Consider the following 41617-nt stretch of genomic DNA (forward strand, 5'->3'; position numbering starts at 1 on the left):
CCTGGCTGCCAGCGAGCGGCACCGGCTGAAGAAGATGGCCTGGGGCCACAAGACCGAGTACCAGCTGCACCTCCGCGCCCAAATCGTCCTGCACGCGGCACGCGGGCTGGCCAACGCTCGAATAGCGGAGCGGGTCGGTGTGCACGTAGACACCGTGCGCAGGTGGCGGGGCCGCTTCGCTGAGAAGAGGCTGCCCGGCCTAGCGGACCGCAAGCGCACCGGCCGCCCGCCCTCCTTCACCGCACTGCAGACGGCTCAGGTCGCGGCGCTGGCCTGCCAGTTGCCCGCCGAGACCGGCGTGCCGCTGTCCCGCTGGTCGTGCCCGGAGCTGGCCCGCGAGGCGGTCGAGCGCGGCATCGCGCCTTTCCTGTCGGCCTCCACCGCGCGCCGCTGGCTGACGCGGGACGCCCTCAAGCCCTGGCAGCACCGCTCCTGGATCTTCATCACCGACTCCGGCTTCCGCGCCAGTCAGCCCTCGCAGCGGAGCTTTGTGGTCCAAGAGGGGGCGCACCGCGACACCCCCGCTCGGGCCGCCTCTGGGCCGTGCGGGGGTGCTCAACGATGACAGATGACGACAGTCGACGACGGCTCTTCCCCTACTCAGAGACGGTGCTTCGGGTACCGCCGCAGGTGCTCATCAGTGAAGCACTGTTGAGGAAGAACTGATCGATTGCCGCATGCGCCCTTGACTCGATCATTGAAACTCGAGCCCAAAAGCCGCTACACCGACCGCGCGGCAAGCAGACTGGCCACTTACGACCTTGGGAGCCATAGAGGTCGGGGCTCAGAGGTGCCCGCCGCACTACATCGGTTCGACGAGGGCAGCCCGCCATTCAGGCTGCGGGTCCGTTCCCAGGCTCGTCCAGTACTCCGTCCCACGGACGACCTGCCCGTCACGGACAGTCCAGAACGATGCCGCGCGGAAGACGCCAAGACTGTCGTGTGGCACTTCGACCTCGGAGACGACTTCGTCGCCCTCGGCCACCACCTTGAGCACCCGAATCGACCAGCCCTCCGGATATTCACGGTTCACCGCGACGAAGTTTTCCCGGCCGATGATGCGTTCGAGGCTGATCGGCCACTCGACAACGACATCCTCCGCGATCAACTCGGCGACGCCTGCCCAGTCCCGAGCCTGGATCCGGTCCCACAGTGTCTCAATCACCTTTGAAGGTTCCATCGACGGAGCCTCCCACACCGGTCTGACAGAAGCCTCACCAACGGCGAGTCGATCGTTCCCGAGGTCGTTACGACCTTGAGGGCAATGCGGGTGGGCTTGGTCCGTGACATGAGAAGGGCCGTACGGATTGGGTAAGTTGTGAAGCTGACCTGGGCCCGTACGGCCTGCTCCCATCCTGCCCTGTGCGGAGTCTCTCGCGCACACCTCGGCGAGCTGCTCGAAGAACTCGCACCCAAGTGAAAAGCGACCCGCGAGTCCGCACTGTGTGAGCGACGTGGTGGCGCCCGGCGGCGCGCCGTGGGCGCGGGGCGCAAGCAACGGCTGGTCTTCGCCGACCGACTGCTGGCCACCCTGGTCTGCCTGCGCCTCGGGGGCAACTGACCGGACCGAATCCGACCGACCGCGGTACGAGTGGATCGAAAATCCCCCTGCTCACCGACCGGAACGGGCTGCCCCTGTCGCTGGGCATCTCCGGCGCCAACATACACGACAGTCTCAGTCTGCAACCGCTCGTGCGCGGCATCCCGCCCATCCGCTCCCAGCGAGGACCGCGCCACCGACGCCCAGTCACACTCCACGCCGACAAGGGATACGACTATGACCACCTGCGCCGATGGCTGAGCAGGAGAGGCATACGCCACCCCATCGCCCGTAAAGGCATCGAGTCCTCGCAACGGCTGGGCCGCCACCGCTGGGTCGTGGAGAGGACGGTCTCCTGGCTGGCAGGCTGCCGCCGCCTGCATCGCCGCTACGAGCGCAAAGCGGAACACTTCCTCGCATTCGTCGGCATAGCCGCAGCCCTCATCGGGCTATCGTCGCCTTGCGCGGTGAGGTCATTGCGAGGCGAGGGTGTTGGTTCGGTCCCAGCATTGTCGCGTCGCCGCAGGCCGGTGACCCGTCCCAGCCATCCCCAGCGGGGCTTGTTGTCCCTCTCGATCAGAATCCGCGCTGTTTGCAGCGGGTCACGTGGGGGCTGACCTGTCTGGTGGCGGCGCCAGTAGCGGGCCACTCTCCGCTCCAGATCCCCCAGGTCCACGCTGCCGGTCCTGGCCAGAACGACCGATCCTTCTGGGCCTTCGGGGGCAGTCAGCGCCAACACGCCACCGTCCGGTGAGTACACCGCTGCGTACTCACCTTCATCGATGTCAATCGCCTTTAAGGTGCGCAGCATGACCGACGCCCCAACCTGCCCTGAGTGCAGCCAAGCCATGCAGTTCGGCGGATTCGTGCTCTGTGTGCGGGAGGACGACGGTAAGCGGACGTGCCGTGCGCTGTGGAAATGCAACAGCCGCCATGTGTGGTGGAAATGGGCCGACCGACCGGATGAACCGTTGGAGGTCTCCCCAATGCCGGAGCTGTTCCGCTGACATCCAGCGTTGACATCAACGACTACGGACAGCCGCAGCGTTCAGCAGTCGCGAATGGCCCGAGTATGCACGGGTGGAGCCCGACAGACAGCGGGTGGATCGAACTCCTAAAGCGGATGTCAGCCCACCTGGGTGACAGGGACCGTTCGAGGCCTGCCGCCGCCGGCCTCTAATCTGCTGCTGTGAGCGACATACGAGGCCAATATGGTGAGCAGTCCTACGCCTGGCGGGAGTTGCTACAGCGCTGGAGTGACGAGTGGCTCGATCCGGTGTTGTACGAGCAGGAACGGGCCGAGTCGTTTTCCGAGGACGTGCGCAGGGCCCGTTGGCTGGGTCGGGCGGGTGCCAACCTCGAAGAGGTCGGCGCGCTTGAGGACCGCCTGGGCACTGTATTGCCGGCGAGCTACCGGCAGTTCTTGCTGACGAGCGATGGCTGGCTCAACACGACCTCCGACATCGAGCGGATCCTGTCGGCCCATGAGGTCGGATGGACCCGCGACCTTGAGCCCGATCTCGTGACGGTCTGGACTGAGGCAGACCGGGCTGGCGCACGGGTCGCTGACGAGGAGTACTTCGTCTACGGCGAGGCCCAGGCCCCCTACTTGCTACGCCCCGAGTACGTGCCGCACACCCTGAAGATCAGCCACACACCCGAGGCCACCGAGGTCTATCTCCTCAACCCGTGCGTGGTCACGGCAGACGGCGAGTGGGAAGCCTGGTTCGTCGCCCATTGGCTGCCCGGCGCAGTCCGCTACCAGTCCTTCTGGGACTTGATGAACGACGAGTACCGGCGTTTCCGAGGCGGCTGGTGAAGCCCAGGTGCTGCAAGGCCGGTAAGCCAGGGCGCTTGTCGAATGCGTGTCGACGTTGCCGGTAACCTCTCCGTCAGCCTCACTCTTTGCCCAGGTCAGGGGCCAATCACCCGTCGAAGAACCCAGCGCCTTCTAAGCGCTTGGCCGCAGGTTCGAGTTACGGGGGCATCCAGAACATGGCTGGTCCCCTGTCAAGGCCATGAGCCCCGGAGGTCATCGGTAGGTGTCGCGAACGGGGAGTCTGCGCCTGATCGCCCCGTGCAGTCGGCGGCCCTTTCCGCGCCAACCCGTGACGGGTGCTGGGAAGTGGGTACGCGCTACCAGGCAGCACGCCGGGGCGGGAGGAACAACCATCGTGGCCCAGGTCGGAGCGGCCGGCGATTGATCGAGGGAGGGGAACTGCGGGCTCCGCCGGTACCGTGTTCCCTGTGGCCGGGGAGCTGAGTGAAGCGGAACTCGATGAGCTGGTCGAGCAGGCCACCGTGGACGCCTACGACGACGAGGAGCAGCTCACGGGCCTCTACACGATGCTCTCCGAGCATCTGGCCGTCCCGTTCAAGACGGTCGTTCTCGGGGTCGAGGTCACCGTGAAGAAGGTGGGCCTGCTGCCCAGCAGTCAGATCGTGGCGGTCTGTACGCGAGGCAGGCATCGGCAGGCGATCGGCATTCTCGACCTTCCGTTGCCGGACCCGGCGCCCGAGGGGGCCGAGTGGATCGAGGCGTACCGGTACTGGGGACCGTAAGCGCGCCCGGATCAATGACCGCCTGGTGGCGCGGGCCGGTAGCCCTGATCGGCGAGCCAGGCTCGAGCCCGGCCGTACTGCCGTTCCGCGGCGAACAACCAGTACCGCCGCAGCTGTGCCGGTGAGGTGGCCAGCATGTCCTTGAAACGGCGGAAGGCTCCTGGGCCCTGGATCGCGATGCCGAGGAACCGGGCGAGGTCCTGGTCGTCGAGGGTGGAGATGAAGTCCTCCATGTCACGGTAGGCATCGCGTGATCCGGCGCACGGGACATGGAGCCACCGCTCGGTGCTTTCCGGTTCGTCCTCGTCCCATGACTCCTCGGTGTCCGCGAGGGCGGGCTGGCACTCGCCGGTGTCCAGGTCGATGCGGCCACCGCCCCAGGCCGGGTCGCCTTCGAGCAGACCGGAGAGTTCCTCCAGATCGACCGGCAGCGGCCTCAGCACCAAGACGGCACCGCCGCCCACCGTGTCGAGTTGTTCGGCGAGGACCTCGTCGCCGGGCCAGCCCCGTTCACGCAGGGTGGACGTGCACGCGATCGCCGTCTCCCGGCCACCGGGCATGCCCCGAAAGACGGCTGCGGTGAGTGCGTCTCCGCACTGCTGCAGCACGCTGGCGGGGTCATGCGTATGCAGCAGGGCAAGCAGGGAGGGGCCGTCCGCGGTGTGGCAGGCTGCGCGGAGCGCCTTCAACGCGTGGTCGGTCCATGCCTCGGTCATGCCGCGAGGCTACGCCGAGGCGCGCTGCGAGCGCCATCGTCTTCGGTGCGACAATGCGCTGGTGAGCACGGCGGACAAGTCCTCTCCCCGACACAGGCCACCGACGTTCGGCCCGGAGCCGTGGCCTCATCCGGCACCGTCTGGCGAGTGGTCGCACTGGGACGTGTGGTTCGCCGTGGCGTGCGTGGTGGACTGCGGCGGCGACACTGGGACGACTTCGATACACGGCTGACGCGGGGGCAGTCGGACGGGGTGGTGCGCGGGGTGTGTCTGGAGCCGTTGTGGAGTCATCTGCTGGATTTACGGGAGCGTCTTGCGGCGGACGAGCTCGGTGCGGCCGAGCTGGCTGGAGGCGCTGCGCATGATCCGAAGATCATCGCCCGGGCCCGTGCCAAGATGTGGAAGCAGGCTCTGGAGGGTCGGGCCGACCTGGACCTGGTGGAGACTCTGGCCTGCGCGCTGCACAGCGAGTACGTCTCTGCCCGCTGGGACTTCCGCGCCCGGGCAGCCGCTGGAGGCCCTGGTCTCCTGCGTCCTGCAGCAGGGTGACGCCGCGATCGCCCGTGCCGTTCTCCGGGCGGCGGACCGACCGGGGTTCCACCGGGACCGGGTACGGCGCCGGACCATCGAACTCGACCGGGAACTCGATAGGGAAGGACACCTATGACGCGCGCCGACGACTCGAGCGAGGTGCGGGACCGGCTGCTGGGCTGGCTGCTGCCGGACGGCGGCCCGGCCGGCTCGCTTGCCCAGGAGGATGTAGAGCGGTTCTGCTGGTACGAGCTGCCCGTCAAGTGGATGGCCGAGCCCGCCGAATACCCGCACATCCTCACCGCCTTGGCCGAACTCCTCCAGGACGCCGACAGACCCCGGACCGCGGCCGTCTGCACGTCGAAGGTCACCCGCGAGATCCTCGACGCGTGGCAGCACTCGCCCGATCAGGGGCGAGCCGCCTACCGGCGGGCGGTGGACGCTTCCCCAGTGACCCCGCCGGACACCGCCCTGCTCACCTGGGGGCCGGTGATGGGCATCGACGAGGCTGTCGCCCGCAGCAACGCCTCGCGGCTGCTGGAGCAGGCGCTGGACGACGGCGCCCTGATGCCCGGCGCCCGGGGTTACGCCGCCGCCCGCATCAAACGTCTGGAGCGCTGGCTCACCACCCCGCACCCCGCGCACGACGGCCGTACCCCGCTGAACGCCGTCCACAGCGAGCGCCGCCGCACCTGGGCCGAGGCCCCGCCCGCCGCTCGACGCCGACTGCGCGGCACCGTAACGGACCTGCTGAGCGTGGCGCCTGAGGCACCCGCCGACACGGCCGAACCCCTGCGCTGGCTACTGGAGTCGGTCGGCGACGGAGTGACGCTGACCCAGGCCGGCTACCTGCCGCGCGCCCTGGTCATCGAGGCCGCCGAACGCTACGACTGGTATCTGCCCGGCATGGTGCCGCGCACCGAGTACGACGTCGTCCGCCTCGCCGAACTGCACGAACTCGCCCGTGCGGCGCGGCTGCTCGCCAAGCGGCACCGCAAGCTCGCCCTGACCGCCCGTGGCCGACAGCACCTCGCCGACCCGGCCCTGTTGCAGGCCACCGCGGCCCACGCCTGGTTCGGCGACGGCGTCCGAGCCGAGCTCGCCGAAGCCGCCGCCGCAGCCCTGCTCGACGGGGAGCTCACGCTCGACGACGTCACCGCCGCCGTGCACACCCTGGCCGCCGAGGCGTTCACCCTCGCCGACGGCAGCGCCCCACGGCCCGACGACACCCGCCACTTCCTGTGGCAGTGGCTGCGTCCCGGCGAGGCCCTGGGCTTCCTGGCGTACCGCGACCGCCGCCGCTCCACCCTCTCCCTCACCCCCACCGGCCGAGCCGCCGCCCTCACCGCGCTCCGAGCACGTGCCCACGCCCCGCGGACCGCGCCCTGGGCGTGAACCTTCCGCTCAGGGGCGGGCGGGCAGGACGCAGCCGAGTTTCAGCAGCGCGGTGCGGAAGGCCGGGAGATCGTCGGGAGCCACCATGAGGTGCCTCGGGCCGACCCGGAAGCACAGCGCGCCCGCCCTGCGGTCCTTCGCGATCACCACGGCCTGTACCTCGTCCACGCACTCCAGCAGGTGACACGTGCCCAGATCCCGTACCTTTTCGGTGCGGGAGGCGGCGTCGGCCAGCAAAGCTGTGACGGTCTGCGGCAGTTCCTCTCCCGGGCTGCTCCCGGTCAGGAAGCGGCGCAGTTCCTCCAGGCCGCGGCCTGCGTGGAGGGCCTTCAGCAGGGAGACGGTGGACAGCGTCCAGACATGGTCGGCGGACCGGGTCGCGAACGCGTCGAGCAGCAGCGCCGCGGCCGGGGCCAGGCCGTCGAGTGCCACGACGTCGAAGTTCGGCAGGACCCTGACCGGGCTCTGCGCCCCGACAGCGAGTGCCGGACCCGGCTGGTAGTCGTCGGCGCGCCCCGTCGCGTACACCCCGAGTTCAGCCGGACGGCGAGCAGCCCGTCGTAGCGGCTGAGCCGCTGAAGCCAGTCGGCGCCCCACATGTGGCGGAAGTCGTCCCGGGCCTGCTCCACCACCGCTGCCGTTCCCCACCCGCACCCACCCGCGGCAGCGGTAGGGTCCGCCATGTGAGCGAGTACCAGTACTACGAGTTCCAGGCCCTCGACCGGCCGCTCAGCCGCGAGGAACAGGAACAACTGCGGGCCATCTCCACCCGGGCCCGGATCACCGCGACCAGCTTCACCAACACCTACAACTGGGGTGACCTGAGCGGGAATCCGCGCCGTATGGTCGAGCGCTGCTTCGACGCGCACCTGTACGTCACCAACTGGGGCACCCACCGTCTGATGCTCCGCCTGCCCAGACAGACCCTGGCTCTGCCCACGGTGAAGCCGTACTGCCTCGACCACCACGTCGACGCCTGGACCACCCGCACCCACCTCCTGCTCGACCTCACCAGCGACGACGAAGGCGGCGACTGGATCGAGGGCGCCGACGACTCCCTGGCCGCCCTCCTCGGCGTCCGCGACGAACTCGCCACCGGCGACCTGCGCCCCCTCTACCTCGCCTGGCTCTCCGCGCTCACCGCCTGGGAACTCGAGGACGACGACGAAGAGGAGTACCAGACCTCCCCGGAGCCGCCCGTCCCGGCCGGGCTCGGCGAACTGACCGCCCCGCAGAGCGCGCTCGCAGACTTCCTGCGCGTGGACGACGACCTGCTGACAGTCGCGGCCCAGGCCAGTCCCGCCGCGCCCGAGAAACCGGCCAGGCCCACGAAGAAGGAACTCGCCCCGCTGATCGCCTCAATGCCCCAGAAGGAGAAGGACGCTCTGCTGCTGCGGCTCGCCCTCGGCCCGGAGCCCGGGCTGCGCACCGAACTCCTGCACCGCCTGCACGGCGCCGACACACCCACCACGGCCCCCGGGCGCCGCTCCGCCGCCCAACTCCTGGACTCCGCCCACACACGGCGCGCCGAACGCCAGAAGCGCGCCGAACACGAACGGACCACCGCCCGCGCCCAGCGCCTGACCGCCCTCGCGAGCGAGGCCGAATCAGCCTGGCAGAAGATCGAGGCGCACATCGCCACCAAGAAGACCAGCGCCTACGACCAGGCCGTCGCCCTCCTCGCGGAACTGCGCGACGCCTACTCCCACACCGGGCAGGACACGGACTTCCGCCAGCGGCTGACCCACCTTCGCGAGGACAATCAACGCCGCACCGGCCTCATCCACCGCCTCGACCGCCACGGCCTCCGATAGGACCCCTCCTCCCTGGCACCGATCGGGCCGAACCGCACCCTCCCCACCTCGGGGAGACAGCGTGAGCGCCGGAACGCGCACGGCCCCATGGAGCGCCGGTCTCCACGGTCACCGCATCGTGACTCCTCGCCGTCTCTTTCCGAGACAGTTTGCCGCGTGGTTCGCAGCAGATCGTTCAGGCGCTTCTCCCCCTCACCCGAGCCCCGCACTCTGCAACCCAAAACCACCTGACACCCCATCAGAACGAGCGTCAAATGAGCGTCACGAGCGTCATTTCAGCGTCAAGATATCGCCCGTAACACCCACACCGCACATAATGCGCACACACAAAACCGCAGGCCAGGAGCCCTTCACGGCCGGTTCAAGGATCGCGACGCACTCCACATGGTGCGTCATCGAAAAGGTGTCGCGTAAGCCAGGAAGCAACATAACCTCAGGTCAGCGCAGGTATGCGGTCGCTCCGAGCACCCTTTCAGACGCCTGGAGCGTCAGATGAGCGTCACAAACGACCAGGGGAGCACTACGGCCGTGCCACAGCAGCGAGGTCTTCCAACAGCACACCGGCCACCAGCTCCTCAACCACGGCGGTGCCATGCTCTGCCATGGCTTCGGCCAGCTCAGGATCCCACGGCGCTTCGGTGAGTCGTCCGGGGTGCGGTCCGTGTGGGTTGCGGACGACCGCGGCTTGGTAGTCCGCTGCCGTCATACGCCAGGGATGCGCCCGTGTCTTGTCCAGGACGTACGCGGCGATGCGGATGCCCTCGCCGTCGAAGTCGCCGTGGTAACGAAGTGTGGCGCCCCGGTCGACGAGTAGGCGCAGGAGCTGGATCGCGGCGCTGTTGGGCCAGCCGGACGTGCAGACGAGCGGCGGGCAGTCGGGGCCGAAGCGGCGGAGGGCGAGGGCCAGGATGCTGGGGTTCTCCACAACGTGGACGACATGTGGGGCAAGGGCAGCGGGCAAGGTGAACTCGCCCGGGTTCCGGACGTGGGCAAGGGTCAGGCTGGCGGCCTGACCGGCCTCGGTGCACAGGCGGGCCACACGGGCGGGAAGGCCGTCGCCGGCGGGGCGCAGTCCGCCGGCGACGACGGTGGAGGACAGCTCGTCGTCGGCGACGCCGGCGCGGGTCCACAGGGCGCGCCGTTCCGCCGCGGACTGCGGCGGGGCGGTGTCGTTCAGTGTCGCCAGGGCACGCAGGACGAGCGTGGAAAGAGGTGTGCCGTCGTCGAGAGCGTGCGCGTGACCGTTCAGGACCCGGGCGGCGAAGACGGGCAGGGGGTCGGCCTGGCCAGGGAGTTCGGCCAGCACCTTGAGCGCGTCGGTGAGCAGCGTGCGGGTCCGTTCCACCGAGCCGCCGACCAGTCCTGCGGCTCGACAGGACGCAGCCCAGTCGGCAAGCACCGGCTGCGCCCGTATCGTGTCCTGACCAGCCAGCCAGGTCCAGAGCCCGGCGCGATCGTCCTGCTGGCGGCGGCGTTCACCGGCTCTGTCGCCGAGTGGACCGATGAGTTCGGCGACAACTTCTCGTACAGTGCGGCCGGAGAGTTCGGTGACGGCCTCCTCCAGGCGGGCCAGGGCGACGGAGGGTCGAGGGTCCGGCAGGCGGTCCAGGCCGAGGAGGTCGGCGAGGGCCTCCCGCTGGGTCTCGTCCAGCGGTCCGAGGCGTATCCGTGCGACAGGGCGGCCGGAGGAGAGACAGCCGTGGGCGGTCTGCCAGAGGGGGTGGAGTTCGGGGCGGCGGAGCGTCGCCTCGCCCGGCAAGGAGTGGTCTTGCGGGGTCATCCTTCCTCCATTCCGGTGCCGTTCCAGACGAAGCGCGCGCTGGTGACGGCGTCGTCTGCGTCGGTCAGGAGCTGGTGGACGGCGAGGCCGGGCAGCTCCCTGTAGTTCCCCCACTCGTGGTCGGAGGTGATCATGAGGTCCAGGTCGAGTGCGGTGAGCAGGGCGAAGACCTGTCCGCGGTTGACGGTGTCGACGCCGACGAAGACCTCGTCGAGGAGGATCGGGCGGGGGGCCAGGGGCACGTCCTCGTAGTGGGCCGCGACGGCGGCGAACAGTGGCAGGTGCAGTGCGATGGCCTTCTCCCCGCCGGAGAGCGCGCCGTGCAGCCGCTTGGTCAGGGGCTGCCAGCCGCTCCCGTCCGCCCGGTCGAGGCGGACGGTGAAGGTGTGCCAGGCGGTGTAGTCGAGCACCTCGCCGAGGTGCTCCTCCCAGCTCGCGGCCGTGTCGCTGCCCTTGGCCTCCTCGATGCGGGCGCGGAAGAAGGCGTGCAGGGCCTCCCGGTCGGACTCGGTGACCCGGCCAGGGTCCTTCAGGAGCAGCTGGCGCGCGGTACGCGTGCTGTCAGGGAGGCCCGGGTGGACGTCCCAGACGAGCTGGACGGCGACGTTGGAGGCGGTACGGACCTGCTCCAGGTGCCCGTTCATGTGCGCAACGAGCTCGCCGGCCCGGCGGATGCGGGCGGCGAGGTGGCGGCGGATGTCACCCGTGAGGATCTGGTCGAAGAGGCGCCGTTCGGCGGTGCTGATGTCGTCGCGGCTGCGGTCGCGCTCCTGGGTGAGCGTGGTGAGCAGGCCGGTCGCCCCGACGCGGACGCCCTCCAAGGTGGCGGTGAAGAGCTGGACGTCGTCGTCGGGCTCCAGCTCCAGGTCGGCACGGACGCCGAGATGCCGGCGGGCCTCGTGGACGGCCTCGGAGAGGCGAGTGGCCGCGTCGCCGAGGTGGCGCGGGGCGTATGGGATCTGGGGCCACCGAGCCGCCATGGCGCGGGCGGCCTCCAAAGTGGCCTTGGTGCCGTCGCCTGCGTCGGGTTCGGGTCGAACGCCCGCGTCCTCGGCCAGACCGACCAGGCACAGGTGCCGGAACCGCTGCGCCGCGCCGTCGCGGGCCTCGACTGCCTTCTCTTGCCGGTCGGCGGCCTGGCTGCTGGTGGCCCTCAGCTCTCCGATGCGGCCTTCCAGGCCCAGGAGGAGCTCGGCCGCCCGGCGGGCTTCCTTGCCGCAGCGGACCCGTTCGGCACGGGTCTCCGCAACGCGCGCGACGATCTGTCGGTAGTCCGCGCCGACCGTCTCCTCCACCGCCTTCAGGCGAGCCGTCATACCGGCCGCCTTCGTTTCCGCAGCGGCCGCGTCGGCGGCCTGCTTCTCGGCGAGACGGTGTGACCGGTCCGCCCGTGCGGCCGTCTCCGTGGCCCTTTCAGCGGCTGCGGTCGCGTCGATGCGGGCGTCCGTCCAGGTGTCGGCGAGGTCGCGGAACCTCTCGATGTCGCGGCCGAGTTCGCGCAGCCGGTCGCGGTCGGTGGGCAGTCCATGTTCGGCGGCCCTGCGGCTCAGTGTGCGCAGCGCGCCGGCCACGTCACCCTCGCGTGCGGCCAGATGCGCGGTCGCGTCGCGCACCACGTCGTCCCGGGCGGCTACCTTCTCCTCGGCCCGGTCCCAGTCCCGTCGGCGGGCGTCGAGTTCCCGGTGGTCGGGCCGGGCGGTGCGGTCGTCTGCCAACCGGGCGGCGCGGGCGTCGAGTTCTCGCAGCCGGTCGGCGAGGGTGGTCAGGGAGGCGTCCTTCTCGGCGATCCGCTCGGTCAGTTCGGCGATCTCGCGCTGCTTGGCCCGCTGCCGGGCGAGGGCGCCGATATGGGCGGGTTCCGGCTTGCTCCAGGAGCCCGTGGCTGGTGCGAGGCGCCAGGCGCCGTTGGAGGAGACGGCCGCTGGGTGCCTGCCGGGCAGGGTGGTGCCGTACGCGATGCCGGCGAGGATGCGGGTCACGGTGCCGGCCGGTACGGGGATGTCCTCCTCGGGTCTCAGTACGTCCAGCAGGCTGGGGCCGGGGGCGGTCGTGGCGAGGCCGGCCTCGGCGCGGGTGTCGTGCCCGGGGAGGGTGAGCCCTTCGGAGGCGCTGACCCAGGCGTCCAGGAGGCCCGACGCCTCCAGTGCCGCTTCCACCGCGGCCTGTACGGGGAGCGGGACGTCCTCGTGGAAGGCGATCAGCCGCCACAGCGGCGCGCCTGCCGCGGCCGTACGGACGGTGGTGCGGGTGGGTGGAGCGGCGGGCTGGAGATCGGTCTCGCCGCTGAGCTTGAGCCTCCGTGCGTCGAGCAGGTCCCTTTCCTCCTCCAACCCTTGGTGTGCGGCGAGGACTCCGGCCCGTTCCGTGGTGATCTCCTGGTCCAGCGGTCGTGCGACCGTTTCGACCAGCTCGCGCACGTCTGCCTCGACCGCCGCCCTGGCGGCCAGTTCATCGGGGTTGGGGATGCGCAGCTCCGTGCAGTCCCGGGCCCAGGCGAACAGCCGTTCCGCCTGGGCGGCGAGGGCGTCGTCCCGGGCGGCGGCGGTCGCGTCGCGGTGGGCGATCGCGTCCGCGAGCCGGGTGCGGGCCTCGTCCAGCAGGCCCTCGGCGGTGCCCCGGTCGCGTACCGCCCGGTCGTGCGCGTCGATCGCGTCGGTGATGTCGGCGACCTGCTCCCGTCGGGCGGTGACCGCGCCCCGGAGCAGCCGGCGGGCGGCGGTGCCAGGAGCGTCGGACCGCCCGCTCCCCATCCTGGCCGGGGTGTTCGGCGTCGCGTTGTCGAGGGGCTTCGCCTCCCGTTCCGCGTCGAGGATCGTCTTCACCTCGTGGTGAATGGACTCCATGCCTGCGGCCCGGGCCGAGCGGTGTGCCTCGTCCGCGGTCGCGCGGGCGTGCTCGTCGCGCGAGCGGGCGTGTCGCGCGAGCTCGTCGGCGTGCTTCCGGTCCTCCTGCGCGTCGGCCTCGGCGGACCGGGCGGCGGTACGCAGTTCCCCGGCGGCCGCTACCTGTTCCTCGGTGCCGCGGCGGAGCCGGTCGAGCTCCTCCCCCTTCTGGTAGGCGTCGCTATCCCGGAGCCCTTCGACGATCTCGTCCAGGGCGTGCGCCTGCCGTTCCAGTTCCTCGCGCAGGGTCAGGGTCGAGGCGCGCTCCTCACACGCCTTCTCGTACTCCTCGGCGCTGACGCGGGCGTCCCGGGTGAGGTCGTCCATCTCGGTGGTCGCAGAGATCAGCGCTGCCGCGCCGGCCCTCAGGACCCGGCGGGCGTAGGCGCGCTGCCGGGAGGCGACGTTCTCGGCCGCCGTCACCTCGGCGTCGAGTCGGTCAAGGTGCTCCCGCTGCCGGTCCAGGCGCTCGAAGCCCTCGGCGAGCTCGGTGATCTCTCCTTCGCCGAGCGGGGGCAGGGCGCGGGACAGCAGGGTGGACAGCAGGGAGGGGTCGAGCCGTTCGGACAGCTTGGGCTGGCGAAGCTGGAGCAGGGCGGAGAGCAGGGACTCGTACCGCTGCTCCCCCATGCCGGCGAAGAGTTCGCGCCGCACGACGGTGCGATAATCGGTGGCTGACGGATGCACCTCGCCGCGGTCGCGCAGGGCTTCGGCGAGGGCAGCCTTGGTCAGGGGTTGTCCGGTGTCGTTGACGAGGTGGACGCCGTCGGGGTGGGCGATCCGGGCGGTGGTGGTGAAGTAGTCGGCGTGCGCCGTGGTGGTGTGAACGCTCGCGTGCAGGCGGGCTCCGCAGCCGAACCAGTGCTCGGTGCCGTCGTCTGTGACGCGGCGGAACTCCATCCACACGTACCCCACGCGGGTCTTGCCGGACGCTCCCTGGCCGAGCAGGTTCCAGTGCATCGTGCGCTCCGAACCGCCGAATGTGGAGAGGCGGTTGGGGCGGAGGCTGGCGTCGAAGAGGAAGGGAAGCAGCAGTTCCAGGGCCTTGGACTTGCCGGTGCCGTTCTGACCGCGCAGGAGCAGGCGGCCCTGGTGGAAGGTGAAGGTCTCGTCGTAGTAGCGCCAGACGTTGAGGATGCCCGCGCGGTGAGGCTGCCAGCGTCCGCGGCTGGCGTCCGCCTCGTGAACGGGTGACGGTTCGATGGTCTCCTCGGACCGTCGCTGGAGGGGAAGCTCCGTCACGCTCACTGCTTGTCTCCTTCTCCGGCGCCGCCTGCGGCGGTCGCGCCTACCGGATCGTTCTTCGGGGCCGGGCCGGTGGTCTCCGTCAGGCGGTAGCGGTACGCGGCGGGTCGCGCGACGACGCGGTCTCGGGTCCTGCCTGCCAGGCCGACGTCCAGCAGGATCCGTACGGCGTCGTCGGCAAGGCGGGCCGGGCCTTCCTCCGACTGGTACGCCTTGGCCCAGCCCGGGAAGCGGCGCAGCAGCTCCGCTCCGGCCTCGGCCAGCTGCTCGGGCAGCAGGCCCGCGGGCGTGGCGCAGAGCGGTGCGAGGAGGAGCAACGCGGCAACCCGGGCGGTGGAGGTGTCGTCGGGGAAGCGGACGTCGGTGGCGATGGCGTCCGGGTCGACGAGCAGGAAGCCCTCCGCCCGTTCCTCCAGGAGGAGACCGGCCTGTTCGACAGAGCGGCGCAGGATCTGGCGTCCGGTCAAAGAGGTGACGTAAGCGAGCTCGTCGTCGGCGAGGTCGGCCCGGTAGAGCACGGGGTCGTCGAAGAGGCGGCGCAGCACCGAGTGACGCAGCCGCAGGTTGCGCTGGGCGTCCGTGGTCGCGGCGGTCTCGGCATGCGTGTCGTCGGCCGTCCCGTCGGCAAAAGCGCCTCCGTAGCGGCGCTCCCTGACCAGGCCGGCGAGGAGGTCCTCGAACCGCGCGGGCACCTCCTCCTGGGGCACGGCGAGCCGGGAGGCGCCGACCGGCGCGGCGGGCAGCCGCATGAGCAGCGTGTTGTCCACGCGGTAGAGGACCTTCGCCTCCGCGGAGTCGACGTACGTCTCGGTCGCGCCGTCCACAACACGCAGCACGTCGTACGACTCCAGCAGCTTCAGGACGTCGACGAACGCCATGCGCTCCGGCCGGTGGACCGGGTCGAACCCCGCCAGCGCGCGGTCGGCCGCCATGGCCTGGACGACGCGGTCGGCGAGCATGCCGATGGTCGTCATCGGCATCGACAGCAGCTCCGCAGCGGTCACGCACAACAGGACGTACCGTCGGCGGTCGAACGGGGCCCGGCCGGAGCGCGCCCGGCGAGCGGGACGGGAGCCGTCGGGGTTGGCACGGACCTTGGTGAGGCGGGCGTAGCCCCGGCGGGGCTCCACGACCAGATTCCAGCCGCAGGTGTAGTCGAACCAACGAGCCAGCGGGTCACGGCGGCGCCGCACCAGATCGAAGCCGGTCGGGTCGGCTGCCTCGGTGAGCAGCGGGCGGGCCAGAAGGAGGCGGATGGCGCGGGCGACTTCCTCCCGTTCGGCGGAGGCCAGTTGGTTGGCCAGGGTGCTCATCCTGCGGCCTCCTGTCCCGTGGCGGCGCGGACTGCCGGGAAGGCGATCGCCCCGCCCGCGGCCGTGACATGGATGACGTAGTCCGGACCTGCCATCGTCCCCTGCACGGTACGCAGTACGGCGGTGCGCCCGTCGGGAGGCGGCGACAGCGTCACCTCCACCCGGCCGTCGCCGGTCGTGGCCCGTCGCTGGCCGCCCGCGTCCGGCCGGGCGGCCAGCGCCCGGCCCAGCAGGTCGAGGAGACGGTCGAAGGCCGCGGGGTCGAGGGTGCTGAAGGAGGAGAGCCGTACGGGGCCGTCCGTCTCCAGCGCCTGCCAGGCGCGCGCCAGCTCCGCTCGTTCCGCCCGGGCCCGCTCGGCGCGTTCCGCCCTGACCGCCGCAACGTCCCTCACCGTGGCCGTACGAGTGAAGCGTTCGGTTCGTCCGCTGGTCCTCAGCAGGGCCGACACCTGTACCGGCGGCGCCTCGGACCAGGAGTGGGACGAGGGGATCAGCTCCGGGTCCGGGTGGGCGAGGTGGGCATGGCGGGCTGGGCCGAGGCCGAAGGCGGCCGACCACAGCCGGTGCAGGTCCTCCTCGTCGGGGGCCGCCGCGAACCAGCGCGCGAGCTCCCGGAAGTCCTGCACGGCGCTGGAGGGGCGGCGCCGGGACTCGTTGATCCGCTCCAGCACCTGTAGGAGGGAGACGATGGCGCGCCGGGCGATGTCGTGCAGCTGCTCGATCCGGGGGCGCGCCCCGTCGTCCGGCAGGAACCAGGCCCTCAGCCCCGCCCAGCGCGCCCGCCGGCTCTCCAGCCAGCCGGCCGCCGGGTCCTCTCCCGGTGCCGGAGGCAGCTCGGCACCGCGTAGGGCCCGCTCGCGCAGCACCGCGATGCCCCGCTCCTCCACGCGGGCCACGGCGGCGGCCACTGTCTCGCCGCGCCGGTCGAGATTGACCAGGAACTCCTGGAGATACGCGACGGTGGCGGCCTTCACCTCACGGAACACGTCCAAATCCACGCCTTCGGCGCGAAGGAGCCTCTGCAACTGGCCGTTGAAGGCCTTGGTGTTCTCCACCAGGCCCTCCAGATGGCCCTCCAGCTCCCGCAGGGTGCTGAAGACCCGCCGGTCGGCCGCGGCGGGTTCACCGGACAGCACGGTCAGCTCGTCGAGCCGGTCGGCGATCGCCTCGAGCACCGCGGTCTGCAGCGCCCCTGTGGAGGCCAGCACCTCCAGGGCGTGTCGCACCCCGGCGAGCGCGGCCTCGCCCCGGCGGGTCAGTGAGTAGTGCAGGTTGCGCCGCTCGTACTCCTCGGCCGTGCGGTAGTTCTGGGCGTGGTTGTGGACCACGTCGAGGAGTTCCCACTTCACCAGCCGTTTCAGCGTCTCGTGTAGTTCCTCGTCCTCGAGGTCCGAGACCCAGCCCACCGCACGCAGCTGCTCCCGTACACCATCGAGCCCGAGCGCGGTCTCCAGGTGCTCGCCGGCCACCCCGAAGGCCTCGAGCACGGCCCCGTTCAGGTCGGCCGTCTCCCCCGTGGTGAACCGGAACATCTCCGGTGGAACCCTGCGCATGCTGGTACGTCCCCTCCTCCTCCGCCACCCCTGCGGCACTTCGATCTCCACGGTAGGGGGCGGCCCCGGGTCTCGGCCTCGGTTCGCTGTCATCATTGTGATTGCTGTCATGACGAGGCCTGCTCCGTGCTTTCGAACGGGTAGACAAGGCTCTGCGCGCCTCGGATGCCAGACCAGCCCAGTCGGCCACACACGACCGCTAGACTCCGCCAGGTGGACGACGACCAGCTGATCACCGCCCGCGCTCGAATCCATCTCGTACCGGCGGTGCTGGCGTTGGCCAATCCGCCTTGGCAACGTGACGTGTGGCTCGATCCGACCGCGTTCGAGAACCTGGACCTTGTCTGCCACACCCTGTTCGACGACTTCTGCGATGCCGAACACCCCGAGCGATACCTCGGCATCGGTCTGCGCACCGAAGAAGAGGTCGCGCTCATACGGCAGCTTGATGCCGCACTCACCGCCGCCTCGGCAGAGGCCCCCAACGACACCGACATGGATTACCTAAGCGCCGAGAGCTGGACCCACGTCGTGACCATCGCCGGCCGCCTCGCGCAGGTCATGGTCGCCAACGACCTTCACGAACTCCTCGCACTGAACGAGGCCCGGGTTGCGGGCGAGGCACCGCAGTGAAGCCGGCCCTCCAGCCTGTGCCGCCCGATCTTCCTCGGGTGAGAACTGGTCCGAGCGGCACTTCCTCGACGCATTCGTGCCCCTACGTGCCAGTCGTAGGGGCGAACAGCGGTCACCGTGAGCGCTGCCCTGTAGCCGGCCAACAGCTGTTCCACTGACATCCAGTCCTGACATCAACAGCCATGGACAGCAGCAAGGTTCAGCGGTAGCGGACGGTCCGAGCGCACGCGGGTGAAGCCCATCGGGCGGCACATGAATCGAACTCCTAAAGCGGGTGTCGCAGGTTCGAATCCTGCCGGGGGCACAGCACTAAGGGCCAGTTCAGAGGCTTGATCCTCTCGAACTGACCCTTTCGCCGTGATCACGACCATGCCACACACGTGCCACCACGTCCCAGCGTCTCCCTGCCGCTGGCGGATCACCGACTTCAGCCAACTGCTGCTGCGGGGTCTTGGGGACCTGCTCGGCTGTCAGCGGATTCAGAGCTGATGCCCCGCCTCGTGCAGTCGGTTACGCGCGGCCCTCAGCACGCCCTGCGACCACTCCGCACGGGTGACTCCCTCGGGCAGTCTGGTCAACTCGGCGTAGCTGGCGCCCAGCGCGCGGGCGATCGCCTCCACCGCGAGACCCTGCATAAGATCGTCGTTGTACTCACCGCGGCCTTCCTCGGCGAGCTTCAGCAGGGCGCGGAGGAATTCGGCGTCGAACCCGTCGCGCAGGATCGCCCCCGCCCCCGAGACTGCGGCCATGAACGCATCATCGCTTGTATCCCACTCGGGGGAGCCCAGCAACTCGAGGATCTGCTTACTGTACTTCGCTCCCACTCTCCAGTGCGCCGTGAGCACCTGCACGGCGGGCGCCGAGACCTCGGGATCCTCGGGGTAGATCAGATACATGGCGATCAGCGGCTCATATGCCGGGCCGCCCGCACGGGCCACCGCGTACAGCCGCTGGTAGAGCTCCCGGCCGGCCCGGCACTCGGTGACGGCTTGGGCGATCTGCTTCACCTCCTGCGGCGGGATGGTGCCGTCCTTCGCCCGTTCGATCAGCTGCCGCACATATGCATCCTTCGCCACTGTCATGCTCCACTCACTTGGGGGTCTGGGGACGAACTGCTCGGAGAAGTCCAGCATTCTGCTGGCCCGCCCCAGTCCTGGCAGGCAAGCTGGACGCCGTCGAGCGATGGCGCACAGTCTCTGAGCGCTGGAGGAGACCGGCACCTCGGCGGTCGGGGCGCTGCGGGAACTACTCGCCGATGAGCTCGCGGAAAGAGGAAGCAACTCGGGTGAAACATCCCGCCGCCCCCACCGCATCTAAATGGTGTAGGCGACGAGGCAAGGGGGAGTTCGGCGGATGAGACGGTCCCAGGAGAGCGGCTTCCGGGAGTTCGCGGCGGCCCGCATGGGGCATCTCTTCCGTTCGGCGTGCCTGTTGACCAGCGGCGACACCTATCTCGCCGAGGATCTGGTGCAGGAGACGCTCGGGCGGATGTACGTGGTGTGGGGCCGGTCGCCGAAGCTCGGCAATCCGGCGGCATACGCGCAGACCGTTCTTGTGCGTGTCTTTCTGGCGCACCAGCGACGGCGTTCGTCGGGAGAGCGGCCGAGCGACGAGATTCCCGAGGTCTCGGAGACGGCCGCGCAGGGTGACGCCTCGCTGCGGCTCATGCTCCTGGACGCGCTGCGGAAGCTGCCGGCGAAGGACCGGGCGGTGGTCGTGCTGCGGTACTGGGAGGACCGGTCCGTCACGGAGACTGCGGACGTCCTCAACGTCAGCTCCGCAGCCGTACGCACCCGCAGCACCCGTGCACTCGCCCGGCTGAGGGTGCAACTTGGGGACAGCATCGCGGAGTTCAGCGCGCACTGATCAGTCCGACCGACTTTTACGAGAAATGGTGGTGGTCTGGCATGTCTGGAACGCAGGAGGACCTGGAGGCGTTCGAAGGCGGGCTCGGTGACGCGCTACGCCGCACCGGGGAGGACTTCTCCGTGGAGGGGCGCCAGCTGGTGGACGGCGGCATCGTGCGCGGCCGGCGGGGGCTGCGGCGCAGGCGGGTCGCGGCCGTGACCGGCAGCGTCGCGGCGCTCGCCGTCGTGGGGTTCGGGGCGTCGTACACCACAGGGGCGTTCGGCGGTGGCTCGGGGCAGGGCAGGGCGGGCGTGGCCGCGCAGCCGAATGTGCAGGAGACCGGCCCTTCGACTAAGTCGTCGCCCGGCAAGGGGCCGCAGCTCTCGGCGCAGCAGGTGATCGAGAGGTTGGAGGGGCTGCTGCCGGAGGGGAAGGTCAGCGGGCAGGCAGGGCGCGGCACGGCCGACGGGTTCGGGCCATCGGCGCACCTCGTCTTCGACGATGGCAAGGGCAAAGCTGCGATCGGCGTGAGCGTCGGCGCCGTCGACCCGGACGGCACGGAGGCGGAGCAGCAGCTCGAATGCCCCGACAAGACCTACGTGCCGTACGACTCCTGCCGGAATGAGATGCTTGCCGACGGTTCCCGCCTGATGGTGTTGCGCGGGTACGAATACCCTGACAAGCGCGTGGACACCAAGTGGTGGCACGCCTATCTCGTGACCCCCGACGGCTACACGGTTGATGCCAGCGAGTGGAACGCGCCCGCAGAGAAGGGCGCCGCCATTTCTCGGTCTGAACCCCCGCTCAGTGTTGGGCAGTTGAAGGGACTCGTCATCTCCGACGAGTGGCGGCCCGTGATGAACGCTCTGGGAAAGGCGGCCCCGGAGCCGGTACAGCAGCCGCCGGCGCAGGGGCAGGACGGCCAGGCGATCCTGAGAAAGCTCAAGTCGCTGCTGCCCGTGTCCGCGAAGGTAGCCTCCGGGCGCGGTGACGACGGATTCGCGTACGTCGTCGTGAATGACGGCAAGGGCGCGAGCCTGGTGCAGATCAACGTGCAGCCGAACATGTCCGACGTGGAGGGGGAGCTGTTCGGGTCCGGTGCGGAGGTACTGCCGGACGGGACGAAGGTCGTCACGCATCAAGGCCCGGGCGAGAAGGGCGGTGCGGGCGTGGTGATGTGGACCGCCGACACCATCCGTACGGACGGCCTCCGGGTCGTGGTGTCCGCGTTCAACTCCGGCTCCCAGAACGCGAAGGCCACGCGGCAGACACCCGCGCTGACCATGCAGCAGTTGAAGTCGATCGCCACGAGCGGGAAGTGGGCCGGAAAGTAGGGCCGTAGGCAACGCACCTGCCCCTTCCGGTGGTTCGGGAGGCGGATCACCCTTCGAGGTGCCCGCCTCCCTCTTCACGTTGCGCAGGGTGAGCGTTGCGCGGTCCTGTCACCTTGCCCGGGCGTTTTCGCAGCCGCTGCCGCAAACCTCGGGGGCCAAACAGGGGGCCAAACTGGGAGTCGAACCACGACCGTCCTGGACTGAAACGGACGGTCCTGCACGGCTTACGCGCAGGCCAGTGCTCAGGATCAAGGTCACGCAGGCTCTGATCGCGTTCGGGACGAAGAGGTCGCCGGCAGGCGCGTTCGGCCAACCTAGACGCAAGTATGGAGGCCTGGCCAGGCCCACATGCCCAGGTCACAGACTTGCATGGACACTTCACAGAACGGTCTTGGAAACCGTCGCCGTGCGCGCGGTAGAACTTTCTCTACTTCATCAAGGCACCCGCCGCGCACGGCGCGGCGCGCGCGGCCCGTCCTGTAGATCGTGATCTTGCTGGTGGGGTGTGACTGGGCGCGATAGCTGTCATCTGGGCACGACATCTGTCACCAGCCCTACACTCCGACCATGCCGATCCAGCCCCGGTCCGCAGGCTCCGCTGAGGAGCAGCTGTCGATCATCGATGCCTTGATTGCTCTGCCGTTCCCCGAACAGGAAGGCCAGTCGAGGACGCAGCACGGATGGGGCGGGCCCGGGTATCACATCACTGTTCTCCGGCGGAGCCGGGACTTCTGGGACGCTCCTGGTCCGGAGACGGTCACGGCGGTCGAGGAGGAGTTGGAGGCAGACCTCACCGCACTGGTCACGGTGCTGGCTGGGTGTTGGGGCAGTCCGACCGTGGTCGATCTGTGGCCCTATCTCGGGCTCGACAACCCGGACTACCCAGACATCGAGGAGGCGCCCGAGCCCCTGGGCTCCCTGTGCATGCTTGCTGGGAGCATGCAGATGTGGCAGGTGCCGTCTACTGGTCGCTGGCTCGGGCTCACCATCGGCCAAGTCGATCGAGAGCTCCCCTTCGAACTGCTCGCCGCCGTCGGCGAGGCCTCCACGCTTCCGAAGTGAGCCGCGGGACTGCCTGCCCCATCTTGTCCGCTTCATCGCTTGTGACGGACAGGATGCAAACCCGCGGCAGGTGACAACTTCCGTGCCCAGACTGTGACAGCTGTCGCGCTCAGCCTGAGAACGGACCCCAGGTCACCCGCCCGTGTCGGTGACAAATGTCGCGCTCGGCCACATGGGGGCCGGTGCAGGCACAGGTGCGGCCACCGTTGATCATCGCGAGTTGTGTGGACTAACGACGAGACGGTGGCCGCAGGTCACAGCGTGGATCCCGTCCGGTGGCGGGAGGCGTTCGAGGTGGCCATGGGCCGGATCGCGGGCCGGATCGCCCGGTACGAACCCCGCCTGCGGGCCGGGCGGTTGGTACTGGGTCTGCTGTCGGACCTGCCTCGCAAGAACTGCTGGACCATCGCAGAGTGGGCCGGGGAGACCAGCCCGCATGGCATGCAGCATCTGCTGTGCCGGGCCGTCTGGGACGCCGACGCCGTCCGCGACGACGTGCGCGAATACGTCGTCGAGCACCTCCGCAACGAGGCCGCGGTGCTGGTCGTCGACGAGACCGGCGACGTGAAGAAGGGCATCCGCACCGTCGCCGTCCAGCGCCAGTACACCGGCACCGCGGGCAGGATCGAGAACTCCCAGGTCGCGGTCTACCTCGTCTACGCGGGCGAGCGGGGACACGCGGCGGTGGACCGGGAGCTGTACATCCCGCGGTCCTGGACGTGCGACCCGGACCGCTGCCGGGCGGCGGGGCTCGGCGAGGACACCGTCTTCGCGACCAAGCCGGAACTGGCCCGCACGATGATCGAACGATTCCTGGACGCCGGACACCACGTGGGCTGGGTCACCGGGGATGAGGTCTACGGCGGCAACCGACACTGCGGGCGGCTCTGGAAGAGCGCGGCATCGGCTACGTCCTCGCGGTGGCCTGCTCGGCCGAAGCCCCCACCCGAGGTGGCAAGTTCCGGGCAGACCGCCTGGTCAAGCGGCTGCCGAAGCGAGCCTGGCAGAAAGTGTCCGCCGGTCGCGGCGCGAAGGGGCACCGCTTCTACGACTGGGCGGTCGTCGACCTGGCCGGCCCCGGCCCGGGCCACCACCAGCTGCTGATCCGCCGCAACCGCGCCACCGGCGAACTCGCCTACTACCGCTGCTTCTCACCCCAGCCGGTGCCGCTGACTGAGCTGGTGCGGGTCGCCGGATCCAGGTGGCGGGTGGAGGAGACCTTCCAGACCGAGAAGGGGCTGGCCGGACTCGATGAGCACCAGGTCCGCCGCTACCCCTCCTGGGCCCGTTGGGTCACCCTCGCCATGCTCGCCCACGCCTTCCTCGCGATCGTCCGTGCCGACGAACACGCCCGCCGTCCCGGACCGACCGACCTGGTCCCGCTGTCCTGCAACGAGATCCAGCGTCTGTTCATCACGCTCGTCGTCCATCCGGTCCACGACGCAGCCCACCGGCTCGGCTGGTCCGACTGGCGACGCCGCCATCAAGCCCGGTCCCGCACCAGCCATTACCGGCAACAAGCCGCATCCCAGGCATGAAGATCACGATCTACAGCTGGAGTATTAAACGACCAAAGCAGACACAAGGGACCCTGGGCCGTCTGACGCATATCGACCCTAGACCGACAGGCAGTGGCCTCGCCGCCGGCAGTGGCCGGAAACCAATATTCCGTTTAATTGTCGACAGCCGAGGGCCCGGGGCTACGCGTGGGGGCTTCGCGGAAGGTCGCCAAACGCCCCATCGCCCGACCTGCCCATCCGTAGACTCGCGTCGCTGGCGGCAGCCCGCCGGCCCGAGGAGGGGCGTAGGGGTGGCCGAGAATTCTGATGCGCAGAAATTTTCGACAGGGCTCGGGATCGTGGTGTCGATCATCGCAGTCCTGGCATTCTTTGGCATCAAGAACTTCGACGATCTGAAAAATGCTGGAGCCTCTGACCGGAGCGACGCATGCAACATGGCGATCGCCGCTCGCGACGCCAGCAAGATAATCGGGGAAGCCTCACCCGCCGAAGTCCGGGCCAAGATGCACCAGTACGCCCAGCGGTTACTTGAGGCTGTGAGCCTTACTGACGACAAAGAGCTTCGTGCGAGCCTGCGTGAGTCCTCTTACGGCTACCAAGCCTACGGGGACTCGTTGCCGGTAACAGATAGAAGCCGGACGAAGGCGGCATTCATGGCGGCCTCGACCGCCGAGAGCAAGTGGACCTCCCTCTGCGGGGACGACGGCCTGTAGAAGCTACTCGCCAGCAGCGGCCGTGGGCCGGGGGCCGGCGTCGCCACCGAGGAAGTCATCAAGGCCGCCCGCGACCTGCTGCCCGACCCCGGCCGCTCCGTCACCTCGATCGCCAAGCTCCTCGGCGTCTTCCCGGGCACCCTCTACAACCACATCCCCGACCTGCGCGAACTGCGCGCCGGCGTCGTCCCCCGTCAGCTCGAAGCTCCTACGAGGTAGGCGAACCCCAGCAAGATCGTTCTCACCGGGATTCCTGTACCTCAACTACTCACAGCCGCAGTCCGTCAGCCGGTACATGCGCGGAGCCGGGCCACGGCGTCCTGCAGATCGTCGAAGGCCTGCTGCTCCTGTCGGGGCGTTGCCATGGTGCCGCCCAGGATGCTGCCGCGGGCAGATCGAGTCCGGGCATAGACGGCGAACCGCGCCACCACGTTGTCGATCAGATCCTGATGCGCGCAGGGAGAGAGCGGCGGACGTTCGGGGGGCGTCGGCATGACAGGTAGTCCAGTCGTGAGAGGTGATTTTGTGCAACGGCGTAGCGCCTCTCCCCGCGGTCCACGAGGAGAAGTTGCCTTCTCTGAGAGCCGCCGAGCCCGCACCTCATGCCCTCTGCTGAAAACGCGCGTACAGCACCGAGACCCCGCGCCGATCCGGCGCCGGGGAGATCGGAACGGGCGAGCGCAATCCGCATCGGTGAAGCCCTCCGGGTACGACGAAAGCAACGCCGACCAGGCTTCCCGGCACACCACACGCCCCACTGTTCGAACGTGACGGCGCCACACTACTTGTCGTGCCTCGACGCGACGATAGGCCCCGGCAGCCGCCTGCCACAGCGCCTGAGGGAATGCCATATTCGTGAGACGAGGCTGCCGGGCACGACGTGAGACACGGAAGAAGCTCGCTGATCAATCGGTCTGCCCTGGCCACGATCCCTGAGATCCCACACGGGCGGCGGTCCAGCCGCGGCTGGGAGAGGCATCTGGGCCACCACCCGTACACCGATCCTTACGCCGGACCGGGGCCCGCGCACCTGGACCAGCGGGTTCTCTAGGGCAGCAGCTGTGGCGTGAAGGAGGGTGGAGTAGTCCGCTGCAGCTCAGCGACGGTGCTGTGGACGGTATACGGCGCAACAGGTGTGGTGCCATCACCCGGCGGGGTAATGGCACTTTTGTGGGCCGGGTTTCGCCAGTATCTTCCTGCGTCCGGTGATCCAGTGGGTGACGGTGAAGACGGCGAGGACGAGAAGACAGGGCCAGGTGTGCCGACGTTCAGGCGAGCGTGGTGACGACGTCGACGGGGCTGACCAGGGTGTCGCGGATGGGCGAGCGATTCTCGACGAGGGTGATGAGTTCCTCGATCTGTTCGCGGGGGGTGTCCGGAGCGTCGACGTGGAGGTGGACACGTACCTGCTGCAGACCGGGCCGGATGGTGGGGTCGATGCCGAGGAAGCCGCGAAGATCGACGTCGCCTTCGAGTTCGAGGCGGAAGCTCTTGAGCTCGATGCCCTGCGCGGCCGCGAGGGCGGCGAGGGTGACGGTGTAGCAGCCGGCGAGGGCCTGCAGCAGGTACTCAGCGGGCGAGACGGCGGTGTCGGTGCCCAGGAGGGCGGCGGGCTCGTCGCTGCTCATCGTGTACTTCGCGACGCGGGACGCATCCTGCTCGCCTGCCTGGGTCAGCGCGCCGGTCCGAGCGGTGAGGCGGCAGCCGCCCTGCCAGGCGCCGTCGACGGAGAAGGTGGCCTGGGCGAGCTGCGGGTTGGCCTCGACGGCGGCTGTGGTGTCCTTCAGTGCCTGGACGTCGATGTCGTTGACGACGGTCATGAGTGCCAGCTCCTTGGCTGAGTTGGTGCATGGTTGAGGACGAGAGGCAGGCGTTTCGCACGTTCCGTCAGATGTTGCGGGCTATGACCGCGAGGCCAGTGATGCCGATGCGAGCGGACGGTGTGCTCTTGGCCGTACCTGCTTTCGGGGTTGGGCAGGCCGAACGGGGCACGGTGGCCTCGCCCGGTTCCACGGGGATGGTGCCCGTCGGCGGTGTTGCCGAGGTGCCGCGAGCTGGGTGCTCCCGTCGCCCTGGTGGAGGGGGCCTGAGGGAGGCGGTGGTGTGGGGGCTGGTCCGAGGGCGCTGTCTTCGCCCCAGTGCGGGGGCGGAGAGGCTGCTGGGAGGATTTGTCCGGTGGACGTGGGGATGGCAGCGCTACCGCCGGGCCTTCTGCAGAGGGACCAGGGCAGGAGCGGCTAGGGAGCCGGGACCCGCTATTCAGCCTGCTCGAAGAGTTTCATGGCCGTGAAGCCCTCTGCCCCGGGCGTCGCCGCCCGGGAGCGGTGGACATGGTGGGTTGGGGCAGTTCAGTTTCGGCCGGCCATGACGCCGCCGTCGATGTCCCAGACAGCGCCGGTGACCCAGTCGGTCTGGTCCGACAGCAGGAAGGCGACGGTGGCGGCGACGTCGTCGGGGGTGCCGGTGCGGCCGATCGGGTGGAAGTCGTTGAAACCGTCGAGCGCGGAGTCGAGGTCCGCCTTGGGGATGAACTCTTCGTAGATCGGTGTGCGGACGACGGCCGGGGCGACGGCGTTCACGCGAATGCCGGCCGAGGCGAGCTCCATCGCCAGGTGCTGGGTGAGGGAATGGAGTCCGGCCTTGGCCATCGAGTACGCCGACGACGGGGTGGCGGCGATGGCCTGGTGGGCCCACATGGAGCCGATGTTGACGAAGGAGCCCTTCGCGCCGCGGGCGATGATGTTGACGGCGACGGTCTGGGTGAGGAAGAAGAAGGCGCGGTTGATGGCCTGGTAGCGGTCGTAGTCCTTGGCCGTGTGCTCCAGGAACGGCTTGGGGGCGAAGACGCCCGCGGCGTTGACCAGGAGGGTGGCGTCGGCGTGCTCCTCGGTGAGGGTGGCGCGGAGGCGGTCGACGGCGGCCGGGTCGGTCAGGTCGGCGGCCAGGCCGAAGGCCTGGCCGTGGGCGGACAGGGCGGCCGCGGCTTCGTCGGCGCCGGCCTGGCTGCGGCCGGTGATCACTGCGGTGCCGCCGGCGTCGAGGACGCGGCGGGCGATGGCGTGGCCCATGCCGCTGGTGCCGCCGATAACGATGACCTTCTGGCCGGTGAAGTCGAGGGTGGTGCTGGACATGTGGTGCTCCTGTTTCAGGTGACTTCTTGAACGTCGGGGATGGTCAGTTGTCGAGGGGCAGACGAGCCGACCGTTGGTGTCAGATGGCCAGCGCTACCAGGAAGCGCGAGACCATGTTGTAGGCCGCGACGGTTGCGACCGCTTCGACGGTTTTGGCTTCACCGAAAAGGCGCTTCAGCTTCTCAATGACGTCGGCATCGACTTCAACCTGTTGTGTGGACTGATCAGTCAGCGCGAGCAGGGCGAGCTCTTCTTCGTTGAAGAGGCCGCTTTCTGCGGAATTTCCCTTGAGGGCTTCGCACTTTTCTTCCGTGCCGCCTGCCTGCAGGTACGCCGGGTGGTGCACTCCCCACTCGAAGTCGGCACGGTTCAGCACGGCCACTCGCAACATGATCAGTTCGCGGTATTCCAAGGCCAGGTCAAACTCTGCGCGAACCCGGCCCAGCAGCCCGTTCCATCCTGTTGCGAGCGGGAAGCTCTTGAGCAGGACACGGTCGATACCGATCAGCTCGCCGTTGGGCCGACGCGCTTTCATTCCCGCGAGAAGCTCGGGCGGGGGCGAGGGGAGGCTGTCGTCTTGCCAGGGGGTGACTCGCACATCACTCACGTTGTGCTCCTTGACTGTGCACCGGCCCGCGATGGAATCGGGTCGTGCCGGTGATGAATTGCTGCCGACTTCGCCTGGGCAGAGGTGCAGGCGGTCAGGCGTAGGGGTTGCAGACCAGGTAGCCGTCGACGCGGCTGAGCCAGTCCGACTCCGGGTCCGCCGGCAGGACGTGGCCGAGATTGTCGGCGCGGACCTCGCTGATCCACTGGTCGTGCTGGTACTCGTGGTTGATGAGCGCGACCAGCAGGTGGTTGGCGACGATGGCCAGCTGGGTCGGGGCGCCGACCTGGCCGGCGGCGATGTCGCCGATGCGGGCATGGACGCGTTTGGCGACGGTGTCGCGGAACGTGGTGAGCCGTTCGACGGTGGGCAGCGCGCCGCGGAACTTCTCGGGGTTTGCCGAGTCCATGAGCCCGTCCAGTTCCGGGTCGGGGCTGGGTTCGGCGGCGGTGAGGTTGCGGATCATGAAGTGGGCGACGTGGGCCTGGTGGCCGAGGTGCCAGCCGATGGCGCTGGAGTTCTCGTCGGGACGCCAGGTCACCTCGTCCGGGCTGAGGTCCCGCCGCAGCTCGTCGGTGTAGACGCGGGCCCGGTCGTATTCGCGCAGCAGCACCGTGAGCTCGTGCACGCCCGGGGCTCAGACGGTGTCGTAGACGCGCACGTCGGGGGCAGCCTTCAGCAGCGGGGACAGGCCGCCGACGACGTCGCGGGTGAACAGCTCGCTGGCCAGGTAGGCCTGCGCGTCGGCCGCGGTCCGGAAGCCGTGGAGGACCTGGACGTCCTCGTCGCGGACAAGGAGTTCCTTGCTGAGGGCGCCGGGGACGGTGTCGAGGAACGGCTGCTTGTACTTCTCGTACACGCCGGTGGCCGCGACGCGGTGAGTCGGGTCCACCTGCAGCGTTATCTCAAGATACGCCATGGTTATGCCTCACTCGATTGGCAGAGGGGGAATGGAGCGGCGAGTGCCGCACTGTGCCTGCCAAGTTAGGCGTTTCCGGAAGGGTCCGGTAGAGGATCTCTCTGAATCAGGCTATAAGCGAAGCGTATGACCTAGGGGCGGGCGGCCGCGAGAGAGTCGGCGAGGTGGAGCAGGTCGGGGCCGAGCGGGGAGTCGGCGCTCCAGACCGCTTCGAAGGAGATCTGCACCTCGCGGCCCTGGTCGTGCAGGGGACGGTGACAGACGTCGGGCGAGGTGAGCTTGGAGCGGGGAACCATCGCTGAGCCCAGTCCGAGCTTCGTCCAGTCCTCCAGGACGCGGTAGCTTGCGGCCTCGCCCGGATAGGTGTTCAGGGGCATCTCGTGTGCCTGGAAGAGCTTCGTGGTGAAGGTGGTCAGGCCGCAGGTGTCGGGGACGAGGATGAACTGCTCCTTGCCGGCTTCCGTAAGTTCGACGGGAGTCGCCTCCGCCGTGTCCGGGCTGACGACGACGATCGGCTCGACGTCGATGACCCGGTGCTCGAAGCGCGGCATCGCGGCCACGGCTGGGATCAGGATGATGTCGAGCTGTCCGGTCAGCAGGCATTCACGCAGCTCCTGCATGTTCGCCTCGCGCAGCACCAGGTCCCAGGGCGTGGGAAGGCCCTGGACCATGCTGAACGCCCTGGCCACCAGGTGCGAGCCGATCAGCGGCGAGACCCCCATACGGATCTTCTGCTCACCGGGTTCGGTCAGGCGCCTGGCCTCCGCTCCGACGGCGTCGAGCGCGACCAGGGCGCGCTCGATCAGCGGCAGGATCCGCACGCCGAACGAGGTCTGCGTCACGCCGCGCGGCGACCGTTCGAATAGCTTGTCGCCCAGGCGCTCCTCCAGCTTGGCGATCCCGTTCGACAGCGCGGGCTGGGTCACCCCGTAGGCGCGGGCAGCGGCGCTGAACGACTTGGTCTCGGCGACCGCCTGCGCGTACCGGAGCCCTTCAAGGTTCAGACGGTCCATCGTTATAGCCATGGCTTATAGCTCCATTCACCGACGTCCCCTACCGGGCGGGTTTGCCTCTGCCTACGGTGGGACTCCTGCTCATGGAGCATAACCAGTAGCTATATGCATCGTCGTCCGAAACGGAAAGGCACCATGTCGGACAGCGCCGTGACCATGGTCGTGACAGAGCCCCGCGGCCCCCTGCACCCCGTTGCGGCCGAGACGGTCCCGCCGCCGGCCGGGTGGGTCCGCGTGTCGGTGGTGGCGAGCGGCGTGTGCAACGCCGACATCGCAACGGCCGCCGCCACCGGCAAGGACGCCGCCTTCCCCGTCACGCCGGGGCATGAGGTCGCCGGTGTGATCGCCGAGATCGGCGACCGGGTCGAGGGCTGGGCGGCCGGGGACCGGGTGGCCGTCGGCTGGTTCGGCGGCAGCTGCGGACACTGCGCGTCCTGCCGTACGGGCGATGTCGTCCACTGTGCCGAGCGGAAGATTCCCGGACTGTCGTATCCAGGCGGCTGGGCCCAGAGCATCACCATGCCCGCCGACGCGCTCGCCCGCATCCCCGACGGCCTCGACCTCTTCGACGCCGCCCCCTTCGGTTGCGCCGGCGTGACGACCTTCAACGCCATCCGCACAGCCGGCGTCCGTGCCGGAGGACGGGTCGCGGTCTTCGGGATCGGCGGCCTGGGGCACCTCGCCCTCCAGTTCGCGGTCAAGCTCGGGTACGAAACGGTCGCCATCGCCCGCGGCGGCGACCGTGAGCGGCTCGCCCGTGAGCTCGGCGCCCACCACTACGTCGACAGCGACGCCCAGGCACCCGGAGCCGCCCTGAAGGAACTCGGCGGCGCCGACCTCATTGTCTACACCGCCTCCTCCACCGCACCCGTGGACGAGCTGCTCACTGGCCTGGGCGTGCACGGTCAGCTCACCCTCATCGGCGTCGACGCCGGCTCCGTGACCGTCCCGGCGGCCAGGCTCGTCATGAACGGCCACACCCTCACCGGTCACCTCACCGGCAGCCCGCGCGAGACGGAGCAGGCCATGGCGTTCGCCGTCACCACGGGTGTGCGGCCGATGATCGAGCGGATGCCGCTGGAGAAGGCCAGCGATGCCGTCACCCAGCTGCGTGCCGGAGCTCCCCGCTTCCGCATCGTCCTGGACACCGCAGGCAGCGAGTAGCCAGTCCCCTTCGCCCGATGCCGCAACCGCCGACCCGACGACAGCGGGGGTTCAGCCTGCTCAGAATGGAGCCACACATGTCCCGCCAGGAAAGCTACGACGTCATCGTGATCGGCGCCGGCGCCTCCGGACTCGCCGCGGCCACCGTGTTGCACGCCGCTGGCCGCGACGTCATCGCCTTGGAGGCCCGCGACCGCATCGGCGGACGCCTGCTCTCCGTTCCCACCTCACGCCCCGAGCGGGCGCTCGATCTGGGAGCCACCTGGTTCTGGGACGGCGAGGAGCGCGTACGGACCCTGGCCGCGCGCAGCGACATCGCCGCCTTCGAGCAGCACCTCGCCGGCGACACGATGCTTCAGGAGACGACCGGTATCCGCCGCCTTACCGGCAACCTGATCGACGCCCCCTCCCGCCGTTTCACCGCCGGGGCGCAGAGCCTCACCACCGCCCTCGCCGCCGAGCTGCCCACTGGCACACTGCAGCTGGACACGGCCGTCACCGCCATCCGTCCCAGCAGCCAAGGCAGCCTCGACGTGCTCACCCAGGCCAGCACACTCCACGCCGAGCACGTTGTCCTGGCCGTCCCCCCGGCCCTCGCCCAGGAGCGCATCGGCTTCGGCGACACGCTCCCCGCCGACCTCGTGCGCCTTGCCCAGGCCACCCCGGTCTGGATGGGCGCCGCCGTCAAGGTCGTCGTCCGCTACCCGACTGCCTTCTGGCGGGAGGACGGGCTGGCCGGTGCGGCGTTCAGCAGGACCGGCCCCCTTCAGGAGATCCACGACATGTCCGGGCCCGACGGCGAGCCCGCTGCGCTCTTCGGCTTCGCACACGCGCGCACTGTACGGCCCGGCTTCGAGCAGGCCGTCATCGCCCAGCTCGCCCGGCTCTTCGGCCCGGGCGCCGCCAGCCCCGACGCCCTGCACGTACAAGATTGGAGCGGCGAGCGGTGGACCGCCCCGTCCACCGTGCAGCGCCTCGTCGACTACTCGCTCTTCGGCCACCGGCTCTACCAGCGGCCGGCCCTCGGCGGCCGCCTGCACTGGGCGTCGACCGAGACGGCCACCGAGTACGCCGGACACATTGAAGGCGCCCTCGCCGCCGGAGAACGCGCAGCCCGAGCCGTCCTCGCGGCGCCCTCCAGCACGAACGGCATTGCCCTGGGCGTCACCGCCCCCACGAGGTAGGGCACCGCTCTGACACTCGGAGCGGCTGCGGTTCGGCGCACGGATTCCGTACAACTCACCGCACCAAGCCCGCGCTCCCCATCCAGCTGCCTCACAGATCAGGAGAGAGATGACCAACGCCGCACCCGCCGCAAGGCCGGGACTCATATCCGACCCCGCCCGAGCCCAGCGGCGGATCCTGCACGTCCTGGTCGCCTCGCAGATCTTCAGCGGCGCGGGACTCGCCGCAGGGGTCACCGTCGGGGCCCTCCTCGCCCAGGACATGCTCGGCTCCACCAGCCTCGCCGGGCTGCCCAGTGCCCTGTTCACCGCCGGCTCCGCGCTCGCCGCCGTTGCCGTCGGCCGCGTCTCCCAGGCCCGCGGCCGCCGCCCCGGACTGGCCGCCGGCTACCTCACCGGCGCCATCGGCTCGGCCGGCGTCATCGTCGCCGCCGTCCTGGACAACCCGGTCCTGCTGTTCCTCGCCCTGTTCGTCTACGGCGCGGGCACGGCCACCAACCTCCAGGCCCGCTATGCCGGAGCCGACCTCGCCGCCCCCGGCCACCGGGCCCGGGCCGTCTCCACCGTCCTGGTCGCCACCACCCTCGGCGGCGTCGCCGGCCCCAACCTCGCCGCCCCCACCGGCACCCTCGCCGAACACCTCGGCATCCCGAACCTCGCCGGCCCCTTCATCCTCTCCGGCCTCGCCTACGCCCTCGCCGCGCTCGTCCTTGCCCTGTGGCTGCGACCCGACCCGCTGCTCCTGGCCCGCAGCCTCGCCCAAGCGAAGCAGGACGGCACCGCAACCGCCCCGGCCAGCTCGGACGAGGGCAGCGGAGGCGTCGTGCTCGGCGCGCTCGTGATGATCCTGACCCAGCTCGTCATGGTCGCGATCATGACGATGACTCCGGTCCACATGCACGACCACGGCCACGGCACCGCCGCCTCCGGCCTCGTCATCGCCATCCACATCGGCGCCATGTACCTGCCCTCACCCCTGACCGGCTGGCTCGTCGACCGCTACGGCCGCATGAAGATCGCCGCCGCCTCCGGCATCACCCTGCTGGCCGCCGGTATCCTCGCCGCGCTCGCTCCCGGGGACTCCGTCGGCCTCCTCGCCCTCGCCCTGGCCCTGCTCGGCCTCGGCTGGAACCTCGGCCTCGTGTCCGGCACCGCGATCATCACCGACACCGTCCCGCTCGCCACCCGCGCCAAAACCCAGGGCCTGGTCGACGTCTCCATCGCCATCGCCGGCGCCACCGGCGGCATGGCCTCCGGCATCATGGTCGCCGCCACCAGCTATCCCGCCCTCGCCCTCACCGGCGGCATTCTCTCCCTCGCCCTCCTGCCCGCCGTGGCCGCCGCCGCCTACCGCCGATGAACCGTTCCTAACCAGTGTGCGTGAGTGAGTCCGGGACCCACTGTTGCGTACTGGGCGCATCCCGAACGGTGTTGGATGCGCTGGGTTCCCGCTTTCGCGTCCCGTTCGGTGACGGCCCTGCGGGGGGCCGGTCCGTGGCGGGTGGGCGGGTTCCCTCACGCCCCCGGCTGCCTGGTCCGGCCTGGGCGGTCCGGTGCCCCGCACGATCGCTCCGGTCGTGCGGGGGCGGTGCCGTCCGACGCCGGACCGGGTACCCGAGGGCGCGTCGCCCGATCGCGATGCCCGCGGCATCGTGACGGGACATGGTGCGGCGGGAGGTGACCAGCGGCTTCTGCCAGTGCTGGGCACCCCACAAAGTGGTGTAGGCGGGGTCGACCGCGACAATGCTCAGGCCGTGTTCGGCGGCCATCGACACCAGCCGGGCCTTCAGTTTCCCGGTCGGGATGCCGGAGATGAGCTGCCGGAACCGTTTGCGGCGGCCGTGCTTCTCCCGGGTCTTTTCGGTGGTGAAGTCGAGGTCTTCGATGCCGATCGCGGCGACCCCGGCCTGCACCGCCCAGTGGATCAGCCGGGTCAGCGCGTGGCGGAGCTGCGCGTCGCGGTGACCGGCGGTCCCGGACAGGTCGAAGCCGAAGCGGCGCGGGTCGCCCATGGGGTTGCCGTGCCGGTCGAGCCGGTAGGCGGCGAAGTGGTCGGCGTTGGTGTCGACACCGATCATGCCCCGGGCGCGGGCGGTCTCCAGCGGGATGGTCTGCACGACGGGGCGCTGCCAGGATGCGGTGAGGTACCAGCGGCCGCGGTCCACGTTCAGGTGGATGCGGTAGGCGACGGCCCGGTTGGCGGTGATGCGGTCGGCCCACTCCTGGCCCCGGTGCGCGAAGTCGATCCGGGGGGTGAGGACGTACCGGCCGTGCCCGGCGTTGGCCAGGTGCGCAAGCGGGGCAGGCAGCCTGATGGACACTTCGCCGTCCGGGATGACGCGGATCGTCTCGTTCCCGAACCGCTTCCCCGACTCACCATCGGCCGCAAGAAACCAGCGCTCCGCCTCCCACCGTTGCCGCCACTGCTCCTCGGTGAGCCGGGCCTCGGCGAGGTGGTGGCGGGTGTTGAGCAGACGTCTGCCGCCCCGCACCACCCGCACCCGCCCGGCCTGCCACTCGGCGACAGCAGCGGCGTGCCGGTCCTCCAGGGCCGCGAGGCGGCGAGATTTGCGGAACCACTCACTCCGGGAGCGGTAGCCTCCTGCGGCCCGCTTCGTTCCGGGGTCTCCGATCGGGAGGGACAGGCGGTGCCGCAGCGTCCTGATCCCGGTTTCCAGTGTCTGGATGTGTGCTGCCTGGCAACGGCGCGCCAGCGCCCACTGGTCGTGGGTGGCCTTGGTGATCGCCCCGGCGATCCTGGACGACGACTCCTTCGTCAGGTCCCGCTTACGCGCCGCCCACGTCTGAGCGCTGTGCTCCAGACCGTCCGCACAGCGGGCCTTGAGATCACGGGAAGCAAGCGCACCCTGATGCTCGCCGACCGCACGCAGCACCTCCTCGTCCCGGGGAGTGAGGTGCCCCAGCCGGTCCCGGACCGCCACCCCGCAAGGCCCGGGCACCACGAAGGACCCGGCCAACTCCCGCACACCACCCACCACATCACCCCCGCCCTGAAAGGCCAGCCACCCGCCATCCAGCCCAACGAGCAACAGCCGCCAAGGTCACCCATCCGACCCCAGAACCCCCGTTCCCACCCCCACCAACCCACTGACGGCCTCACTCCCGCTCGCCACCACTCACTTCAGCTCAGCAAACCGACAGCAGCTCACAACCCCACCGATTCCGAGACCCCCGCGCCCGGCATCACCGTCGACGGCACCGGCCTGTTCTGCGTCACCCTCCTGCTGCGCCTGCGCAAGGAGACCGACGGCGCGAAGCCGGGCACCATCGTCCACGTCATCGCCACCGACCCCGCCGCCCCGCTCGACCTGCCCGCCTGGTGCCACATGACCGGCCACCACTACCTCGGCCCCGTCCCCGGCAACGGGCGAGCGGTGTACGCGCTCCGCCTGACCGCCGACGCCCTGCCCACTCGCGACAACGCCCCCTGGCACCCGGCGGACACCGTTGACGAGGTCCATCGCCCCGCCCATGCCCTTGACAAGCGCACCGGGGACCAACCAGTTTGCCAGGTCGCCGTTCTGGGCGACCTGCATCCCTCCGAGGACGGCGGTGTCGATGTGCCCGCCCCGGATCATCGCGAAGGAGACGGCGGAGTCGAAGTAGCTCGCGCCCGGTAGCGCGGTGACCGTCTCCTTTCCGGCGTTGATCAGCTCCGGATCGAGGTCCACCGGCAACGGGTATGGCCCGACACCGAGCATTCCGTTCTCCGAGTGCAGGACCACGTTGCGGCCATCGGGCAGGTGGTTCGGGATCAGCGTCGGCATCCCGATGCCGAGGTTGACGGCCTCGCCGGGGGCGATCTCGAGGGCGCCGCGCCGGGCGATCTCCTGGCGGTTCCAGGGCATCTCAGGCTCCCTTCCGAGCGGGATTGGTGACCGTGGCCTTCTCGTCGATCGGCCGTTCGCCAACGGCGGGCAGGATGTGATCGACGTACACACCTGGGAGGTGGACGTCGTCGGGATCGAGGCGCCCGGACTCGAGGATCTCGTCGGCCTCGACGAGGGTCACCACGCCGACGGTGGCGAAGACTGGAATGAAGTTCCACGCGGTGACCCGGAAGCAGAGGTTCCCGAACCGGTCCGCCTGCGCGGCGTGGACGAGCGCGAAGTCGGGGACGATCGACCGCTCCAGCAGGTAAGTGGTGCCGTCGAACTCGGCGGTCGGCTTCGGCTCCTGCGTGGCCACGACCTGACCGTGCACGTCGTGCCGGATCGGGATCCCGCCGCGCTCGACCAGGGTCCCGGCCCCGGTGCGCGTGTAGAACGCGGGGATGCCCGCCCCGCCGCAGCGGAGCTTCTCGGCCAGTGTCCCCTGCGGTACGAGCTCGATCTCCACGTCGCCGTTGAGGAACATCCGGGCGAGCGCCTTGTTCTCGCCGAGGTAGGTCATCGTCACCTTCGCGATCCGGCCGGCCTCGAGCAGGCGCCCCAGTCCCCAGCCGTCGAGCCCGCAGTTGTTGCAGATGACGTGCAGGTCGTCGGCACCGGACTCAGGGAGGGCGTCAACGAGCCCGACCGGCACGCCGGAACGCCCGAACCCGCCCACGGCGACCGAGCTCCCGCTAGTGATCCGGCCGATCGCCTCATCGATCGAGGTCTGGGTCTTGTCGATCAAGTGGTTCCCTCCGCGTCAGGTCTCCGCGAAGGGTCGCGTCCGGCGTACGGATCCGGCATCACAGGAAGCAGGGAAATCCGGACGGCGTCTCTGCGCTGGAACGGGGAACAGGCCTTGCTTTCCTTCCCTGCGGGCTCTTTGGTCTGCGGTCTCATGCAGGATCGCGTGACGCGATCAGCCGGTTGGTCAGTTCGACCGTTGCGAGGTACCACCAGAAGATCCAGTCGAGGAACGCTTCGTCGTACTCGCCGCGCTGGTCGGCCCGGCGGTGGCGCAGGTCGAAGCCGTTGGCGATCTGGAACAGGACGCCTTCATCTTTCCCGCCAAGGTCCTCTTTGATCAGGGCGCGCCGTTCCTCGAGGATGCGTCCAAGGTTGAAGATCGCCGATCTCTTGCTCTCTGGTGACATGTCACGTCCTCGGAAAAGCGCGATGGCGTGGCGCACTCCGGCGGTGGCGTTGGGTGGGCTGTCGTTGAGAGCACGATGCACCAGCTGGCTTCGGGCATCGTCGGTGACGGCGATCAGGCGCCCGAGGTCCTCACCCTCCACAGCAAGCTCGTACTCGATGCCGGCCTCGCGCAGCAGCTTGTTGACCTTCCACCGGTACAGGACCCGGGCCGGGCCGTTGTGAAACTCCGAGTGCTGCCAACCGCACCCGCTGTAGCTGTGATAGCGCCGCGCGCGCGGGGGCGGCTCACCAAATCGTGGAGAGGCCCCGGGACTTTGCGGTCACCGGGGCCGGTAGAGGTGGCCCTGAGTCAGGACCGTTGCGCTAGATCCATCCCTGCTCAGCTGGCGTCGTCGCAGGTAGCGGTGGTTGCGGCGGGAGGAATACGCTTTGTCGCCGCCGAGATGGTCGGGCCGCGTGCGCGGGTGTCCGCCACCGACGCGGCCGACACGGATGCGTTCCATGACCGGAATGAGCTGCGGAGCGTCGCCCCACTGGCCCGGCGTGATCAGCAGGGCCACCGGGCGGCGTCCGCCCTCACCGGCGAGGTGGATCTTGCAGGTGAGGCCTCCCCGGGAGCGTCCGAGTCCCTCGTCGGGGCGGTGCTCCCGGGGCGTGCGTCTTTTCCTGGCACTCGTGGCGGTTTCCTACGAGCCCCGGCGGCGTGCTGGTGGGCCCGACAGGAGGTGGAGTCCATGCTCACCATCGACCAGTCGATCCGGCCCTCGGCGTCGGCGTCGGCGATCAAGCACACCATCCCCGAACCGAGGAACCAGCGGGCCAACCGCCAGCGAAGGGGCAGCAACGGCGGCCGACCCGCAGGCTCCGGCAAGACGATCTACAAGCGAAGGAACGAAGTCGAGCGGACAATCAACGCGTTGAAGAACTCCCGGGCCGTGGCCACGAGGTTCGACAAGCGCGGCTACATCTTCCACGGCACCGTCACGGTCGCCTCGATCCGACTCTGGCTGCGCCCGTGATCTCCGCCGGATCTAGCCGCCGGTCGTGCCGTCGAGCATCTCGCGCAGTATGTCCAGGTGGCCGTTGTGGCGGGCTGTCTCCTCGGTGAGGTGGAGGAGGATCCAGCGCAGGTCGACGTGGAGGCCGTTGCGGATGGTTCCCTCGGCCTGCTTGTCCAGGTCGTTCCCGGCGACCAGTTCGCGGTAGCGGGCGCTCTGTTCAGCGTATTCGTCGAGCAACTGCGTGAGCGGGAAGTCGACGGCGATACGCATCTCGCGGTCGGGGTCCTCCTCGGTCCAGGGGCCCCGGTCTTCCTCGCCGAGGAAGACCACCTGGAACCAGTAGTACTCGACCCAGCGGAGGTGGTTGATCACTCCGCTCATGGTCATCAGCGGTGAGCCCGGCAGGAGCACCTTGCGGGCGTTCTCCGCAGAGACGCCGTCGCACTTGGCGCGGGCGGTGTCCCGTGCGTAGTCGAGAAACGTGGTGAGCTGGGTGCGCTCGTCCCATGCGGGCGGCGTGTCGTTGATTCTGGTCATCGCGCGAAGCATCCCCGACCACCGCGCCCGCTGTCGAGGCATTTAACGACGGCCCCCACCTACTCCACCCAGCGTCTTCTCCAGCGGGGCGCTACAGCGATTCAGCGCCGACGGGGCCGCCCGGCATGATCCGCCAGACAGGCCCCAGAGCCACGCTGGGCTCAGCCCCAGGTCTGGCCGGCCGGTTCCTTAATGGTGCGGTTGATCCTGTTGAAGAAGTTGGTCAGCGCGATCTCCAGGTTGATCGCGCCAATCTGCTCCTCAGTGAAATGGGCGTTGACCTCTTCCCAGATCTCGTCGGTGACTCCCTCCGCACCGTCCTGCAGACGGGTGGCGGCCTCGGCCAGCGCCAGTGCCGCGCGCTCCGCATCGGTGTAGAACGGCGCCTCACGCCACGCCGCTACGTTGTGCAGCCGCTCGTCGGTCTCACCGGCCTTCTTTCCCCCGGCGACACTGGCGTAGATGCACGCCGAGCAGCTGTTGATCTGGCTGGCGCGCAGGTGGACCAGCGCGAGCAGCTTCGGATCGACGCCCCCGGCGGCGATCGCCTTCTGCAGGTGCCCGACCGCCTTCCACACGTCGGGGTTGTTGGTGTTCTTGTTCTTGAGTCGGTTCTGCATGGCAGGGTGCTCTCCTTGGTCGGGGTTACCTTGCGGGGCTGGTGCCCGTCACCCCTATGACGGAGCAGCTTCCAGGGAGGTAACACCATGTCCGGCGCCCATCCCGCCGATCCGATCGCCGAGGCCTTCGAGGCGCACCGCGACCGGCTCACAGCCGTTGCCTACCGCGTGCTCGGCTCGCACGCCGACGCGGACGACGCGGTCCAGGAGGCGTGGCTGCGTCTGTCCCGCCAGGACGCCGACGCCATCGACAATCTCGGCGGCTGGCTGACCACCGTGGTCGGCCGCATCAGCCTCGATCTCCTACGCTCGGGCCGCACGCGCCCGACAGTCCCCCTCGACGACCAGCTGCCCGAACTCACCGTGACGCTCGACGATGGTCCGACTCCGGAAGAGCTTGTGGCACTGGGCGACTCGGTGGGCCTGGCGCTGTTGACGGTCCTGGACTCGCTGCGCCCCGACGAGCGCCTGGCGTTCGTGCTGCACGACGTGTTCGCCGTGCCCCACGGAGAGATCGGCACCATCCTCGGCAGGTCCACCGACGCGACCAAGATGCTCACCAGCCGCGCCCGCCGGAAGGTGCAGACCGTCCGGCACTCGGCAAGCGACCGACAGCAGCAACGCGAGGTGGTCGGGGCGTTCTTGGCCGCGGCCCACAAGGGCCGGTTCGAGCGGCTGCTGGAAGTTCTCCACCCCGAGGTGGAGTTCACCGTCCACACCCCCGGCGGACGGTTCGTCACGATCGGGGCCACCGAAGTCGCCAGCCGCGCCCGAGTGGCCGGCGGCGCGGCACACGGACATGCGGCGACCGTCAACGGGCGACCCGGCCTCATCGCCTGGAACGAGGACGGCACCCCTCTGTCCCTGCTCGCCTTCACCGTCGCCGACGGCCGCATCACCGAGATCACCGCCGTGGTCGACCCGGCCGAACTCGCGCTCATGGACCTGCCGGACCCGGTCTGACTCTCTACCAGCGATGGCTGGTCGTCCTCAATGTTGGTCCATGCCGGTCCCGCAGAGAAGGTCAACGTAGCCACCTGGTGGGCGGAGAGTGCGGAGTTCCAGATTGCCATAAGTACCCCGCACCCGCGTGGCCTGCTGGGCGCCCTCGTGCCGCGACATGCGGAACTCGTCCAGAAGCCCTCGGGCCTCGCTGGCGGTTGGGCAACGTCCGCGCCGGGCAGCGTCTGCCCGTCGGGATCTACTCCGAGTACGTCAAGGGCGCGCCGAACACCGGGACCATCGGCGACGGCACCCTCCAGGTCTCCTACGACGACGGCCAGACCTAAACGTCCGTCGGCCTGGACCGCGACGGGAACAAGGCCGCCTGGCACGGCACCCTGAAGGTGCCCGCCGACGCGCAGTACATCTCGCTGCGGGCAACCGCCAGCGACGACCAGGGCGGCAAGGTCACCCAGGAGATCATCCGGGCGGTCGGCGTGAAGTGACACGCCCCGGACACTGGAGCCACAGGGTGAGCCGCACGCGGCGCCACCCCGAATGACAGGACGGCGCCGTCTCCCCTGGGACCCAGGAGACGGCGCCCTTCGCGCGAGTCAGCCCGTCAGTTCGACAATGCCGCGGACGACACCCAGCTCCAGTGAAATCACTGCCCCGTCTGCGGGTCCCAGATCTGGCACGCCTCGATGTCCGGCTCCGACAACGCATTCATCGCTTCCTCACAGTTGATGAACCCGAGCTGGGCGCTGTACAGGCTGCAGCCACCGCGGTGCAGCATCGCGGGGGCTACCCCGCCCGCTGGGGCTGGATCTTCCACGACTACTCCGCCCTCGCCCGCTCCCGGGCACGCTGCTCCGGTCGCTGATAGGCAACGGCGTGACTCCTCCCCGCCCTGAGGGGACGGGGCTTCTCGCTATGCCGTGTGGGCGTTGCGACGGACCAGCCCGGCCCGTAGAACATTGAGTGCTCCCACTGTGTCGGCGTGCGCCGTG

Annotated in this window: 39 protein-coding genes and 6 pseudogenes; 22 read left to right on the plus strand and 23 right to left on the minus strand. The window is 69.5% G+C overall.

Annotated elements, in window-relative coordinates; all coding sequences use genetic code 11:
* On the plus strand, nucleotides 1-565 hold a 565-nt coding region (locus ACFU8W_RS45175; protein WP_384050993.1), incomplete at its 5' end, for a helix-turn-helix domain-containing protein.
* A gap of 237 nt (nucleotides 566-802) precedes the next feature.
* On the opposite strand, the gene ACFU8W_RS45180 is transcribed toward ACFU8W_RS45175, so the two are convergent.
* On the minus strand, nucleotides 803-1180 hold the full coding sequence (locus tag ACFU8W_RS45180) for a nuclear transport factor 2 family protein (RefSeq protein ID WP_384050996.1): 378 nt from the start codon (nucleotides 1178-1180) through the stop codon (nucleotides 803-805).
* Nucleotides 1181-1542: 362 nt separating this feature from the next.
* Between ACFU8W_RS45180 and ACFU8W_RS45185 the strand changes: the two are divergent.
* The 4 genes and pseudogenes from ACFU8W_RS45185 to ACFU8W_RS45200 form a co-directional block, all read left to right on the plus strand.
* Nucleotides 1543-1986, plus strand: a pseudogene (locus tag ACFU8W_RS45185) (IS5 family transposase); the annotation flags it as partial.
* A gap of 363 nt (nucleotides 1987-2349) precedes the next feature.
* The gene (locus ACFU8W_RS45190; RefSeq protein WP_384050999.1) at nucleotides 2350-2547 is read left to right on the plus strand and encodes a dehydrogenase; all 198 of its coding nucleotides are present in this window, start codon (nucleotides 2350-2352) and stop codon (nucleotides 2545-2547) included.
* A 182-nt stretch (nucleotides 2548-2729) separates the two neighbouring features.
* Nucleotides 2730-3359, plus strand: a complete 630-nt coding sequence (locus ACFU8W_RS45195) for an SMI1/KNR4 family protein (RefSeq protein ID WP_384051002.1) — start codon at nucleotides 2730-2732, stop codon at nucleotides 3357-3359.
* A gap of 428 nt (nucleotides 3360-3787) precedes the next feature.
* Nucleotides 3788-4102: a calcium-binding protein gene (locus ACFU8W_RS45200; protein WP_384051005.1), complete on the plus strand. Its 315-nt coding sequence runs from the start codon at nucleotides 3788-3790 to the stop codon at nucleotides 4100-4102.
* Between the two features lie 11 nt (nucleotides 4103-4113).
* Here the strand turns inward: ACFU8W_RS45200 and ACFU8W_RS45205 are convergent, their stop codons facing one another.
* Nucleotides 4114-4818 carry a UPF0158 family protein gene (locus ACFU8W_RS45205; protein ID WP_384051008.1) on the minus strand — a complete coding sequence of 235 codons (705 nt, stop codon included), beginning with the start codon at nucleotides 4816-4818 and terminating at the stop codon, nucleotides 4114-4116.
* Between the two features lie 180 nt (nucleotides 4819-4998).
* Here ACFU8W_RS45205 and ACFU8W_RS45210 point away from each other — a divergent pair, with 180 nt between their 5' ends.
* The gene (locus tag ACFU8W_RS45210) at nucleotides 4999-5367 is read left to right on the plus strand and encodes a hypothetical protein (RefSeq protein WP_384051011.1); all 369 of its coding nucleotides are present in this window, start codon (nucleotides 4999-5001) and stop codon (nucleotides 5365-5367) included.
* A 114-nt stretch (nucleotides 5368-5481) separates the two neighbouring features.
* Nucleotides 5482-6744 carry a hypothetical protein gene (locus ACFU8W_RS45215; protein WP_384051014.1) on the plus strand — a complete coding sequence of 421 codons (1263 nt, stop codon included), beginning with the start codon at nucleotides 5482-5484 and terminating at the stop codon, nucleotides 6742-6744.
* 9 nt (nucleotides 6745-6753) lie between these two features.
* Here the strand turns inward: ACFU8W_RS45215 and ACFU8W_RS45220 are convergent, their stop codons facing one another.
* Nucleotides 6754-7272, minus strand: a complete 519-nt coding sequence (locus ACFU8W_RS45220) for a helicase-associated domain-containing protein (protein WP_384051017.1) — start codon at nucleotides 7270-7272, stop codon at nucleotides 6754-6756.
* Between the two features lie 155 nt (nucleotides 7273-7427).
* Here ACFU8W_RS45220 and ACFU8W_RS45225 point away from each other — a divergent pair, with 155 nt between their 5' ends.
* Nucleotides 7428-8558 (plus strand): hypothetical protein, encoded by a 1131-nt coding sequence (locus tag ACFU8W_RS45225; protein WP_384051020.1) that lies wholly within the window; start codon nucleotides 7428-7430, stop codon nucleotides 8556-8558.
* Between the two features lie 520 nt (nucleotides 8559-9078).
* Here ACFU8W_RS45225 and ACFU8W_RS45230 read toward each other — a convergent pair.
* From ACFU8W_RS45230 to ACFU8W_RS45245, 4 genes are read right to left on the minus strand one after another with little or no spacing between them, the layout of a single operon-like run.
* Complete coding sequence (locus tag ACFU8W_RS45230) at nucleotides 9079-10338, minus strand: TIGR02679 family protein (protein ID WP_384051023.1); 1260 nt, start codon at nucleotides 10336-10338, stop codon at nucleotides 9079-9081.
* On the minus strand, nucleotides 10335-14468 hold the full coding sequence (locus tag ACFU8W_RS45235) for a TIGR02680 family protein (protein ID WP_384051026.1): 4134 nt from the start codon (nucleotides 14466-14468) through the stop codon (nucleotides 10335-10337). The genes ACFU8W_RS45230 and ACFU8W_RS45235 overlap by 4 nt, the downstream gene beginning before the upstream one ends.
* Nucleotides 14465-15778, minus strand: coding sequence for a TIGR02678 family protein (locus ACFU8W_RS45240; RefSeq protein ID WP_384051029.1), 1314 nt, complete (start codon nucleotides 15776-15778; stop codon nucleotides 14465-14467). The genes ACFU8W_RS45235 and ACFU8W_RS45240 overlap by 4 nt, the downstream gene beginning before the upstream one ends.
* On the minus strand, nucleotides 15775-17331 hold the full coding sequence (locus ACFU8W_RS45245) for a TIGR02677 family protein (RefSeq protein WP_384051032.1): 1557 nt from the start codon (nucleotides 17329-17331) through the stop codon (nucleotides 15775-15777). The genes ACFU8W_RS45240 and ACFU8W_RS45245 overlap by 4 nt, the downstream gene beginning before the upstream one ends.
* 213 nt (nucleotides 17332-17544) lie before the next feature.
* Here ACFU8W_RS45245 and ACFU8W_RS45250 point away from each other — a divergent pair, with 213 nt between their 5' ends.
* A complete protein-coding gene (locus ACFU8W_RS45250) occupies nucleotides 17545-17964 on the plus strand; it encodes a hypothetical protein (RefSeq protein ID WP_384051035.1) in 420 nt (139 codons plus the stop codon).
* Between the two features lie 479 nt (nucleotides 17965-18443).
* Here the strand turns inward: ACFU8W_RS45250 and ACFU8W_RS45255 are convergent, their stop codons facing one another.
* Complete coding sequence (locus ACFU8W_RS45255) at nucleotides 18444-19046, minus strand: hypothetical protein (protein ID WP_384051038.1); 603 nt, start codon at nucleotides 19044-19046, stop codon at nucleotides 18444-18446.
* A gap of 271 nt (nucleotides 19047-19317) precedes the next feature.
* Between ACFU8W_RS45255 and ACFU8W_RS45260 the strand changes: the two genes are divergently transcribed.
* From ACFU8W_RS45260 to ACFU8W_RS45285, 6 genes are all read left to right on the plus strand, one after another.
* Nucleotides 19318-19830, plus strand: coding sequence for a SigE family RNA polymerase sigma factor (locus ACFU8W_RS45260; protein WP_384051041.1), 513 nt, complete (start codon nucleotides 19318-19320; stop codon nucleotides 19828-19830).
* A 41-nt stretch (nucleotides 19831-19871) separates the two neighbouring features.
* On the plus strand, nucleotides 19872-21146 hold the full coding sequence (locus ACFU8W_RS45265) for a hypothetical protein (protein WP_384051044.1): 1275 nt from the start codon (nucleotides 19872-19874) through the stop codon (nucleotides 21144-21146).
* Nucleotides 21147-21713: 567 nt separating this feature from the next.
* Nucleotides 21714-22208: a hypothetical protein gene (locus ACFU8W_RS45270; RefSeq protein WP_384051046.1), complete on the plus strand. Its 495-nt coding sequence runs from the start codon at nucleotides 21714-21716 to the stop codon at nucleotides 22206-22208.
* Between the two features lie 222 nt (nucleotides 22209-22430).
* Complete coding sequence (locus ACFU8W_RS45275) at nucleotides 22431-23312, plus strand: IS701 family transposase (protein ID WP_384051049.1); 882 nt, start codon at nucleotides 22431-22433, stop codon at nucleotides 23310-23312.
* Nucleotides 23219-23746: a hypothetical protein gene (locus ACFU8W_RS45280; protein WP_384051052.1), complete on the plus strand. Its 528-nt coding sequence runs from the start codon at nucleotides 23219-23221 to the stop codon at nucleotides 23744-23746. The genes ACFU8W_RS45275 and ACFU8W_RS45280 overlap by 94 nt, the downstream gene beginning before the upstream one ends.
* Nucleotides 23747-24018: 272 nt before the next feature.
* Nucleotides 24019-24441, plus strand: a complete 423-nt coding sequence (locus ACFU8W_RS45285) for a hypothetical protein (RefSeq protein ID WP_345509475.1) — start codon at nucleotides 24019-24021, stop codon at nucleotides 24439-24441.
* Nucleotides 24442-24725: 284 nt separating this feature from the next.
* Here ACFU8W_RS45285 and ACFU8W_RS45290 read toward each other — a convergent pair whose 3' ends face one another.
* The 7 genes from ACFU8W_RS45290 to ACFU8W_RS45320 form a co-directional block, all read right to left on the minus strand.
* Nucleotides 24726-24935 carry a hypothetical protein gene (locus tag ACFU8W_RS45290; RefSeq protein ID WP_384051055.1) on the minus strand — a complete coding sequence of 70 codons (210 nt, stop codon included), beginning with the start codon at nucleotides 24933-24935 and terminating at the stop codon, nucleotides 24726-24728.
* 774 nt (nucleotides 24936-25709) lie between these two features.
* Nucleotides 25710-26261, minus strand: coding sequence for an OsmC family protein (locus ACFU8W_RS45295; RefSeq protein ID WP_384051058.1), 552 nt, complete (start codon nucleotides 26259-26261; stop codon nucleotides 25710-25712).
* A 528-nt stretch (nucleotides 26262-26789) separates the two neighbouring features.
* A complete protein-coding gene (locus ACFU8W_RS45300; protein WP_384051061.1) occupies nucleotides 26790-27572 on the minus strand; it encodes an SDR family NAD(P)-dependent oxidoreductase in 783 nt (260 codons plus the stop codon).
* A gap of 79 nt (nucleotides 27573-27651) precedes the next feature.
* Nucleotides 27652-28179, minus strand: a complete 528-nt coding sequence (locus ACFU8W_RS45305; protein ID WP_384051064.1) for a carboxymuconolactone decarboxylase family protein — start codon at nucleotides 28177-28179, stop codon at nucleotides 27652-27654.
* Between the two features lie 94 nt (nucleotides 28180-28273).
* Entirely contained in the window at nucleotides 28274-28807 is a 534-nt protein-coding gene (locus ACFU8W_RS45310; RefSeq protein ID WP_384051066.1) for a DinB family protein, read from the minus strand.
* A 9-nt stretch (nucleotides 28808-28816) separates the two neighbouring features.
* Nucleotides 28817-29098 carry a hypothetical protein gene (locus ACFU8W_RS45315; RefSeq protein ID WP_384051069.1) on the minus strand — a complete coding sequence of 94 codons (282 nt, stop codon included), beginning with the start codon at nucleotides 29096-29098 and terminating at the stop codon, nucleotides 28817-28819.
* Between the two features lie 131 nt (nucleotides 29099-29229).
* Nucleotides 29230-30123, minus strand: a complete 894-nt coding sequence (locus ACFU8W_RS45320; RefSeq protein ID WP_384051072.1) for a LysR family transcriptional regulator — start codon at nucleotides 30121-30123, stop codon at nucleotides 29230-29232.
* 123 nt (nucleotides 30124-30246) lie between these two features.
* On the opposite strand from ACFU8W_RS45320, the gene ACFU8W_RS45325 reads away from it, so the two are divergent.
* From ACFU8W_RS45325 to ACFU8W_RS45335, 3 genes are all read left to right on the plus strand, one after another.
* Nucleotides 30247-31275, plus strand: coding sequence for an alcohol dehydrogenase catalytic domain-containing protein (locus ACFU8W_RS45325; protein ID WP_384051075.1), 1029 nt, complete (start codon nucleotides 30247-30249; stop codon nucleotides 31273-31275).
* 77 nt (nucleotides 31276-31352) lie between these two features.
* Nucleotides 31353-32459, plus strand: a complete 1107-nt coding sequence (locus tag ACFU8W_RS45330) for a flavin monoamine oxidase family protein (RefSeq protein ID WP_384051078.1) — start codon at nucleotides 31353-31355, stop codon at nucleotides 32457-32459.
* A 109-nt stretch (nucleotides 32460-32568) separates the two neighbouring features.
* The gene (locus ACFU8W_RS45335) at nucleotides 32569-33819 is read left to right on the plus strand and encodes an MFS transporter (protein WP_384051081.1); all 1251 of its coding nucleotides are present in this window, start codon (nucleotides 32569-32571) and stop codon (nucleotides 33817-33819) included.
* A 7-nt stretch (nucleotides 33820-33826) separates the two neighbouring features.
* On the opposite strand, the gene ACFU8W_RS45340 is transcribed toward ACFU8W_RS45335, so the two are convergent.
* Nucleotides 33827-35455: an IS200/IS605 family accessory protein TnpB-related protein gene (locus tag ACFU8W_RS45340; RefSeq protein WP_384051084.1), complete on the minus strand. Its 1629-nt coding sequence runs from the start codon at nucleotides 35453-35455 to the stop codon at nucleotides 33827-33829.
* Here ACFU8W_RS45340 and ACFU8W_RS45345 point away from each other — a divergent pair.
* Nucleotides 35375-35773, plus strand: a pseudogene (locus ACFU8W_RS45345) (hypothetical protein); the annotation flags it as partial. The gene ACFU8W_RS45340 and the pseudogene ACFU8W_RS45345 sit on opposite strands and share 81 nt — an antisense overlap.
* Nucleotides 35774-35911: 138 nt before the next feature.
* Here the strand turns inward: ACFU8W_RS45345 and ACFU8W_RS45350 are convergent.
* The 4 genes and pseudogenes from ACFU8W_RS45350 to ACFU8W_RS45365 form a co-directional block, all read right to left on the minus strand.
* Nucleotides 35912-36328, minus strand: a pseudogene (locus ACFU8W_RS45350) (CoA-transferase); the annotation flags it as partial.
* A gap of 1 nt (nucleotide 36329) precedes the next feature.
* On the minus strand, nucleotides 36330-37097 hold the full coding sequence (locus ACFU8W_RS45355) for a CoA transferase subunit A (protein ID WP_384051087.1): 768 nt from the start codon (nucleotides 37095-37097) through the stop codon (nucleotides 36330-36332).
* A 151-nt stretch (nucleotides 37098-37248) separates the two neighbouring features.
* Nucleotides 37249-37805 (minus strand): annotated as a pseudogene (locus tag ACFU8W_RS45360) (hypothetical protein); the annotation flags it as partial.
* An 82-nt stretch (nucleotides 37806-37887) separates the two neighbouring features.
* A pseudogene (locus tag ACFU8W_RS45365) lies at nucleotides 37888-38288 on the minus strand (transposase); the annotation flags it as partial.
* Between the two features lie 91 nt (nucleotides 38289-38379).
* Here ACFU8W_RS45365 and ACFU8W_RS45370 point away from each other — a divergent pair.
* Nucleotides 38380-38526: pseudogene (locus ACFU8W_RS45370) on the plus strand (IS5/IS1182 family transposase); the annotation flags it as partial.
* Between the two features lie 12 nt (nucleotides 38527-38538).
* Here ACFU8W_RS45370 and ACFU8W_RS45375 read toward each other — a convergent pair.
* Together ACFU8W_RS45375 and ACFU8W_RS45380 are read right to left on the minus strand one after the other, a co-directional pair.
* Entirely contained in the window at nucleotides 38539-39045 is a 507-nt protein-coding gene (locus tag ACFU8W_RS45375) for a DinB family protein (RefSeq protein WP_384051090.1), read from the minus strand.
* Between the two features lie 161 nt (nucleotides 39046-39206).
* On the minus strand, nucleotides 39207-39665 hold the full coding sequence (locus tag ACFU8W_RS45380; protein WP_384051093.1) for a carboxymuconolactone decarboxylase family protein: 459 nt from the start codon (nucleotides 39663-39665) through the stop codon (nucleotides 39207-39209).
* An 87-nt stretch (nucleotides 39666-39752) separates the two neighbouring features.
* On the opposite strand from ACFU8W_RS45380, the gene ACFU8W_RS45385 reads away from it, so the two are divergent.
* Nucleotides 39753-40628 (plus strand): sigma-70 family RNA polymerase sigma factor, encoded by an 876-nt coding sequence (locus tag ACFU8W_RS45385; RefSeq protein WP_384051096.1) that lies wholly within the window; start codon nucleotides 39753-39755, stop codon nucleotides 40626-40628.
* A 197-nt stretch (nucleotides 40629-40825) separates the two neighbouring features.
* Nucleotides 40826-40954, plus strand: coding sequence for a hypothetical protein (locus ACFU8W_RS45390; RefSeq protein WP_384051099.1), 129 nt, complete (start codon nucleotides 40826-40828; stop codon nucleotides 40952-40954).
* A gap of 317 nt (nucleotides 40955-41271) precedes the next feature.
* On the opposite strand, the gene ACFU8W_RS45395 is transcribed toward ACFU8W_RS45390, so the two are convergent.
* Nucleotides 41272-41442: a DUF6233 domain-containing protein gene (locus ACFU8W_RS45395; RefSeq protein ID WP_384051102.1), complete on the minus strand. Its 171-nt coding sequence runs from the start codon at nucleotides 41440-41442 to the stop codon at nucleotides 41272-41274.
* Nucleotides 41443-41617: the final 175 nt, after the last annotated feature.

Origin of the sequence: Streptomyces sp. NPDC057565, from assembly GCF_042801455.1 — a bacterium.
Taxonomy (GTDB): domain Bacteria; phylum Actinomycetota; class Actinomycetes; order Streptomycetales; family Streptomycetaceae; genus Streptomyces; species Streptomyces yanii.

Coding starts and splice junctions, on each gene's coding strand:
- ACFU8W_RS45180 (WP_384050996.1), bottom strand. CDS start 1,180: ATGGAACCTTCAAAGGTGATTGAGACACTGTGGGACCGGATCCAGGCT.
- ACFU8W_RS45190 (WP_384050999.1), top strand. CDS start 2,350: ATGACCGACGCCCCAACCTGCCCTGAGTGCAGCCAAGCCATGCAGTTC.
- ACFU8W_RS45205 (WP_384051008.1), bottom strand. CDS start 4,818: ATGACCGAGGCATGGACCGACCACGCGTTGAAGGCGCTCCGCGCAGCC.
- ACFU8W_RS45215 (WP_384051014.1), top strand. CDS start 5,482: ATGACGCGCGCCGACGACTCGAGCGAGGTGCGGGACCGGCTGCTGGGC.
- ACFU8W_RS45230 (WP_384051023.1), bottom strand. CDS start 10,338: ATGACCCCGCAAGACCACTCCTTGCCGGGCGAGGCGACGCTCCGCCGC.
- ACFU8W_RS45240 (WP_384051029.1), bottom strand. CDS start 15,778: ATGAGCACCCTGGCCAACCAACTGGCCTCCGCCGAACGGGAGGAAGTC.
- ACFU8W_RS45245 (WP_384051032.1), bottom strand. CDS start 17,331: ATGCGCAGGGTTCCACCGGAGATGTTCCGGTTCACCACGGGGGAGACG.
- ACFU8W_RS45255 (WP_384051038.1), bottom strand. CDS start 19,046: ATGACAGTGGCGAAGGATGCATATGTGCGGCAGCTGATCGAACGGGCG.
- ACFU8W_RS45260 (WP_384051041.1), top strand. CDS start 19,318: ATGAGACGGTCCCAGGAGAGCGGCTTCCGGGAGTTCGCGGCGGCCCGC.
- ACFU8W_RS45265 (WP_384051044.1), top strand. CDS start 19,872: ATGTCTGGAACGCAGGAGGACCTGGAGGCGTTCGAAGGCGGGCTCGGT.
- ACFU8W_RS45270 (WP_384051046.1), top strand. CDS start 21,714: ATGCCGATCCAGCCCCGGTCCGCAGGCTCCGCTGAGGAGCAGCTGTCG.
- ACFU8W_RS45290 (WP_384051055.1), bottom strand. CDS start 24,935: ATGCCGACGCCCCCCGAACGTCCGCCGCTCTCTCCCTGCGCGCATCAG.
- ACFU8W_RS45295 (WP_384051058.1), bottom strand. CDS start 26,261: ATGACCGTCGTCAACGACATCGACGTCCAGGCACTGAAGGACACCACA.
- ACFU8W_RS45300 (WP_384051061.1), bottom strand. CDS start 27,572: ATGTCCAGCACCACCCTCGACTTCACCGGCCAGAAGGTCATCGTTATC.
- ACFU8W_RS45315 (WP_384051069.1), bottom strand. CDS start 29,098: ATGGCGTATCTTGAGATAACGCTGCAGGTGGACCCGACTCACCGCGTC.
- ACFU8W_RS45320 (WP_384051072.1), bottom strand. CDS start 30,123: ATGGCTATAACGATGGACCGTCTGAACCTTGAAGGGCTCCGGTACGCG.
- ACFU8W_RS45325 (WP_384051075.1), top strand. CDS start 30,247: ATGTCGGACAGCGCCGTGACCATGGTCGTGACAGAGCCCCGCGGCCCC.
- ACFU8W_RS45330 (WP_384051078.1), top strand. CDS start 31,353: ATGTCCCGCCAGGAAAGCTACGACGTCATCGTGATCGGCGCCGGCGCC.
- ACFU8W_RS45335 (WP_384051081.1), top strand. CDS start 32,569: ATGACCAACGCCGCACCCGCCGCAAGGCCGGGACTCATATCCGACCCC.
- ACFU8W_RS45375 (WP_384051090.1), bottom strand. CDS start 39,045: ATGACCAGAATCAACGACACGCCGCCCGCATGGGACGAGCGCACCCAG.
- ACFU8W_RS45380 (WP_384051093.1), bottom strand. CDS start 39,665: ATGCAGAACCGACTCAAGAACAAGAACACCAACAACCCCGACGTGTGG.
- ACFU8W_RS45385 (WP_384051096.1), top strand. CDS start 39,753: ATGTCCGGCGCCCATCCCGCCGATCCGATCGCCGAGGCCTTCGAGGCG.